This window comes from Pseudomonas sp. (assembly GCF_002796985.1).
In the GTDB taxonomy this organism is placed as follows: domain Bacteria; phylum Pseudomonadota; class Gammaproteobacteria; order Pseudomonadales; family Pseudomonadaceae; genus Pseudomonas.
The window spans coordinates 115,343-171,376 of record NZ_PEKX01000022.1; the positions used below are offsets into that span (position 1 = coordinate 115,343).

Consider the following 56,034-nt stretch of genomic DNA (forward strand, 5'->3'; position numbering starts at 1 on the left):
CCCGCAGGCACTCTGCGCGCACCTGGAAAACCTCGCCCTGTGCATGCTCTACGGTTCGCCGGACTTCATCCAGGACGCCGCCTGCACCGCGCTGGAAGCCAAGCTGCCGGAACTGCAAGCCATGCGCGAGGCCTACCGCCAGCGCCGCGACCTGGTGCTCGACTGCCTCGCCGATTGCGTTGGCGTGCGCGCCCTGCGCCCGGACGGCGGCATGTTCGTGATGGTGGATATCCGCGCCACCGGGCTCTCCGCCCAGGACTTCTCCAACCTGCTGCTGGATCGCCACGGCGTCTCCGTGCTGGCCGGCGAAGCCTTCGGCCCCAGCGCCGCCGGGCACATCCGTCTGGGCCTGGTGCTCGGCGCCGAACCGCTGCGTGAAGCCTGCCGCCGCATCGCCCTGTGCGCCGCCGAACTGCTCAAGGAAAAGCGCTATGCGTGACCGCACCCAGCTCTACATCGACGGCGCCTGGGTGGCGCCGCAGGGGCAGGGCGTGGCCGAGGTGCAGAACCCGGCCACCGAGGAATGCGTCGGTCGTGTGCCGCTGGGCGGTGAAGGCGACGTGAACCGCGCGGTGGACGCCGCGCGCCGCGCCTTCCCGGCGTGGTCGCAGACCCCGTCCCACGTGCGCGCCGGCTACATCCGCGCTCTCGCCGAGCAACTGAAGAACCGCGCCGACGAGATGGCCGCGCTGATCACCGCCGAGCTGGGCATGCCCGTCCAGTGGTGCCGCATGGTGCAGGTCGACGGGCCGATCGAGGGCCTGGAAAGCTACGCCGCGATGGCCGCGCACATGGACGAAGTGCGCGAGGTCGGCAACTCGCTGGTGGTGAAGGAAGCGGTGGGCGTCTGCGCCTTCATCAACCCCTGGAACTACCCGCTGCACCAGCTGATCGGCAAGCTCGCCCCGGCACTCGCCGCCGGCTGCACCGTGGTGGTCAAGCCGAGCCAGGACACTCCGCTGCACGCCTTCCTGCTGGCCGACATGGTCCACGCCATCGGCCTGCCGGCCGGCGTGTTCAACCTGGTCAGCGGCCCCGGCTCCAAGGTCGGTGAGGCCCTGGCGCGGCATCCGGACGTGGACATGGTGTCCTTCACCGGCTCCACCGGTGCGGGTGTGAAGGTTTCCGAGGCGGCGGCGCCGACGGTCAAGCGCGTGTGCCTGGAGCTGGGCGGCAAGTCGCCGTTCCTGATCACCGCCGATGCCGACCTGGCCGCTGCTGTGCGCCACGGCGTGCAGGACGTGATGATCAACTCTGGGCAGACCTGCACCGCGTTGACGCGCATGTTGCTGCCCGCCAACCGTTATGCCGAAGCCGTGGAAATTGCCCGTGCCGAAGCCCTCGCGCTGAAGATGGGCGACCCGCTGGACACCGACAGCTTCCTCGGGCCGATGTGCTCGGGCGGCCAGCGCCGTACCGTGCTCGACTACATCCGCGTCGGCCTGGAAGAGGGCGCGCAACTGGTCTGCGGTGGCGCCGAGCGCCCGGCCCATCTGGAGCGCGGGCATTATGTGCAGCCGACGATCTTCGCCGGGGTGAACAACCAGATGCGCATCGCCCGCGAGGAAATCTTCGGCCCGGTGCTTTGCCTGATTCCCTATGCCGACGAGGCCGAAGCGATCGCCATCGCCAACGACTCGCCGTTCGGCCTGTCCAGCGCCGTGTGGGCGGGCGACCGCGAAGATGGCCTGCGCCTCGCCCGACAGATGCGCGCCGGCCAATGTTTCGTCAACGGCGGTGCCTTCAACTACCGGGCGCCGTTTGGCGGCTACAAGCAATCCGGCAATGGCCGCGAATGGGGCGAGCAGGGCTTGCACGAGTTCGTCGAGCTCAAGGCCATCCAGCTTTAAACAGACCCCTCTCCCTCCGGGAGAGGGCTGGGGTGAGGGCTGTGCCGCTCACCGACTTGTCAGGAATCCACATGAACGTACTGATCGTCCACGCCCACAACGAAGCGCAATCCTTCAGCACCGCGCTGTATCAACTCGCCGAAGAAACCCTGCGCGGCCAGGGCCACGAGGTGCAGGTCTCCGACCTCTACGCGATGAACTGGAACCCGGTGGCCAGCGCCGCCGACTTCGACGCCCGCGCCAACCCCGAGTACCTGGTCTACGCCCTGGAACAGCGCGAAGGCGCCAAGGCCAAGACCCTCGCCGCCGACATCCAGGCCGAACTGGACAAGCTGCTCTGGGCGGACCTGGTGATCTTCAACTTCCCGATCTACTGGTTCTCCGCGCCGGCCATCCTCAAGGGCTGGTTCGACCGCGTGCTGGTTTCGGGCATCTGCTACGGCGGCAAGCGCTTCTACGATCAGGGCGGCCTGGCCGGCAAGAAGGCGCTGGTCAGCGTGACCCTCGGCGGCCGCGACCACATGTTCGGCGACGGCGCCATCCACGGCCCGCTGGAAGACATGCTGCGGCCGATCCTGCGCGGCACCCTGGCCTACACCGGCATGAGCGTTCTGCCGCCCTTCGTGGCCTGGCATGTGCCCTACATCAGCAACGAGGCGCGCCAGGACTTCCTGCGCCAGTACCAGGACCGTCTGCAGAACCTGGAGAGCGACCAGCCGCTGGAGTTCGTGCGCCTGGAGCAGTTCGACGAGCGCCTGTACCCGCTGCCGCGCTGACCGCTTCTGCTTTTCGTAGGACCGAGGGGGACGCCTAGTTCTTGCTCGCGAACAGATTCCCCGGCGATTTCCGAGTGAAGCGGGTTCGCGAGCAAGCTCGCTCCTACATCATCCGGCTCGACTCGGTGCTGCGGCCAAAAATGAAAAAGGGCGGTCATCCGAAGATGACCGCCCCTGGAGAAAGAGTCAGTCGCTGCAGCCAGGTATGCGCGGGGGAGAGGGCCGTCGATTGGTGTATCGGCGGCCGTACGATGAGCCTGGTATGCCCAACGTTGCTGCAGCGACTTGGCCGGCACTATACGTGGTAACAATCAGCAATAAACGACCCTATACTGCGATTCAGTTTTGCGGCGCGGACAACAATGGTTGTCGTCTCCTACAGGCGCCTACGACGAGATCAACAGGCAGGGGGAAGCATGGACGTACTTCACGCGATGCGGGCATTCGTCCGGGTGGTGGATGCCGGCAGTTTCACCGCCGCCGCCAACGCCCTGGGGTTATCCACAGCCCAGGTCTCGCGCGTGGTCTCCGACCTCGAAGCCCAGCTCGAAGCGCGCCTGCTGCACCGGACTACAAGACGCCTGGCGCTGACCGAAACTGGCGAGCGCTACCTGCTGCGCTGCCGGGAAATCCTCGCCGATGTCGATGAAGCCCAGGCCGAAGCCAGTGGCGCGCACCTCAACCCGCGCGGCCGCCTGCGCGTCCACTCGCTCACCGGCCTTGGCCAGCAGCACCTGATCCCGCTGATCTCGCGCTACTGCGAATCCTTCCCCGAGGTCTACATCGAGCTGACCCTGGCCCAGCGCCAGCCGGACATCCTCGAGGAAGGCCAGGACGTGGTGATCACCCGCGACCGCGAACTGCCCGACTCCGAGTTCGTCGCCCAGACCCTGGGCACCATCTACAGCGTGCTCTGCGCCAGCCCCGAGTACCTCAAGCGGCGCGGCACCCCGACCAGCGTCGCCGACCTGCACCAGCACCAGTGCCTGCGCCTGCAGGACCCGACCTTCCCCGAAGGCTGGGCCTTCGAGGAGGGCAACGAGGAAAGCGTGATCCGCCCGCGCGATACCTTCATGGTCAACGTCGCCGAGGCGCTGACCGGCGCCGCGGCCGCCGGCATGGGCATCTGCCTGCTGCCCAGCTACGTCGCCGCGCCCGCGCTGCGCCGCCGTTCGCTGGTGCGCGTGTTGCCCCGGCACAGCCTGCACGTGCGGCAGATCTATGCGCTGTACCCGTCGCGGCGCTTCCTCGACGCGAAGATCCGTACCTGGGTCGAGTTCCTCAAGGCGGAGCTGCCCCGAGTCTTCGAGGACGACGAAGCAGCGCTCAATGATCCCGTCAACTGGGCATAAGGCCATCTCGGGCTTTGGGCGCTAGCGTGACGGATCGTCGCAGTCGCTCTATATCGGCGCTCTCGGACGATCGCCGCGGATTGTTGCTTTTTAGGCAATGCTTTGTTGGTTAGCTAGCTATTTTTCGATTCACTGTTGCGCCGTAACCTTTCTCCAACCCCGACCAATCGGGTGTTCAGAAAGGATCACCGTCATGTCCCGTTCGCTTTATGTTGCTGCCCTGCTGTCCGTCTGCTCGCTGTCCTTCACTCAGCTGAGCTTCGCCGAAGAATCGCGCCTGATGACCGACAAGATGGTCAAGGCCAACGAAGCAGTGATTGCCCAGCAGCAGGCCCAGTCCGCCGAGCAGACCGCCAAGGCCGCCGCTGGCAGCAACGCCGATTCCTGATCGGCCGCTTCCCCCGGGAGGTCCGGAGCGTGAGCCGGACTTCTCAACACCTTGCGCCGCATAAGACATGCGGCGTTTTTTTTGCCTGCGATTCCAGCGAAGGAAGGAGACTGTTACAGATTCTGTAACAGTCTTTCGCTGCCGGCGCTCTGTATTCCTGTCCAGTCGGTCAATATACTTGACCCAACAGCGCGGCTTTCCAGCCTCGCCGTTACCGGCCTCACCGCCGGCAAGCTTCCCGACGTCGATTCTTGATTGCTCCAGATCGATGTCCGTCTCAAGGCCGCTGCTTTCAGCGGCCTTTTTTTATGCCTGTGGAAAAGCGGTGGTAGGCTGGACGCGCTCCGCGCCGCAGGCCGGATTCGACAAGGATGCCGAGATGACCACCGATAATCCCTTCACCACACCCCACGCCGAACTGATCGAGGCCGCGTCGCGGACGCCACCCTCCTTTGGCCAGCCTTATTACTTCATGGCGGCCATGCTGTTTTCCGGAATTGCCACGCTGAGCATCAGCTTTCTGCTGAACCTGTCGGCCGGCACCATTCGCCGGGGGTTCCTGTCAAGCATGCCTGCAACGCTCGGTTACTGGTTAAGTTCGGTGCTCATCGCATGCGCGGTGGTCATGCTGTTCATGAATATCCAGCGCGAGCGGCACGCCATAGTCAGGTTCAGGCCCATCGTGGCGTTGGTGGTGGCGTTCATGGTGCTGCGGATACTGAGTGTCAGACTTCTGTCGGGATTGGGCGAGGCGGGCATCGCCAACTTCAACGCGTGGATGTACAAGATGGGCAATCCGATGGGCGTGATCATCAGTGTCTTATTCCTCGGAGCGCTGCTGCACATCCTGCTGAGCCTGCCAGCCATCTGGCTGACATTACGTGTGGCCCGAGGGCGGTTCGAAAGGTCAACTTCGGCCGGCACTGCCGCGGTGCCGAGGTTCCACGTCGCAATGGCAGTGGCCCTGTGCTTCGCCGGAACCTGCAGCCTGTTGGCCGCTCCCCTCGCGCCCGGCCTCATGCCCGGCGAATCTGCTCGCTGGGCCCCCAGTGTGACGGTGCTGGTTTGCCTTCTGCTGATGTCTACCGTGTTGCAGCGGACCTGGCAGGTCCTGCCGCCGACACTGCCTCACTTCCCTGCCGGGCGCATCATCTGGGCTGCTCTGGGAATCTTTCTGCTGTCAGTACCGGCTGCTTTCCTGAGCGGTTATGTCGGCTATCTCGCGTTGAGCGACTCGCTGGTACAGCTACGGGCGAGTACGGGTAATGCGCTGACCTACCTGCTGCCGACGCTGTGGTCCCTTCTTGTCGTGTGGTCCGTCACGGGGCTGGTGTGCAGGCGTTTGCTCAATCAGCCGCTGGCTCAATCCTCGCCCAGGTAATCCCCGCGGCTCAGCCCGTGGCGCTGCATCTTCTCGTTGAGGGTGCGGCGCGGCAGGCCGAGCAGTTCCATCACCGCCTTGATGTCGCCCTTGCACTGCGCCAGCGCCTGGCGGATGCACTGCGCCTCGTAGGCTTCCATGCGTTCGAACAGGCCGTTGCCGGCGGGCTCGATCGGCAGCTCGGCGCGGTCCAGGCCGAGCACATGGCGCTCGGCGGCGTTGGCCAGTTCGCGCACGTTGCCCGGCCAGTCGTGGGCGAGCAGGCGCGCCAGTTCGCTGGCGGAGAGCGGCGCGGCTTCGCGGCCGAATTTCTCGCTGGCCAGCAGCGCGTAGTGCTCGAACAGCAGCGGGATGTCCTCGCGGCGTTCGCGCAGCGGCGGCAGGCGCAGCTCGGCGACGTTCAGGCGGTACACGAGGTCCTCGCGGAAACGCCCGGCGCGGGCTTCCTCGAGCAGGTCAGGCTTGGTCGCGGCGATCACCCGCAGGTCCACCTTGATGCTCTGGTTCGAGCCCAGGCGCTCCAGTTGCTGTTCCTGCAGCACGCGCAGCAGCTTCACCTGCTGGGCCAGCGGCATGCTCTCGATCTCGTCGAGGAACAGGCTGCCGCCGTTGGAGTGCTCCAGCTTGCCGATGCGTTTTCCCTGGGCGCCAGTGAAGGCGCCGCTTTCGTGGCCGAACAGTTCGGTCTCGAACAACTGCTCGGGAATCGCCGCGCAGTTCAGCGCGACGAAGGGCTTGCCGGCGCGCGGACCGAAGTCGTGCAGGCAACGCGCGACCAGTTCCTTGCCGCTGCCGGTGTCGCCACGGATCAGCACGTTCACCGGCGTGCCGGCCAAGGCCATGATCTGCCGACGCAGGGTTTCCATCGGCCGCGAGACGCCGAGCAGGCGTGATTCGATCTGGTCCTTGAGCGCCGCCTGTTCGCGCAGCTGGCGGTTCTCCTGCACCAGCCGGCGTTTCTCCAGGGCGCGGCGCAGGCTGTCGAGCAGGCGCTCGGGGGTGAAGGGTTTCTCGATGAAGTCGTAGGCGCCCTGGCGCATCGCCTGTACCGCCATGGGCACGTCGCCATGGCCGGTGACCATGATCACCGGCAGGTCGCGGTCGATCTGCTGCAGGCGTTCGAGCAGGGCCAGGCCGTCGGTGCCGGGCATGCGCACATCGCTGATGACCACGCCGGGCAGCTCGCGGGAGACGCTTTTCAGGCACTCGTCGGCGCTGCTGCACAGGCGCACTTCGAAGCCGGAGAGTTGCAGCCACTGCTGCACGGCGTCACGGATGGCGGCTTCGTCGTCGACGAAGAGGATGGTCTCGCTCATGGTCTTCTTTCTTCGCTGGCAGCCGGCAGGCTCAGGTGGAACAGCGCGCCGCCGGAGGGCTGGTTGGCGGCGCCGAGGCGCCCGCCGAGTTCGTGGACGATGCCATAGGATACCGCCAGCCCCAGGCCCAGTCCTTCGCCCACCGGCTTGGTGGTGAAGAAGGGGTCGAAGACGCTGGCCAGGTGCTCCTCATCGATGCCGGGGCCGTTGTCGGCGACGTCCAGGCACCAGAGCTCGCCGTCGCGGCGCAGGGTCAGGCGGATCTGCGGTTGGTCGGTATTGGCCACTGCATCGAGGGCGTTGCGGATCAGGTTGACCAGCACCTGCTCCAGGCGGATCGCGTCGCCCAGCACCCAGGCCGGCAGGTGGAGGTCCTGGCTGATTTCCACGCCTTCGGTGCGAATGCGCACGGTGAGCAGTTGCAGCGCCTGCTCGATCACGTGGCCCAGTTCGATGCGCTCGCGCAGGCCACCGGGAGTCTTGCGGGCGAAGGTCTTCAGGTGGCCGGTGAGCGCGGCCATGCGTTCGAGCAGCTCATCGACCCGCACCAGTGCGGCGCGGGCGTCGTCCTGCCGGCCGGCATCCAGCAGCAGGCGCACGCTGGCCAGTTGCATGCGCTGGGCGGTGAGCGGCTGGTTGATCTCGTGGGCCAGCGCGGCGGACATCTGCCCCAGCGCGGCCAGCTTGGCGGCCTGCACCAGGCCGTCCTGGGCGGTGCGCAGGGCGGCGGTGCGCTGTTCCACTAAACGCTCCAGCTCTTCCTGGTTGCGCTGGCGCAGGCGCGCCAGGCGGCGGCGCTGTTGCAGCCAGAGCACGAGGAACACCAGCGCCAGCCAGACGCCAGCGGCGGCCAGCCGCGCGCTGGTGACATCGGACTGCACGCTGTGGGGATTGCGCAGCAGGTGCAGGGTCCACTCGTCTTCCGGCAGGCCGACCGATTGCCAGAGATAGTCGCCGCTGATGTCCTGGCCGTCGACGCGGACCATGCGCGCATGCTCGCCGAGGGTTTCCAGCGTCCGGTGCGGCAGTGCGCTGAGCGGCTGCTTGTGGTACTGGCGGGTGTCGGCCAGTTCGGCACGGGCCACGGCGTCCAGCGGTTGCAGTTCGCGGTAGCGCCAGCGCGGGTGGTTGGCGAGAAACACCACGCCTTTGCTGTCGCTGACCAGCACCACGTCCGGGGTCTGGCCCCACTGGCGCTCCAGGTCGGGGAATTCCAGCTTGACCACGATGGCGCCGAGGAAGGTGCCGTCGTCATCGCGCAGGGCGTTGGACAGGAAGTAGCCGGGAATCCCGCTGGTCACGCCGACCGCATAGAAGCGCCCGGCGCCCTGGGCGATGGTCTGGCGGAAGTAGGGGCGGAAGCCGTAGTTGTGGCCGACGTAGCTGACCGGCAGGTTCCAGTTGCTGGCGGCCACGGCGAGGCCGCTGTGGTCCAGCAGTTCCAGGGTCGAAGAGCGCGCCGCGCCGTTGATTTCCTGCAGCTTGAGGTTGAGCCGGTGCTGCAGCTCGCCGGTCACCGGGCCGCGCATCGCCGCGCGCAGTTCCGGGTCCAGCGCGAGCACGGCGGGGAGGCTGCGGAAGCGCTCGATCAGGGTGTGCAGGGAGTTGGCATAAAGGCCGAGCTGTTCATGGGCGGCCTCCGCTTCGGCGAGCAGCGCGCGGTGCCGCGCCTTCTCGCCCGCCCAGAACACCGACAGCACCAGGCCGGCCAGCAGGAGCAGGCAGATCAGCAGCAGGCGAAGGGGGCGGGTAGGCGACATGTTCGACGGGGTTCGACCAACGGTTGGCGACAATAGCACGGCCACCGACTGGTCCGGCGCCCCGCCGCCTCGCTACACTGCCGGCATCTCGATGGACTCATCCCTACGGAGATGTTCGATGCAGTTGTTGTCCTGGACCCACGAAGGGTCCGCCGGTTTCACCCTGCGCGGCTGGCGCAGCGAGCCCAGTGGCAAGCCGCTGCTGCACTTCCTGCATGGCAACGGCTTCTGCGGCCGCGCCTACGAGCCGATGTTGAACGTCCTGGCGAAGGATTTCGACCTCTGGCTGTGCGACGCCCAGGGCCATGGCGACAGCGACCACGGCGGGCGCTTCCATGGCTGGAACCGCAACGCCGAGATGGCAGTGGAAGCCTTCCAGGCCGGCAACAAAGTGTTCGGTGACGTGCCGCATTACGCCGCCGGGCACAGCTTTGGCGGCGTGCTCACCAGCCTGATCCTCGGTCGCCATCCGGAGCTGTTCCGCCGCGCCGTGCTGCTCGACCCGGTGCTGTTCACCCCGGCGATGATCGGCGTGATGGCGCTCTCCGAAGTGCTCGGCCTGCACAAGCGCCGCACCATGGTGCAGAAGGCGCGTGGGCGGCGCAGCCAGTGGGCGGACCGCGAGGCGGCCTATGCTGGCCTGCACGGCCGCGGCATCTTCAAGGGCTGGACCGACGCTGCGCTCTGGGCCTACGTGGAGCACGCGATGAAGCAAACCCAGGCGGGCGTCGAGCTGAAATGCCGGCCCAGCCGCGAGGCGGAAATCTTCAGCTCCTTCCCCAAGCGCCTGTGGCCGTCGCTGAACAAGGTGGTGACGCCGACCCAGGTGCTGTTCGGTGAACGCACCTACCCCTTCGTGCCCAAGTCCGTGGCGCGCTGGTGTGCTTCGAATACGCAGGTGAGTGGCCAGTGCGTCGACGGCGGGCACTGCTTCATGCAGGAATACCCCGACGACAGCGCCGAGCGCGTGTCGCGCTTCCTGCTGGGCCACGAATGAGCGACCCGGCCCGCGAGTCCGTCTGGCTGGCGCTGTCCGAGCTGTGGCTGGACACCGAGCTTGACGACAGCGGCCGCGCGGCCATCGCCGGCACCCTGTCGATCAGCGGATTCAGCGTGGACGAGCTGGACGCCATCTACCGCCTGGAAGTGGCGCCGGCAGTGTGGGCCAACACCTGGGTGACGGCGGGCGTCTGGGATGGTTTCGATCCGGACTGGCTGTTCGAGGCCTGCCGGCGCAACCAGCGACGGCGAAACTCGCTCTGGCATCGCGGGCGTTGCCGGGTACTGCGCAAGGCGATGACGGCGGCGGTGGAAGAAGACTGGCGCAGGATCCGCGCGCAGCTCTAGTCGCCGACCTTCTTGCCCTGGTGCGCGCGGCGCCATTCGTCGAGGCGCACCACTTCAGCCTTGGGGCGTGGAAGTGTCGGGGTGTCGTCGAACACGGCGTCGACGATTTCCTCATCGACTGGCGCAGCGGCGGGATGGAAGGTGGCGACCGGCGATTCCGGCATGCGCGGTTCGGGCTCCATGCGGAACGGCGCCAGTTCGATACGGCCCAGGTGCTGGCCGAACATGGCGATGCTGCCGGCGTAACGTTCCTGCCCGGTGGCGGTGAACTCGAAGGCGTATTCACGGGCCAGGCGCAGGTTGCCCCGGCCGTCGCGCTGGAAGCGGAAACGCTGCAGGGCCATGGCTTCATCGAGCAGCTCCACGCCCTCTCGCGCGCAGTGCTGCTTGGCCAGGACCAGCGCACGCTCACGGATGCCATGGGCGCGCCACCACCAGGCGGCGCCCGCGACAACCAGCATGAAGATGAAAAGATTGCCCAGGTCCACTTCAGCTTCCTCGGAATCGGCGCACAAGCTTACTCACTCCGCCGTCAGGCGGCGAGGGGGGGATGTTCACAGCGTGTGAATTGCGCCCCATACTGCCCCATTCTGTAGCAGGACACCGTTATGCCGCGCACTCCCCACGTTCTCGCCATCCAGTCCCACGTCGTCTTCGGCCACGCCGGCAACAGCGCTGCCGAGTTCCCCATGCGACGCGTCGGGGTGAACGTCTGGCCGCTGAACACCGTGCAGTTCTCCAACCATACCCAGTATGGCCACTGGACGGGCCAGGTGCTGCCGCCGGAGCAAATTCCCGCACTGGTGGATGGCATCGCCGCAATCGGCGAGCTGGGCAACTGCGACGCCGTGCTCTCGGGTTACCTGGGCAGCGCGGCGCAGGGCCGCTCGATCCTTGAAGTGGTGCGCCGGATCCGCGAGGTGAACCCGCGCGCCGTCTATCTGTGCGACCCGGTGATGGGGCACCCGGAGAAGGGTTGCATCGTCGCCCCGGAAGTCAGCGATTTCCTGCTCCACGAGGCCGCCGCCGTGGCCGACTACCTGTGCCCGAACCAGCTGGAGCTGGACAGTTTCTGCGACCGCCAGCCGACCTCCCTGGAAGACTGCGCGGCGATGGCCCGTGGCCTGCTGGTGCGCGGCCCGAAGGCGATCCTGGTGAAGCACCTGAACTACCCCGGCAAGCCGGCCGACGCTTTCGAGATGTTGCTGGTGACCCTGGACGAAACCTGGCACCTGCGCCGCCCGCTGCTGGCCTTCCCGCGCCAGCCGGTGGGCGTGGGCGACCTGACTTCCGGGCTGTTCCTCGCCCGCCTGCTGCTGGGTGACGACCTGCGCAGCGCCTTCGAATTCTGCGCCGCCGCCGTACACGAAGTGTTGCTGGAAACCCAGGCCTGCGGCAGCTACGAGCTGGAACTGGTGCGCGCCCAGGACCGTATCGCCCATCCGCGGGTGAAGTTCGAGGCGGTGAAGCTGGGGTGATCTGAGCGGCGTTCTTTGGCGGAGTCCTGCGCTGGGCGTGCCCCTCACCCTAGCCCTCTCCCAGGGGAGAGGGGACCGTCCTGAGTGGGTGGGTACATCGAAGCTCGCCGGCTGACTCCGATATTTCCACAGAATGCCGATTGGCACCCTCTCCCTTTGGGAGAGGGCTGGGGTGAGGGCAAGCCCTTGCGCCGAAGCTGTTCGCGAGCAAGCTCGCTCCTACAAGGTCAAAGGCCTGGCCCAGGCGATTCTCGATCGCTTCGTCCCGCAGCCTGGTATCAGGCTGACTGCGGCAGGTGGTCGTCGCTAGCCCTCGGGGTGGCGCCCTCGCGCTCGACTCGTTCGACCATGCCGCGGGCGATCTCGCGCTCACCCATGATCACCAGGTTGGCGCCGTTCTGCCCCAGGTAATCCACCTCGGCGTCGAAGTGGGCACGGGCGATGATGTCCAGGTGCGGGTTGATCGCCCGCGCGTGGCTGGAAATCGTCCCAGCCTCGAAACCGTTGGGGATGGCGATCAGCAGCCAGCGCGCCGAGGTGATGTTGGCCTGGTTCAGCACATCGGGATTGGCGGCGTTGCCGACCACCACGCAGAGGCCGTGCTCGCGCAGTTCGGCGGCCTTCTCGCGCTTGTCCTCGATCACTACCACCGGGATCTTGTCCTTGCGCAGGCGCTCGCTGACCAGCGCGCCGACGCGGCCGTGGCCGATGAGGATCGCGTGGTTCTGTTCCAGCACCGGCGGCGGCAGGTCCGGGGCTTCGACCTGGACCACGCCGGGGTCGGTCTCGGCTTTCTGCTCCTGGCGTGCCTGCAGGCGGTCGATGGCGATGAACAGCAGCGGGTTGACCAGGATCGACAGGATCGCACCGGCGAGCACCAGGTCGCGGCCAGCCTCGGGCAGCAGGTTGAGGGTGACGCCCAGGCCGACCAGGATGAAGGAGAACTCGCCGATCTGCGCCAGGCTCGCGGCGATGGTCAGCGCGGTGCTGTTGGGGTGGCCGAACAGGCGCACGATGACGTAGGCCGCCACCGACTTGCCGAAGACGATCACCAGGAAGGTCGCCAGCACCGGCAGCGGCTCGTGGATCAGGATCGCCGGGTTGAACAGCATGCCGACCGAGACGAAGAACAGTACGGCGAAGGCGTCGCGCAGCGGCAGCGAGTTCTCGGCAGCCTCGTGGCTGAGCTCGGACTCGTTGAGGATCATCCCGGCGAAGAAGGCGCCAAGGGCGAAGGACACGCCGAAGATCACCGCCGAGCCGTAGGCGATGCCCAGTGCGATGGCCAGCACGGCGAGGGTGAACAGCTCGCGCGAGCCGGTCTTGGCCACGCGCTCCAGTACCCAGGGCACGAAGCGACGGCCGCCGAAGATCATCACCGCAACGAAGGCGGCGACCTTGCCCAGGGTCAGCAGGATCGGCATCAGCAGGCCGCCGTCGCTGCCGTCGGAGGTGCCGCCCAGCGAGCCGGCCAGCGCCGGCAGCAGGACCAGGGTGAGGACCATCGCCAGGTCTTCGACGATCAGCCAGCCGATGGCGATGCGCCCGCGCTTGGTGTCGATCAGCTGGCGCTGTTCCAGCGCGCGCAACAGCACCACGGTACTGGCCACCGACAGCGCGAGGCCGAACACCAGGCCGCCACCGAAGTTCCAGCCCATCATCCAGGCCAGACCCAGGCCGAGCAGGGTGGCGACGCCGATCTGCACCACCGCGCCGGGGATGGCGATGGCTTTCACCGACAGCAGGTCTTTCAGCGAGAAGTGCAGGCCGACGCCGAACATCAGCAGGATCACCCCCAGTTCGGCGATCTCCGTGGACAGCGCCTGGTCGGCGACATAGCCGGGGGTGAAGGGGCCGGCCAGCACGCCAGCGAGCAGGTAGCCCACCAGCGGCGAGATGCGCAGGCGGTTGGCCAGGGCGCCAAGCACGAAGGCCAGCACGAAGCCGACGGCAAGGGTGGTCAGTAGCGGGGTGTGATGCATGGTCTGGGCTCCGGGCACTCAGGGAGCGGCCGGACTGCGTATCAGCACCGGGTCGCTCGACGGTGGGTCACGGGGGCAAACCCGCGTATGAAAAGTTTAGGCGTAGTAATCAATTCCTACCTTGCTTTCACGCAAGGGTAACCCGTTGACGCATTGGGAAATTTCCACGGCACGCGACATTTCTTTTCAGGAAATGTCGCGAACGTCCGTCATTCGTGGCGAAGCTCGGCGTAGCGCTGTTCCAGCTCCTGGCGAATCTGCCGACGCTGTTGCGCCTGGGCGAAGCGACGTTTCTCGTCCTTGGTCTGCGGGTCTAACTGCGGCACCACGATCGGATTGCGCTCGTCATCCAGCGCCACCATGGTGAAGAAGCAGCTGTTGGTGTGGCGCACGGATTTCTCGCGGATGTTCTCGGTGACCACTTTCACGCCGATCTCCATGGAGGTGCGGCCGGTGTAGTTCACCGAAGCGAGGAAGGTGACCAGTTCGCCGACGTGGATCGGCTGGCGGAAGATCACCTGGTCCACCGACAGGGTGACCACGTAGTAGCCGGCGTAGCGGCTGGCGCAGGCGTAGGCGACTTCGTCGAGGTACTTGAGCAGGGTGCCCCCGTGGACATTGCCGGAGAAGTTGGCCATGTCGGGGGTCATCAGGACGGTCATGCTGAGCTGGTGGTTGCCAGGTTCCATGGAATTCTCTTCGGAATTGTCTTGGGAAAAGGAAAGGGCCTAACTCTGGACAACCAAAGCGCGGCAGGCGACACAGTTTTTTCTATACCGCCGATTGGCGCCCGGCACCAGTGGGCCATTTACCAATGGCATTTCCGTCGTTCGATCAACGCCCGAAACGAAAACGGGCGACCCCTGGCCGCCCGTTGGTTTACCTGCCGGCTCAGCGCCCGGCGGAGAGGCCGAAGTCGATGGCCAGGTCCGCGCCGGTGATGGCTTCGGATTCCGGCTTGCACAGGTACCAGACCAGCTCGGCGACTTCCTCCGGGCGGATGAAGCGCGCCAACTTGCCCTGTGGGTAATCTTTCAGCAACCCGAGTTTGTAGGCTGCCGGATTGCCCTGGCCGTAGCGCTCGGCCTGGTAGTCGAGCATCGGCGTGGCGATGTCCGCCGGGGAGATGGCGTTGACCCGCACGTTTGACTCGGCCAGTTCCAGCGCGAGGGTGCGGGTGAGCATGGTCAGCGCCGCCTTGCTCGCGCAGTAGGCCGCCGAGCCGCGATAGGCCTGACGGCCGGAGTCGCTGGAGATGTTGACGATGCTGCCCCGGTTCTCCTTGAGATACGGTGTCGCCGCCTGGCACATGTAGAACGCGGCCTTGAGGTTCACGCCCATGACCAGGTCGAAGTCATCCTCGTTGAAGTCTTCCACCGGGCCTTCGCGCCAGACGCCGGCGGCGTTCACCAGGGCGTCGAGGCGGCCGGTGCGGGCGAGGATGTCGGAGACCAGGCTGTGGCAGTTGTCGGCCCGTCGCAGGTCACCGACGGCGGTGGCGTCCAGCGGTACTTGCGCGTTGAGCGCATGCAGGCCGGCCTTGTCCACGTCGGTGGCGGCGATGCGCCAGTGGCTTTGGGCGAAACGTTTGGCGATGGCTTTTCCGAGGCCACCGGCAGCGCCGGTGATCAGTACGACAGGAGTGCTCATTGTCTACGGGTTCTCCCTGCCTGAGAGAGGACGGCGACCGGCAGGCAGTACCGGTGGCGCCGAGGTGACCACGAGGCGCGTATGCGCCCCGTGCAATTACAGACCAAGAAAAGACCAGATTCTTCAGTCTGCCAGGGTAAATTTTTCGTAAGGCTGTCGTGTGTCAGCGGGTGCGCCGGTATCTGGGGCGAGACGGTTGCTGTCCCCGTAGAAGCGAGCTTGCTCGCGAACAAGTTCCGGCGCGGAGGCGTTCTCGAGCAAGCTCGCTCCTACAAAAGCCGTTTTCCGGGGGCTGACGGTTTTTGCCTATGCGGCCAGCGATCAAGCGTGATGCAGATACCAGCGCCAATCCTGCTCGCCGACCTCGCCCATGAACTGGCGGAACTCCTCCCACTTGATCGCCAGGAACACCTTGAGGAATTCCTCGCCCAGCGCCTCGCGGGCCCAGGTGGAGGCTTCCAGGGCGCGCAGCGCGGTGAGCCAGTCGGTGGGGAGGAACTCGGTGGCCTGCTCGTAGCCGTTGCCGACGATGGGCGCACCGGGGTCGATCTGCTCGCGGATACCTTCGTGGATGGCCGCGAGTATCGCCGCCGCTGCGAGATAGGGGTTGGCATCGGCGCCACAGATGCGGTGCTCGATGTGCCGGCTCTTGGCCGGGCCGCCGGGCACGCGGAACGACACGGTACGGTTGTTCACCCCCCAGCTCTTGGCCAGTGGCGCGTAGCTGTTGGCCTGGAAGCGGCGGAAGGAGTTGGCGTTGGGGCAGAAGATCGCCAGCGAATCCAGCAGGCGCGCCATCATGCCGCCGATGGAGTGGCGCAGCAGCGGGGTGCCATGAATGTCTTCACTGGCGTAGAGGTTGTTGCCCTGCTCATCGGCCAGGCTGACGTGCAGGTGCATGCCGGAGCCGGCGCGGTCGCCGAATGGCTTGGCCATGAAGCAGGCCTGCAGCCCGTGCTTGTTCGCCACGCCCTTCACCAGGCGCTTGTAGCGCACGCCTTCATCGATGGCCTGCATGACGTCGAAGCGGTGCTCCAGGGTCAGCTCGACCTGGCCCGGCGCGTACTCGGAGATTGCCGTGCGCACCGGCAGGCCCTGGACTTCGCAGGCGGCGTAGAGGTCGTCGAGGAACGGCTGCAGCTGCTCCAGCTCATACACGCCATAGACCTGCGGCGCTTCCGGGCGGATGCCGTTCATCTGCAGTGCCGGCTGCGGGCGGCCATTGGCGTCGCGCTGCTTGTCCAGCAGGTAGAACTCCAGCTCCACCGCCATCACCGGGTGGAAGCCGTCGGCCTTCAGCCGGTCGACCACGCGGGACAGCGCCTGGCGCGGGTCGGCCGGGGTGGCGGGCAGGCCCTGGGTCGGGTGCATGCTCACCTGCAGCTGGCCGGTGGGGCTGGCGCGCCAGGGTTGCAGGGTCAGGCTGCCGGGCAGCGGATAGGTCCAGCAGTCGGCGTCAGCGACTTCCCAGACCAGCCCGGTGCCCTCGACGTCTTCACCCTGCACGGTCAGCGCGAGGATCGAGCTGGGCAGCGGGCGGCCGTTGTCGTAGATCGCCAGCAGCTCGTCGCGGTGCAGCAGCTTGCCGCGCGGGATGCCGTTGGAGTCGATGATGAACAGTTCGATGCTGCGCACGTCCGGATGGGCGGCGAGGAAGGCTTCGGCTTCCTGGCGATCGGCGAATTGCATGGTGGTCCTCGGTGGCGCGGTGCGCCGGGGGTGTTTGCTCTTCGTAGGAACGAGGGGGACGCCCAGTTCTTGCTCGCGAACCCGCCCCCCGCTGCAGACCTGCAGGAGAGCGTTCGCGAGCAAGCTCGCTCCTACAGGGTCAGGCCTCGCGCGCGCCGGGGATCGCCAGCAGTTCGGTGATGCCGGCATCGAGTGTCTCGATCAGGCGATCCACGTCGGCGGCGGTGGTGTCCGGGCAGCACAGGGTCATGTTGTGGAACGGCGTGATCAGGATGCCGCGGTTGATCAGATACAGGTGCAGGGCCATCTGCAGCTCGTCGTGGAAGGCCGCTTCGGCCTCGGCGCCGGTGCGCGGGGAGACGGGGCAGAATTGGAACTCGCTGCGCGCGCCCAGTTCGGTCACCGACCACTTCAGGTCGTGCTTGGCGATCAGGCGGCGGAAGCCGTCGGCCAGGCGTTTGGCCAGCGGCAGCATGTGCTCGTAAGCCGCCTGGGTCATCACCTGTTCCAGGTTAGCGCGCATGCAGTGCATGGCCAGGGCGTTGGCCGAGAGCGTGGTGCCCATGCCGCTGTGGCCGTGGCCATGGCTGTCTTCCTGGGCGCTCTGGCGCGAGGCGGCCATGCGTTCGGCCATCTCCGCGCTGCAGCCAAAGATGCCGCAGGGCACGCCGCCGGCGATCGGCTTGCCGACCACGAAGAAGTCCGGGTCGAGGTTCCACAGCTTCGTGCAGCCACCGATGTTGGTGGAGATGGTGTGGGTTTCGTCGATGATCAGCAGCGCACCGTACTGGCGGGTCAGCTCGCGGCACTTCTGCATGAAGCCCGGATCGGGCAGGACCATGCCGATGTTGGTCATCGCCGGCTCGCACAGCAGGGCGCAGACGTCGCCCTGGGCCAGCGCGGCTTCCAGCGCCGCCACGTCGTTGAAGGGGATCGAGCGGCTGTGCTGGGTCAGGTCGTAGGCCTGGCCGACCAGGCCGGAGCGGTGCACGGTTTCGCCGTCGCGGTAGCGCACCATCACGTCGTCGACGGTGCCGTGGTAGCAGCCGTCGAACACCAGCAGGGTCTTGCGCTTGGTCACCGCGCGGGCCCAGCGCAGTACGTAGCGGTTGGAGTCGGTGGCGGTGGCGGTCACCTGCCAGTAGGGCAGGCCGAAACGTGCGGCGAGCAGTTCGCCGCAGACTACCGCGTCTTCACCGGGGAGCATGGTGGTCAGGCCGCGCGCACCTTGTTCGGCGAGAGCGCGGGCAATCGGCGCCGGGGAGTGGCCGAACATGCTGCCGGTGTCGCCCAGGCAGAAGTCCACGTAGTCATGGCCGTCCACGTCGTAGAAGCGGGCGCCCTGGGCGCGTTCGACGAACAGCGGGCAGGGCGTGGACCAGTCGGCCATCCAGTGCATCGGCACGCCGGCGTACAGCGACTGGTGCGCGCGCTCGGCAAGGGCGACGGACTTGGGATTCTGTTCCAGGAAGCGCTGGCGCTCGCGGGCGGTGAAAAGATCCACGGCCGGTTGGGCGATTCCGCTGGCGGTCATGTTGCACACCTCGTTTGTTATTTCGCACATCTTCCATTTGTGATCACAAAAATGTCAATACAGCAGATCGACTGCCTGATAATCTGCCCTGCAACGAATTCTGTGATCACAAAATGGGAGCCCATCCATGAATGACGTCACGAATGCATCGGCCTGGGCCGGTCAGGTCGCCCTGGTCAGCGGCGCCGGCAGCGAGTCTGGCATCGGTTTCGCCAGTGCCTGCCGGCTGGCGCGCAACGGTGCGAAGCTGCTGCTCACGGCCAGTAGTGAGCGCGTTCTGCGGCGGGCGGAGGAGTTGCGCGCCGAAGGCTTCGAGGCCCGCGCGCTGCCGGCCGACCTGACCCGTGAGGCCGACGTTCGCGCCCTGGCCGAATGGGCGCAGGCGCAATGGGGAAGCGTAGACGTGCTGGTGAACAACGCCGGCATGGCCATGCAGGGCAGCCCGGAACCCTTCGCCGAACTGGCGGCGATGGACCTGGCGACCTGGAACCTGTCGCTGTCGCGCAACCTGACCAGCGCCTTCCTGCTCACCCGCGCGCTGTTGCCGGGGATGCTGGAGCGCGGCTACGGGCGCATCGTCAATGTCAGCTCGACCACCGGCGTGCGTGGGAGCAATCCGGGCGAGTCCGCCTACAGCGCGGCCAAGGCCGGGATGCTTGGCATGAGCATGGGCCTGGCTCTGGAAGTGGCGCGCCGCGGGGTGACGGTCAACAGCGTGGCGCCGGGCTGGATCGCTACCGGTTCCAGCACTGACGAAGAAATCCAGGCCGGACGGCGCACGCCGCTCGGCCGTTCCGGGCGTCCGGAGGAGGTGGCAGCCGCCATTGCCTTCCTGGCGTCGCCCGAAGCCAGCTACATCACCGGCGAAGTGCTGGTGGTGGATGGCGGCAACTGCCTGATCGAGAACAAGGGATAAGCACGATGAAGCACGACTGCAGCCTGACCTTCGCCCAACTGCCGGCGCCGCCGGCTGGCCGGGGGTGAATCGCAATGGCCGACAACCTTCAGGAACAGCTCTACCAGAACCTTCGGCAGGCCCTGCTGAGCGGGCGCTTCCAGCCCGGCGAGCGGCTCAAGATCCGCGACCTCGCCGATGAATGGGGCACCAGCCCCATGCCGGTTCGCGCGGCCCTGCAGCGACTGGTCGCCGAGGGCGCGCTGGAAGGCGAGCCGCAGCGCTCGCTACGGGTGCCGGTAATGACCCGCGAGCGCTACCTGCAGATTCTTCAGGTGCGGCAATCGCTGGAAGGACTGGCGGTGGAAGATGCGGCCAGACACCTGAAGCCCGCTGACCTGGCGCTGCTGCACGATTGCACCGCGCGCATGGAAAACGCGCTGAACGCCCGTGACGTGCAGGGCTACCTGGCGGCCAACAGCGAATTCCACCTGACGCTCTACCGCGCGTGCGGCAACCCCACGCTGCTGCGCATGATCGAGGCGCTGTGGCTGCAGGTCGGGCCCTTCTTCAACCGGCTGTTCACCGAGGCCGACCTGTCGCTGCGCCTGAACGACTTCCACGAAGACACCCTGCAGGCGCTGGAGCGCGGCGATGGCGCAGGCGCGCGCAAAGCCATCGAACAGGACCTGGGCTACTGCGGCCAGTACCTGCTCAACCTGCTGGAGCTGGAAAGCGGGGGAAGGCTGGGGGCGCGCTAGGGCGCCCTTCAGGGGGTCTTGATGAAGCGGACGTTGTCCTTCTTGATCAGGATCGTCTCGCCGTTGAGCTGTTCGAACTCGTAGTAGTCATTGTATTTGTCGTAGTCGGAGTGATCCTTCACCAGAATTTCGCTGCCATCCTGCAGCGTCACCACGGCCTTGTCGGCGCATCCGGCGAGGCCGAGCAGCAACAGGCAGGTGAACAAGGCTTTCAACTTCATAGTTTCTCCACGGGGCATCGTACCCGCCCGGACAGCAAGGGCTGGACGTACGCTGGGTTGCCTGTGTGACCATGGAAGTTTCAGGAAATTCCGATACCTGCCTTCAAGTATCCAGCCATACGTCGCGTGCCCAGGTCCAGACGGAGTCCCAGGTCTCCTCGGTGAGCTCGCCGTCGGCCCAGAGAATCACCTCACCGTCCTCGGCGACCGCGTAGTAGTCGTCACCATCGGCGCAGAGCGGAATCAGCTCGCGCGGCAGGCCGCTGGCCCAGGCTACGGCAGCCACTTCCGGCAGGTAGGTATGCGACTGCGGGTCGGTGGCCGTGACCGGTTCCAGGCGGCCGTAGACGACGTCGCTGACCAGCAGGAGGAACTCGCGGAATTCCGACGGAATGCCGATCAGCAGGGCTTCCTCGATTTCCACCAGCAGCTCTTCGTCCGGCAGTTCCAGCGGTACCGGAACCGGCTCGTTCGCTTCACGCAGTTTCTCGATCACATCTTCCACAGACGGGGTCTCTCTCTATTCGACGAATGGCGCGCTTTATACAGTAGTAGCCGGCCCTCCGCGCAAGGCCACTGCACGGGCGTTGTCCGGACGAGCGGCGGGCCAGCGGGAGCTGCCGTGCGTCTTGGCGAGGCGGGCGGCAGAAACGAAAAAGCCCGGCATTCGCCGGGCTTTTTCAGTGTCGCGCGCAGGATCAGTTCTGACGGATGCCCGCCACCAGCCAGGGCTGGTTCTCGCCCTGCGGGCGTTCCATGCGCCAGCTTTCGCTGAAGGGTTCGCCCTGGTCGAAGCGCGAGGACTTCGAGACACCGCTGAAGGTCAGGGTGGCGATGGTCTTCTCGGCCTGGTCGTCCACGCCTTCAAGCTGCACGTCGAGGTTGTCGATGTAGGTGGACTGGTAGCCCTCGCCCAGGTCAGCGCGCTCCTGCTTGAGGAACTGCAGCATCTGCGGGGTGACGAACTCGGCGATCTTGTCCATCTCGTTGGCGTCCCAGTGCTGCTGCAGGGACATGAAGTGCTCGCGGGCGGCGCCGATGAAACGGGTCTCGTCGAACCAGCTCGGCGCGTTGATCACCGGGCGGTTGTCCATCGCCGGACGGGACGCACCACCGAAGATCGACGGCGGAGCGGCCGGCATTTCACGCTGCATCGGCGCATGTCCACCGGCCATGGCGGGCTGGTTGCCCTGCTGCTGGCGGCGACGGGAGGCGATGAAGCGGAAGGCGATGAACGCGATCAGCGCCATGATCAGGATGTCGAGGAACTGCATGCCCTGGAAGCCGTCGCCCATGAACATGGAGGCGAGCAGGCCACCGGCGGCGAGGCCGGCCAGCGGGCCGAGCCAGCGCGACGCACCGCTTTTGGCAGCAGCACCGGCAGCGCCTGCGGCAGCACCGGTTGCGGCCGGGCCAGCGGCAGTGGGGGAATTCGGTGCGGCGTTGGGTTGCGCCTGACGGGTCTGGTGGCTCGGCGCCGAGCCCATGCTCTTGCCGCCACCGAAACGTTTGGCGGCGTTGACGTCGAGGCTGAGCGTCACGGCGACACAGAAGGCCATGGCAAGGCTGAGAAAGCGCTTCATGGTGGTCATTCTCTTGGTTGGTATTCGACGCGCGTCATGTTGCCGCCCTCGATGGAGGAGGGCCAGCCGGATTTTGTTTCGCGCTGTTGCCCTGTCTGGGGCCCAGGCATTAGATGGGGGCGGATGATTCCCTTTCCAAATCAGTCTGTTACTGATTCTTTCAGAACCGCCTGTCGGAGGAGTCGAATGATAGGCTTCGCTGAGCGAGGCCGTCAGCCGCGCGTTCCCCTGACCAGCCCGCCGCGAGGACCGCCGACCATGCATGCCATCGACTTCATCCAGGACCTCGCGGTGATCATGCTGATTGCCGGATTCGTCACCATCCTCTGCCACCGCTTCAAGCAGCCGGTGGTACTGGGCTACATCATCGCCGGGGTGATCATCGGCCCGCACACGCCACCGTTCGCCCTGGTGCACGACGAAGAAACGATCAAGACCCTCGCCGAGCTGGGGGTGATCTTCCTGATGTTCTGCCTGGGCCTGGAGTTCAGCCTGCGCAAGCTGTTCCAGGTCGGCGCCACGGCGTTCATCGCCGCGTTCCTGGAAATCACCCTGATGATCTGGGCCGGCTTCGAGATCGGCCGCCTGTTCGACTGGAGCACCATGGATTCGCTGTTCCTCGGCGCGATCCTGGCGATGTCCTCCACCACCATCATCATCAAGGTGCTGGGCGACCTGAAGATGAAGAACGAGCGCTTCGCCCAGCTGATCTTTGGCGTGCTGATCATCGAGGACATCCTCGGCATCGGCATCATCGCGCTGTTCTCCGGCATCGCCGTGAGCGGCACGGTGGAGGCCGACCAGGTGTTCTCCACGGTCGGCAAGCTCAGCCTGTTCATGGTCGTCGCGCTGGTCGTCGGCATCCTGCTGGTGCCGCGCCTGCTGGCCTACGTGGCGAAATTCGAAAGCAACGAGATGCTGCTGGTGACGGTACTCGGCCTGTGCTTCGGCTTCTGCCTGCTGGTGGTGAAGCTGGAGTACAGCATGATCCTCGGCGCCTTCCTGATCGGCGCGATCATGGCCGAGTCGCGCCAACTGATCCAGATCGAACGCCTGATGGAGCCGGTGCGCGACATGTTCAGCGCGATCTTCTTCGTCGCCATCGGCCTGACCATCGACCCCAAGGTGCTGGTGGACTACGCCGCGCCGATCCTGGTGATCACCCTGGTGGTGGTGGCGGGCAAGCTGGTCTCGTGCGGCGCTGGCGCCTTTATTGCCGGCAACGACGGGCGTACCTCGATGCGCGTGGGCATGGGCCTTTCGCAGATCGGCGAGTTCTCCTTCATCATCGCCGCGCTGGGCATGAGCCTGGGCGTGACCAGCGACTTCCTCTATCCAGTGGTGGTCGGCGTGTCGGCCATTACCACGCTGCTGACGCCCTACCTGATCCGCTCCGCCGACCCGCTGGCGTTGTACCTGGGGCGCAGCCTGCCGTCGCCCATGGTGCGGGTGTTCAGCCTGTATGGCGAATGGCTGCGCAGCATCAAGCCGCGCGGCGACAAGGCGATCCTCGCCGGGATGATCCGCCGCATCCTGCTGCAGGTCGGGGTCAACCTGACCCTGGTGATCGGCATCTTCTTCGCCCTGGCGTTCTTCGCCGGGCAGATTGGCCAGTGGCTGGCGCAGTTCGTCGAGCCCGAAGCGCTGCACAAGGCGCTGATCTGGGGCGCCGCGCTGCTGCTGTCGCTGCCATTCCTGATCGCCGCCTACCGCAAGCTCAAGGCCCTGGCGATGCTGCTGGCGGAGATGGGCGTGAAGGCGGAGAGCGCCGGGCGTCATACGGCCCGCGTGCGCCGGGTGATTGCCGAGCTGATCCCGCTGCTGTCGCTGGGCGGCATGATGCTGCTGCTGGCGGCGCTCAGTTCGAGCATCCTGCCGCCGGGCGAGCTGCTGGTGGTGGTGGCGTTGATCGCCGCACTGGTGATCGCGGTGTTCTGGCGCTGGTTCATCCGCGTGCATTCGCGGATGCAGGTGGCGCTGATCGAGACCTTCGAGCAGAACGGCGGGCATCACTGAGGATTGACTGTAGGAGCGAGCTTGCTCGCGAACCAGCCCCGTTGTGGAGTCGGTTCGCGAGCAAGCTCGCTCCTACGAAGGGCAAAAACCCGCGTCAGCGCGTCAGATCGCTTCCAGCTTCGCGTACCCCATCATCAGCCACTTGCTGCCCTCGCTGTCGAAGTTCACCTGCACCCGAGCCTGGGCGCCGGAGCCTTCGAAGTTGAGGATCACGCCGTCGCCGAACAGCGGGTGGCGGACGGATTGGCCGAGGCTGAACGGGGTGTCCGGCACGCTGGCGCCGCTGAACAGATTGCCGCTGCGCTGGTTGCCGGACAGCGGGCGGCTCACCGAGTTGGACAGGCGCACTTCCTGGATCAGGCTTGGCGGGATTTCGCGGACGAAGCGCGAGACCTTGTTGTAGGTCTCGCTGCCGTACAGGCGGCGGGTTTCCGCGTAGGTCATGACCAGGCGGTGCATGGCGCGGGTGATGCCCACGTAGGCCAGGCGGCGTTCCTCTTCCAGACGGCCGGGTTCTTCCAGGCTCATCTTGTGCGGGAACAGGCCTTCTTCCACGCCGGCGAGGAACACCAGCGGGAATTCCAGGCCCTTGGCGCTGTGCAGCGTCATCAGCTGCACGCTGTCCTCGAAGGCGTCGGCCTGGGTATCGCCGGACTCCAGCGCGGTGTGGTCGAGGAAGGCCACCAGCGGCGGGGTGTCCTCTTCGTCCGGGGTCTCGAAGGCGCGGGCGGCACTGACCAGTTCTTCCAGGTTTTCCACCCGTGCCTGGCCTTTCTCGCCCTTTTCTTCCTTGTGGTAGGTGATCAGGCCGGACTGCTCGATGACGATCTGGGTCATCTGGTGCAGCGGCAGGCCTTCTACCTTCACCGCCAGCAGGTCGACGGTTTCCAGGAACACATTGAGCGCGCTGGCGGCGCGGCCGGCCACGGCCTTGGCGGCGATCACGTCGTTGATCGCGCGCCACATGGAGGTGCCGTTGTGGCGCGCGGCGTTGCGGATCGCCTCGACGGTCTTCTCGCCGATGCCGCGCGGCGGCACGTTGATCACCCGCTCCAGCGCGGCGTCGTCGTCGCGCAGGCGGATCAGGCGCAGGTAGGCCAGGGCGTTCTTGATCTCGGCGCGCTCGAAGAAGCGCTGGCCGCCGTAGATGCGGTAGGGAATCTTCTCGCGCAGCAACGCCTCTTCCAGCACGCGGGACTGGGCGTTGGAGCGGTAGAGGATGGCGATTTCGCTGCGCTTCAAGCCGTCCTTGCGCAGGGCGTCCTCAATGGTCTCGACGATGTAGCGCGCTTCGTCGTGCTCGTTGAAGCCGGCGTACAGGGTGATCGGGTCGCCGTCGACGCCGTCGGTCCACAGCTCCTTGCCCAGGCGCCCACTGTTATTGGCGATCAGCGCATTGGCGGCCTTGAGGATGGTCGCGGTGGAGCGGTAGTTCTGCTCCAGGCGGATGTCCTCGGTGCCGGCGAAGTCATCGCCGAACTGCTGGATGTTCTCGATCTTCGCCCCGCGCCAGCCGTAGATCGACTGGTCGTCGTCGCCCACCACCATCAGGCTCTCGCCGCCCTTGCCGAGGAAACGCAGCCAGGCGTACTGCACGGCGTTGGTGTCCTGGAACTCGTCCACCAGGATGTGCCGGAAGCGCCGCTGGTAGTGCTCCAGCAGGCCCGGGCGGTTGCGCCAGAGGTCCAGCGAGCGCAGCAGCAGCTCGGCGAAATCGACGACGCCGGCGCGGGCGCAGGCTTCTTCGTAGGCCTGGTAGACGCTGACCATGGTCGCCAGGTACAGGTCGCCGCCGGCCTGGATGTTCTGCGGGCGGTTGCCCTCGTCCTTCTGGCCGTTGATGAACCACTGCGCCTGGCGCGGTGGCCAGCGTTGCTCATCGAGGCCCAGCTCGCGCACCACGCGTTTGACCAGGCGCAGCTGGTCGTCGCTGTCGAGGATCTGGAAGTTCTCCGGCAGCCCGGCCTCCTGCCAGTGCGCCCGCAGCAGGCGGTGCGCCAGGCCGTGGAAGGTGCCAACCCACATGCCGGCCGGGTTGATGCCCAGCAGCTGCTCGATGCGCGCGCGCATCTCGGCAGCGGCCTTGTTGGTGAAGGTCACGGCCAGGATGCTGTGCGGCGAGGCGTTCTCGACCTGGATCAGCCAGGCGATACGGTGCACCAGCACGCGGGTCTTGCCGGACCCGGCGCCGGCGAGCACGCGCTGGCGCCCCAGCGGCGCGGCCACGGCCTGGCGCTGCGGGTCATTGAGGGAGTTGAGCAGGTAGGAGATGTCATCGTTCATGGGGCGGCATTCTACCGACGGGCGGTTTTCCCCGGCAAACCGGGCCGCCGTTCGGCGTCTTCCCGACGAAAGTTGGGAGGGCTTGCAGCCAATTGCCATCATCCTGCTTGGGTGGGGCTATCTCCTCGGGTATGCTCCGCCGACGCCTAGGCCAGAACCTACAAGAAAAACGCCTATGACTGCTTATGTAGAGCCTTCGGCGATCCCGGTGAGCCATGCCGAGATCCGCCAGCAGTACGCTCACGAAATTGCCGTCGAACGCACGCGCCTGCTCTATCAGGGCTCGCGGGTGCCGACCCTGCTCATGCTGCTCAACGGCCTGGCTTGTGCCGGTTTGCTGTGGGACTACGTGCGCCAGGGGCTGCTCGCCGGCTGGCTGATCTCGCTGGTGCTGCTGGCCGTCCTGCGGCTGATCCAGGTGTCCGCCTTCAACGCTGCCAGCGCCGAGCGCCAGGCCAGCCCGCACTGGCAGCGCACCTTCCTGTTCGGCGCCGGGGCCTCCGGCCTGACCCTGGCGTTTGCCGCTATCGCCCTGGTGCCGCCGAACGCTTTCCTCCAGCAATCCCTGGTGTTCGGCCTGATCGCCGCGGCGATCCTGTCCGCCAGCGTTGCCTATGCGGTCAGCCTGCCGGCCTTCCTGACCTTCGCCTTGCCCTGCCTGTTCCCGTCCATTGCCTATTTATTGATCAGCGATAACCCGCTGCAGCAAGGCTGGGGTGTGCTTGGGGTAATCCTGCTGGCCGCGCTGCTGGTGGTCGCCTGGCAGATTCACCGGGTGGTCCATGTCGGCCTGCTGCGGCGCTTCCAGGCCCAGGCGCTGGTGGCGCACCTGGAGCGCGCCAAGGCGCAGGCCGAGGCGCTGAACCAGGACCTGGAGCGCGAAGTCGAGCAGCGCCGCCGCGCCGAACGCGAACTCTGCCGCGCCCGCGACGCCCTGCAAGAGCGGGTGGAGGCGGGCAGCGTGCAGCTGACGCACACTGAGGCGCGCCTGGCCCTGGCGCTGGAAGCCAGCGAGCTGGGCCTGTGGGACTGGAACCTGCTGACCGATGAAGTGCACCACTCGCACCTGGAGGAGATCTTCGGGATCACCCAGGACGTGGTGAAGAGCGTGCGCAACGACCTGCGCCCGCGCCTGCATCCCGATGACCTGCCGCTGCTGCGCCGCGCACTGGTCGAACACCTGAAGGGCCGCACTGACGGCTACCGCATCGAGTACCGCGTGCGCCATGCCGCCGGCCACTGGGTCTGGGTGGAGGACCGCGGCCGGGTGATGGAGCGCGACGGCAGCGGACAGGTCACGCGGATGGTCGGCACCCGCGCCGATATCTCCACGCGCAAGCTGCGCGAGGAAGAACAGCGCCTGGCCGCCACCGTGTTCGAGGCCGCCAGCGAAGGCATCATCATCCTCGACCCGGACTATCGGCTGATCGCCCTCAACGAGGCCTTCACCCGCCTGACCGGCTACCGCCGCGAGGAAGTGCTGGGGCACAACGTCGCGCGCCTGATGGGCTCGGCGGAAGCCTTGCGCCGTTACCAGTCGATCCGCGCCGAGCTGGAGCGCCTGGGCACCTGGCAGGGCGAGCTGATCGAGACACGCAAGAACGGCGAGCTGTACCCGCAGTGGCTGCAACTGAACGTGGTGCGCGACAGTCGCGGGCAGGTCGCCCAGGTGGTTGGCTTCTTCGCCGACCTCACCGCCCGCCGCGATGCCGAGGAGCGCCTGCGCTACCTGTCGCATTACGACGAGCTCACCGGGCTGGCCAACCGCACGCTGTTCAAGGAGCGCCTGCACGAGGCCAGCCAGCGCGCCCGCCAGGAAGGCCGCACGGCGGCGCTGCTGCTGATCGACCTGGACCGCTTCAAGCTGCTCAACGACAGCCTCGGCCATGAAGTCGCCGACCAGCTGTTGCGACAGATGTCGCGGCGCATGACCCAGACGGTGCCGGAAGCCGACACCATCGCGCGGCTGTCCGGCGACGAGTTCGCCGTGCTGATCGACTCCTATGCCAGCCTCGCCGCGCTGGCGCGGCTGTCCAGCCGTCTGCTGGCCAAGCTGCGCACGCCGATGACCGTGGGCGGCCACGAGCTGGTGGTCAGCGCTTCGGTGGGGATCAGCCTGTTGCCGGAAAACGCCTGGGAAATCTCCGCGCTGCTGAGCCAGGCGAACATGGCCATGCAGCATGCCAAGCACCTGGGCGGCAACACCTTCCAGTTCTTCACCGACAATCTGCAGGCCTGCACCCTGGAGCGCCTGCAACTGGAAACCCGCCTGCGCAAGGCCATCGACGAAGGCCAGCTGGACGTGCACTACCAGCCCAAGCTGAACCTGGCCAACGAACGCCTGGACAGCGCCGAGGCACTGGTGCGCTGGCGCCACCCGGAGATGGGCATGGTGCCGCCCGGCGACTTCATCGGCCTGGCCGAGGAGACCGGGCTGATCGGCGCCATCGGCGAATTCGTCCTGCGTCGTGCCTGTCAGCAGGCCCGCGCGTGGCAGCGCGGGGGCCGCGAGCTGCGGGTATCGGTGAACCTCTCGGTGCACCAGTTGCGCACTGGCAACCTGGTCGACCAGGTCCGCGCCGTGCTGGAGGAAACCGGCCTGCCCTCGCACCTGCTGGAGCTGGAACTGACCGAAAGCCAGCTGCTGGACAACGTCGAGAGCGTCACCACGACCTTCCGCCAGCTACGCGAAATGGGCGTGAAACTGGCCATCGACGACTTCGGCACCGGTTATTCCTCGCTCAGCTACCTCAAGCGCTTCCCGGTGGACTACGTGAAGATCGACCAGACCTTCATCCGCGACCTCTCCGAGCGTGGCGAGGACGCGGCCATCACCCGCGCGATCATCGCCATGGCGCACAGCCTGGAATTGAAAGTGGTGGCGGAGGGCGTCGAGCACGCCGAGCAACTGCGCTTCCTGCGTGCCAACGATTGCGACGAGATCCAGGGCTACCTGATCAGCCAGCCGCTGCCGGCCGAGCAATGTCTCGCCCTGCTGGAGCGCAGCGACCGGCTCTGAGGCCAGAGCCGGCCTGCCGGCTCAATGGTGCTGGTGGTCGCTGGAGACGCCCTGCAGCACGCTCTGGTCGATCTCGCTGAAACGCAGCACTCGTCCACCTTCGTTAGCGACCATGCGATCGGCATCGGCGCGCTCGGCGAACGAGGCGAGGGTCGCACCCATGGCGCCGGGCTTCTTCACGCCGACCACGTAGAAGGCGCTCGTGGCGTCGATCAGGTGGCGGTCATCGGGGTGGTTCCAGTCGCTGCGCGCCATGTCATGTACATACAGACGTGCGCCGCTGTGCTGGTTTTCCGGCTGCAGCCACCAGCCCAGCAGCTCGGCCGTTGAACAGAACTTGTGCACCGCGCCGGGGGCGACGGCTTCGCCTTTGGGCCCGGCGAAGTCGCTGATGATCATGCCGCAGACGTGGCATTCCTCACCGTTCTGGAAGGGCACCGGGCCCAGGTTGGCGGCTTCTTTGGCGGCATCGTCGCAGCCACCGAGCAGCAGGGAGAAAAGCCCGGCGGCGAGGCCGAGGCGAAGGGGGCGGGACAGCAGCATGGGGGCTCCTTGGGTTAAATCGGGCTCAAGTCAGATCGGGCGCCGGCGGAACAGCGCATAGGCCAGCGCCAGCGCGGCCAGGGTCCAGGCGCACAGCGCCAGCCACAGGGCGGCAACGGGAACGGCGAGGTCGCGGCCGAGGGTCAGCACGCCGCCCAGTTCGGAGCCGAAATCGGGCAGGTTGATCAGCCGGTACAGGTCGGTGGGGTTGAGCAACAGCAGCCAGGGCAGCAGGTTGGCGCTGAGCTGCCCCTTGCCGATCACCAGCAGGGCGAGCAGGGCGAGGTCGAACAGCAGCACGAAGAAGAACCACACCCCCAGCGCCAGGCCGGCGGCGGTGGATTTCTCGCTGACCCGGCTGCTCAGCGCATAGGCCATGGCCAGGAAGGTCCAGCCCAGCAGGCAGGACGACAGGATGAAGCGGGCGAAGGAACCCAGCAGTTGCCCCAGCGGGATACCCGGCACCAGCACGGCGATGGCCAGCGCGGCGGCGGAGAAGCCCAGCAGCGTCGCCAGGCCGAGGATCAGGCCGTGGCCGAGGAACTTGCCGATCAGCAGCTGCCCGCGCCCCAGCGGGTAGGTCAGCAGGAGCAGCAGGGTGCCGCCTTCCTCCTCGCCGACAATGGCGTCATAGGCCAGCAGCAGGGCGATCAGCGGCATCAGGAAGGTGGCCAGGCTGGTCAGGCTGGCCAGCGTCGCCGGCAGCGAGGTGAAGCCCACCTGGCCGCTGGCGGCGGCGCCGAGCCAGGCGATGCCGACCGCGAGCAGGGCGAACAGCAGGCTGATGGCGAGCAGCCAGCGGTTGCGCAGGCCGTCGGCCAGTTCCTTGCGGGCGATGTTCCAGATCATGTTCATGCCGGAACTCCCGCTTGTGAACTTTGCATGTGGTGGCGATAGAGGTCTTCCAGCGACGGCGGCAGCACCTCGAGTTCCTGCGCGTGCTCGGCGAGCAGCACACTGAGCACTTCGTGCTGGCGCTCTTCGCCGACACGCAATTCCAGGCGCCGGGCATCCAGTGCGGCGACGCCATGGCCGGCGGCGCGCCAGTGCCGAGGCCAATCGCTGTCGGGGCTGCCGGCGTAGCGGATACGCACGGGCAGGCCGGCATCGCGGCGCAGGTCGGCGAGGCTGCCGGCGGTGAGCAGCCGGCCCTTGGCGAGGATCGCGGCGCGGTCGATGTGCGACTCCACGCCGGGCAGCACGTGGGAGCAGAGGATGATCCCGGTGCCCTGCGCGCGCAGCCGGTCCAGCCACTGGTAGAGCTCGATGGTGGCCAGCGGGTCGAGGCCGACGGTGGGCTCGTCGAGCAGCAGCAGTTGCGGCTGGCCGAGCAGTGCCTGGGCCAGGCCGAGGCGCTGGCGCATGCCCTTGGAGTAAGTCTTCACCCGGCGCTGCGCGGCGTGGCTGAGGCCGACCTGTTCGAGCAGCTCGCCCACCTCGGCGGGCCGTGCGCCCTTGAGCCGGGCGAAGTGCTGCAGGGTTTCGCGGCCGGTCAGCTGCGGGTAGAAGGTCACGTTCTCCGGCAGGAAGCCGATGCGCCGGCGTACCGCCGGGTCGCCTGGTGATTGGCCGAAGACGCGCACCGAGCCTTGTGTCGGGCGCAGCAGACCGAGGATGAGTTTGATCGTGGTGGTCTTGCCGGCGCCGTTGTGCCCGAGCAGGCCGAGGACTTCGCCGGCGCCCAGTTGCAGGTCGAGGCCATGCAGGGCGGTGAAGCCGCCGTAGTCCAGGGTTGCAGCTTGGATATCCACGGGGTTCATGGTTGCGCCTCCAGGTCGGGCGCGCGCATCAGCGGGAAGCTGTCGCGCACGCCGGGCGGACGGGTAACGGGAAACGCGCGCTGGACCCAGCGCAGCAGTTCGATGGCGGGGCTGGTCATCAGCAGTTGCACCTGCGGGTAGAGCCACAGCAGCTGGTCGACCTTGTCGTTGGGTTCGTAGGCGACGTCGCCCACGCCGTCGGCATTGCGGTCCCAGCCCAGGTAGTCGCTCCAGTAGTTGCCGTGGCCGTCGGCCGACCATTCCTGGGTGCGGCTGGCGACGTACTTGACCTGCTGGCGGTTGCCGATGAAGGCGTTGCCGCTGAGGCGGTTGTCCTCGGAGCCGGCGGTCAGGTGGATGCCCAGGGCGCTGCTCTCGAAGCGGTTGTCCTCGATGCGGTTGAACAGCGAGTTGTAGATGAACAGGGCCTTGCCCTCGGCGCCGGCGATCATCGCGTCGCCGCCGCCATCGCCGCTGCGCACGGCTTCGACACGGTTGCCGGTGAGGGTGGAGTAGGTGATGTAGTTCATCAGGATGCCGTAGTTCTGGTCGTCCACCGAGCGGTTGCCGATCACGGTGAGCTTGCGGCTCTGCATCAGTGCATAGCCGGTGCGGGTGTGCCGGGTGGTGTTGCCGATCACCCGGCTGTTGTTGGTGAACATGTAGTGCACGCCGTAGCGCAGGTCCTCGAAGAGGTTGTCTTCGATGGCGCTGTCGTTGGAGGTGTCGATGTACACGCCGTCGCGGGTCTGGTGGACCTGGTTGCCGCGCACCAGGGCATTCTTCACCGCATAGAGGTGGATGCCGTTGCCGCGGTCCTGGGAGCGCACGCTGGGGTCGCCCTGGATGCGGTTGTCGAGCACCTGGACGTCAGGCGTTGCGTCGAGCCAGATGCCGAAGCCGGCGCCTTGCAGGTCGTTGCCGCGCACCACCGTGCCGCGTGCGGCCTTGTCGATGAAGATCGCCGCGTCCATGGCGGTCAGGTCACGTCCCCAGTTGCGCAGGCTGCAGCCCTCGATGGTGACGCCGGGCACGCGCACATGCAGCGTGCTGCCGGCACCCTGGCCGTCGATCAGCGCGCCGGGCGCGCAGCGCAGGTGCAGCGGATGGTCGATGGTGAAGTTGCCGGTGTAGGTACCCGCCGGCAGTGTGCGGATGTCGCCTTCGCCCTGCAGTGGCAGTTGGTCGATGGCTTGTGATTGCGCCTGGGCGCTTGCCGCGAGCAACAGCGACAGGGCAAGGCCAGGCCTGGTGAGTCCCATGCAACACCTTTTCGTCGATACCCCGCCGACGGTTGCCGGCGGGGCCAGGGGCCCGGATGTCAGGCCTTTTCCACCATCATGCGGCCGACCATTTCCATGTGCAGCGCATGGCAGAACCAGCTGCAGTAGTACCAGTACAGGCCGGGCTTGTCGGCGGTGAAGGTGATGGAGGAAGTCTGCTGCGGGCTGATCTCCATGCTCACGCCGTGGTTGACCATGACGAAGCCATGGCTGACGTCTTCGATCTCGTCGAGGTTGGTGATGGTGACGGTGACTTCGTCACCCTGCTTCACGGTGAACTCGGTGAGGCCGTAAGCGGGGGCAGAGGAAGTCATGTAGACGCGGACCTTCTTGCCGTCGCGGATGACCTTGTTGTCCTGCATCAGGTCGATGCCGTCGCGCTTGGCGATGGCCACGGTTTCGGCGAAGAAGGGGTCGTCGCGTGTCCAGATCTTGCGGGTCTTGATCTGGTCGCGGCGGGCCAGGATGCAGTCATGCGGCTCGGCGAAGGTGGGGCCGTCGTGCACCAGCTTCATTTCGTCGCCGGAGATGTCGATCAACTGGTCGTTCTCCGGGTGCAGCGGGCCGGTGGGCAGGAAGCGGTCCTTGGAGAACTTGCTGAGCACGACGATCCACTGGCCGTCGGCTTCCTTGGTCTCGGTCAGCGAGGCGTGGTTGTGGCCCGGCTGGTAGTGCACGTCGAGCTTCTGGCGGATGTAGTCGACCTTCTCGCCCTTGTAGGCGCGAATGGCGTCGGCGATGTTCCATTTCACCAGCTGGCTGTCGATGAACAGCGTGGTGTAGGCGTTGCCGCGACCGTCGAAGGTGGTGTGCAGCGGGCCCAGGCCCAGTTCCGGTTCGCCGACGATGACGTCGCGCGGGTCCTTGAGCTTGCCGGCGAACAGGTCGGGCAGCTTGTCGATGGCGATGATGCTGCAGGTGGGCGACAGCTTGCCGTTGGCGATGAAGTATTTGCCGTCCGGCGAGGTGTTGAGGCCGTGGGGGTTCTTCGGCACCGGGATGTAGCGGGTGACGACGCTGTCCTTGCCGTCCTTCTTGCGCCCGTCGACCACCGGCACCTTGCTGTCGCCCAGGGTGATGAAGCGCTTGGCCTTGATCTCTTTCTCGATCGCCGGAACGTCGAACACCACGACCCAGTCGCGCTCGTTGCGCATCATGCCGGCCAGGTCGGTGGCCTTCTCCGAGTTGTAGCAGGTGGAAGCGGCGAAGCGACCGGTGTAGTCCATGTCGCTGTTGTCGAGGTTGCCGTCGACGATGACCTGCCAGGCCACTTCCATGGTCTCGGCGTCGACCGCGTTGTACATGGTGAAGGCGTTGTCGGCGGTGATGTCGAAGCTCGTCCCGTCATTGGGGTGCGGGATGATGAACTCGGCGTTGCAGAACACGTACTTGGTGTGCGGCACCTTCTGCAGGCGCAGGCCGTGGATGGCCTGGACGTTGGGGATGGTGGTGATCTTGTCGCACTTCATGATGTCCAGACGGATACGCGCGACACGGCTGTTGGCCTTGTCGTTGATGAACAGGTACTTGCCGTCGTACTTGCCGTCGGTCATCGAGATGTGCGGGTGGTGGCAGTCGCCGTTCAGGAAATGCGCGCTGTCACCGAGGACGCGCTTGCTCTCGTTGGTCAGCCCCCAGCCGGTGGCCGAGTCGACGTTGAACACCGGGATACGCATCAGTTCGCGCATGGACGGAACGCCCAGTACGCGCACTTCACCCTGGTGGCCGCCGCTCCAGAAGCCGTAGTACTCATCCAGCTCGCCGGGGGCGATGTGGATCTTGTCCTGCGCCGACTTCACCGCCTCCGCCCAGGCTTCACGCGAGGTGAATGCGCCCATCGAGCCCGCCGTTACCAGCGCCGCAGCGCCGGTGACCGCGGATGCGCCGAGGAACCCCCGCCGGCTGAGCCCGGCGATCTCGTCCTGTTGCTGCTTCTTCTTGGTCATGTCCTGCTCCTTCCTTAAGGCAAATGGTCAGATCTGTTGCACCGCAATCAGCTGGTCGTCGTCGCTGCCAGCCGCGCGCTTGCCGCGCTTCTTGCGCTTGTTCACCAGCGGCGGGCACTTGTTCTCGTTGTGGTAGGTCATCTGGCAGTCGAGGCAGTAGTGGCACTCGTTGGCGTTGATCCTGCCGTCGGGGTGGATGGCCTGGATCTCGCATTCCTTGGCGCACAGCTGGCACGGCTGGCCACATTCCTTGCGGCGCTTGAGCCAGTCGAACAGGCGCGCCTTGCCGGGGATCGCCAGCGCCGCACCGAGCGGGCAGACGTAGCGGCAATAGACCTTGCGGGTGAACAGGTTGATGACCAGCAGCACCACCACGTAGGCGACGAACCACCACTGGCGGTCGAAGTGCAGGGTGATGGCGGTCTTGAACGGCTCGACCTCGGCGAAACGCTCGGCGGTGGAGAGTGACTCCAGGGAGAGGCCGAACAGCACCAGCAGGACGATGTACTTGATTGCCCAGAGCCGCTCGTGGACGGCGAAGGGCAGCTCGTACTGCGGCACCTTGAGCTTGCGCGCGGCTTCGTTGAGCAGCTCCTGCAACGCACCGAACGGGCACAGCCAGCCGCAGAACACGCCACGACCCCAGAGCAGGATGCTGGCGGCGGTGAAGGTCCAGAGGATGAACAGCACCGGGTCGATGAGGAACAGTTCCCAGCGGAAGCCCTCGAACAGCGAATGGACGAAGGTCAGCACGTTGACCACCGAGAGCTGGCCCAGGCAGTACCAGCCGATGTAGGTCAGGGTGAACAGCAGGTAGCCACGGCGCAGCCAGTGCAGCAGCTGTGGGCGGCGGGTCAGGTTGTCCTGCAGGAACAGGATCACCGCCAGCAGCCCGAGGGCGGACAGCAGCACGCCGATCTGGAAGCTCTTCTGGTACCACACGCGCAGCCACATCGGCCGCTTGGCATCAGCCAGCGCCTCCAGTTCGGCGGCGCTGGGCTGCGGCCGGTCGAGGTAGGCCTCGGGTGTCTGGTAGCCCAGGTCGAAGGTGGTGAACAGGCTGTCCACCGGGCCGGTCTGGCGCCGCACCAGCAGCTCCAGGTCCCACGGGGTGCCGGGGTCGAAGCGCTGCGCGGGGCGGACGATGAAGATCGCCATCTCGGCGAAGTGCGGCATGCCTTCGGCGTAGGTGTCCGACAGGCGCTGGTAGTCGAGGTCACGGAAGCTGAGGATGTCGCCGAACTGGCGGATCTGTACCCGGTCGAAGATGCCGCCGCGCACATAGCCCGAGCCCTTGAACGAATACTCGCCGCTGCCCAGCACCACCACGGCATATTCGCCGGGCTTCAGGGCGTCCATCAGCTCGCGGTATTGCTTGTCGCCAAGCAAATTGCGGCCGACGTTGGGCGGGTTGAGCAGGGCGGTGTAGAGGTCGATGAAGGTGTCTTCGCGCTGCTGCGCATCGCGGGCCTGGTTGACCTTCTCGGCGGCGGTGCCCTTGAAGGCATCGTCGATCTGCCCGCGGGTCAGTTTCAGCTGACGGATCGCGCCGTTGCCCAGCAGTTCACTCCAGCTGGCCGGTTGATAGAGGTCGGCGCGGACGATGGCGGGCTTGGGTCGTACCTGGCCGTCGTCCTTGATCAGCTTGAGCGACACCGCCACGGTGCGGGCGGCGCGCATGATGATCTCGTTGACCACCATGACCGTCACGGTGGCGCCGGCGACGGCGTCCACGGTGACCGTCTGCGGGTCGCCGGAACGCCCCACGGCAACGCGCTGGTCCGCGCGCAGGCCGGAATATCCGGCCGTGAAGGCGTGCAGTTTCTCTTCGGGGATGCCGATCAGCAGGATCGGCTCGTGGTGTTCGAGGACGTAGCTGCCGCGGATCACTGCCTGAGGATCGAGGATGATCTGGACATTGATCGGCTTGCCCGAATACGCGGGCATGCGGGTGACGCGGATACTCTGGAAGGCATAGCCCAGCAGCTTGTCGCCGTGGGACAGACGCCGCACACCGTACTCGCCCTCGGGCTCGCCGATGTGGTCGGCCTGGGGAAATACCTGCTGGATGCGCGTTCGCTCCAGGTCACTCAAATCGGCACCCTGGGCTGCCAGGCTGAGCATCAGCAACAGGCAGCCGAACAAGGTTCTGAACAGATCGCGAACGCCCAACATGAGGCCTCCTTCCTCCATCGCCCCAATGGGCAGAACTGCGTCAGAAGGCGGTGGGCGCCGATCTCACGCGGTGGGTCACTTGAGGGTGACGATCCACTCGGCCAGGGTCTTGGCTTCTTCCGGGCTCACGGCGTTGGCCGGCATCGGGATCGGCCCCCAGTTGCCCTTGCTGCCGGTCTTGATGCTGTTGGTGATGTGGGTAACGCCATCCGCCTGCGGGCCGTACTTGGCGGCAACGTCATGGAACGCCGGGCCGACGAGCTTCTTGTCGACCGAGTGGCAAGCCACACAGGACTTAGCCTTGAACAGCTCCTCGCCGGTGCTGGCCATCGCGGTTGTCTGGACCAGCAGGCCGCCGAACAGCAGGGCTACCAGGGCTTTATTCATGAACGTTTCTCCTCACAGGCGTGGCGCTTCGAGGCGCCGATCGTTTTCGCCGGCGTCCCGCCCGGCGGCTGTGGCGAATTCTAGGAGCGCTCCATGCAGCTTCCGCTTGATGCGAATCAAGAACTGATGGCGATGTGCTTGAGGCATTCCGTCGCGCTGGATAGTTTGCTAACCGAAACTTCCTACCGAGATTCGTCCGCCATGAACGCCCCTGAGCAGAACAGTCCGCCGCTCTTCTACCAGCCATCCGGCAACGAGGTGGCCCTGTTCACCCATGCCTCTGCGCAGGGCATGCCGGTGCTGATCAAGGGGCCGACCGGCTGCGGCAAGACTCGCTTCGTCCAGCACATGGCCCAGCGCCTGAACCTGCCGCTGTACACCGTGGCCTGCCATGACGATCTATCGGCGGCGGACCTGGTTGGCCGCCACCTGATCGGCAGTGACGGCACCTGGTGGCAGGACGGCCCGCTGACCCGCGCGGTACGCGAAGGCGGCATCTGCTACCTGGACGAAGTGGTCGAGGCGCGCCAGGACACTGTCGTTGTGCTGCACCCGCTGGCGGACGACCGCCGCGAACTGTTCATCGAGCGCACCGGTGAGTCGCTGGTGGCGCCGCCCGGCTTCATGCTGGTGGTGTCCTACAACCCCGGCTACCAGAACCTGCTCAAGGGCATGAAGCCCAGTACCCGGCAGCGCTTCGTCGCCCTGCGCTTCGACTACCCGACGCCCGAGGCCGAAGCCGCGATCATCGTTCGCGAGGCCGGTGTCGCGCCGGAACTGGCGCAGCGCCTGACGCAACTGGGCGTGGCCCTGCGCCGGCTGGGTCGACAGGAGCTGGAGGAAGTCTGCTCGACACGCCTGCTGGTGCTCACCGCGCGCCTGCTCAACGCCGGCGTGGCGCCGCGCGATGCCTGTCGCGCCGGGCTCGCCGAGCCGCTGTCGGACGACGAGGCCACGGTCGCCGCGCTGATGGACCTGGTCGATGTCCACTTCGCTTGAGGTGCCTGTCAGCGTCCGGCGTCTGCCGGGCGATTTGGCGATGTGGTTCTTCATCCTCGCCGAGCTGACGGTCTTCGCCATCCTCATCATCGTCTTCGCCGTGACCCAGTACCTGGACGTCGAAGGCTTCCGCGCTGGTCGTGCGCAGCTGGACCTGTCCACCGCCCTGGCGCTGACCCTGACCCTGCTCACCGCCGGCTTCTGCGCGGCGCTGGCGGTGGAACAGGTGCGCCATGGCCACCAGCGGCGCGCGGCTGTGCTGCTGGCCGCTTCCATATTGCTGGGCCTGGCCCACGTGGTGCTGAAGTCTGCCGAATACCATCACCTCGCCACGCGCGGGCTGGACCTGGAATACAGCACCTTCTTCACGTTGTTCTGGCTGATCACCGGCTTTCATTTCCTGCATGTGCTGCTGGGGCTGGTGATTCTTGGCTGGATGACGCTGCGCTGCCTGCGCGGCGACTACCGCAGCGACACCCTGGGCGGGCTGGAATCCGGTGCGCTGTACTGGCACATGGTCGACCTGGTCTGGGTGGTGCTGTTCCCGCTGGTCTACGTGCTGGCGCCCGGCTCATGAAGACCTTGCTGCTCGCCTGGCTGATGATGCTGCCCATGTCCATCGGCGCCGTCTGGCTAGGCCACCACGAGCCCGATGCGCTACTGCCCGTGGTGGCGATCCTGCTACTCGGCCTGGGCAAGGCCTGGCTCATCGTCGGGCGCTTCATGGAGCTGGGCTTCGTCGGCTTCGGCCAGGCTCCCCTGTTGTGGCGTTCGCTGCTGCTGGGCTGGCCGCTGGTAGTCACCGGCGTGATCCTGGCCCTGCACGCAACTCCTTGATATTCCTTCGAAAAAATACCTGACTGGAAGCATTGGTCTTTCTTGATTGCCATCAAGCGAGACACCTGGGGACGGTTTCTACAATGGCACCGACCGTGACCTAGGAGGGCCCCATGTCAGAGACATTCACAAAAGGTATGGCGAGGAACATCTACCTGGGAGGAGGCGTTTTCTTCTTCCTGGTGTTCCTCGCCTTGACCTATCACACCGAAACCACCTTCCCCAAGCGCACCAACCAGAGTGAGCTCACCGAGTCGGTGGTGCGCGGCAAGCTGGTATGGGAGCAGAACAACTGCGTGGGTTGCCACTCGATCCTCGGTGAAGGCGCCTACTTCGCGCCGGAGCTGGGCAACGTCGCGGTCCGCCGTGGGGGCGATGCCGCCTTCGGTTCCTTCCTCGCTGCCTGGATGAAGATGCAGCCACTGGGCGTGCCCGGTCGCCGGCAGATGCCGCAGTTCCACCTCAGCGACCAGGAGGTCACCGACCTCGCCGCGTTCCTGCTGTGGACCTCGAAGATCGATACCAACAAATGGCCGCCGAACAAGGAGGGTTGATCATGAACCCGGGCAATCCGTACCTGAAATTCGCTTCGCAGTCGGTGGCCAAGCCGTACTTCGTGTTCGCCCTGATGCTCTTCGTCGGGCAGATCGTCTTCGGCCTGATCATGGGCATGCAGTACGTCGTCGGTGACTTCCTGTTCCCGGCGATCCCCTTCAACGTCGCACGGATGGTGCATACCAACCTGCTGATCGTCTGGCTGCTGTTCGCCTTCATGGGCGCGGCCTACTACCTGATCCCCGAAGAGGCCGACCGCGAGCTGTACAGCCCGAAACTGGCCATCGTGCTGTTCTGGGTGTTCGCCATCGCCGGCGTGCTGACCATCCTGGGCTACCTGCTGGTGCCCTATGCCGGCCTGGCGAAGATGACCCACAACGAGCTGCTGCCGACCATGGGCCGGGAGTTCCTCGAACAGCCGACGATCACCAAGATGGGCATCGTGGTGGTGGCGCTGGGCTTCCTCTTCAACATCGGCATGACCATGCTCAAGGGCCGCAAGACCGCTGTCAGCGTGGTGATGATGACCGGCCTGGTCGGCCTGGCGGTGTTCTTCCTGTTCTCCTTCTACAACCCCGAGAACCTGTCGCGCGACAAGTACTACTGGTGGTGGGTCGTGCACCTGTGGGTGGAAGGCGTGTGGGAACTGATCATGGGCGCGATGCTGGCCTTCGTGCTGATCAAGATCACCGGCGTCGACCGCGAAGTCGTCGAGAAGTGGCTCTACGTGATCATCGCCATGGCCCTGATCACCGGCATCATCGGTACCGGCCACCACTTCTTCTGGATCGGCGCGCCGCAGGTCTGGTTGTGGCTGGGCTCGATCTTCTCCGCACTGGAACCGCTGCCGTTCTTCGCCATGGTGCTGTTCGCCTTCAACATGGTGAACCGTCGTCGCCGCGAGCACCCGAACAAGGCCGCCGCACTGTGGGCCCTGGGCACTACCGTGACCGCGTTCCTCGGCGCTGGTGTGTGGGGCTTCCTGCACACCCTGGCTCCGGTGAACTACTACACCCACGGCTCGCAACTCACCGCAGCCCACGGTCACCTGGCGTTCTACGGCGCCTACGCGATGATCGTCATGACCATGATCAGCTACGCCATGCCGCGCCTGCGGGGCATTGGCGAGGCGCCTGACGCCCGTGCCCAGCGCATGGAGATCTGGGGTTTCTGGCTGATGACCATCTCCATGCTGATGATCACCCTGATGCTGACCGCCGCCGGTATCGTCCAGGTCTGGCTGCAGCGCATGCCCGCTGATGGTGCAGCCTTGCCGTTCATGGCCACCGTTGACCAACTGCAGATCTTCTTCTGGCTGCGTCTGTACTCCGGTGTCGGCTTCTTCATCGGGCTGATCTGCTACCTGCTGAGCTTCCGCCAGCGCGGCCGCGTGGCCGTTGCCTCCGGCGCGGCTCAGGTGAGCTGATCGATACCGTCCACCCGGGCCCGTCCGCTTTGCGGCGGGCCCTTTTGACGTTTACGGAGCCTGCCGGACTGCGATCTGGCCGGTAGCGCTTTTAGCCCTCTCTCCCTTCAGGAAGAGGGGGCTGGTTCGGTGTTCTGTTGGGACACCGTGCCCTGTACTTGCTCTCTGCCTTCCGGAGGCGCCATGACCATCCACCTCGAAATCGAAGAAAGCTTCGGCCGCGTCTGGCACCGCTTCATCACCCGCCGTGCCAGCCCGGAGTTCGAAGAGGCGGCGGTGACCCTGGATGAGGTGCGGCGCAGCCTGTTGCTGCTGTTCCGCGGCACCGGGGGTGAAGCCGGGGTTGGCGTGGAAGCGGCCAGTGCCCGCGAACTGCTGGTGCGTCGCAGCCTGCTGCAACAAGTGGCCGGCACCTGCCAGCAACTGCCTGTGGCCTGGTTCGACGCCGATTCCCTGCGCCTGCCCGCACAACTGGCGGTATTTCCCGAGCCGGAACTGAACCGCGAACTCTATCGCTGGCTGGCGCTGCTTGCCGCGCACAGTCAGCCAATGCAGCACTGGGCGCGGGACAACCAGGCCTGGACGCTCGCCGTGCTCGAACGCTATCCGCTACTGCGCCCACGCTACCGGCGGCTGGTGGATGCGTTGTTGAGCTTGCGGCCCGATCCCGGCGCTTTGCCACCGGCCGAAGCGAAGCTGGAACTGGCACTGCAACAGGCGTTGCGCGACCCGGGCAGCGTCGAACGCCTGCCGCGTAGCGAGAAGGCGCCCTGGCCGCTGCCGCTTTGGCTGTATCCGCCGCAACGGCTGGCTGCGCCACAACACACCGACCTGATCGACGGCGACGAGCACGGCCGTTCCGCGCACAGCGAAGCGAAAGGCCTGGCGCGCAAGCGTGCCGAACGTGTGGAGCAGGATCCTGGCCGCGGTGGCCTGTTGCTGTTCCGCCTGGAGAACCTGTTCAGCTGGTCCGAGCACATCGAGCTGGACCGCGCCGGCGACGACAGCGAAGACCTGGACGCGGCGAAGGTCGCCGACGACCTCGATCACCTGAGCATGTCCCGGCAACGGCAGAAAAAGGGCGGCGGACTGAAGCTCGACCTCGACCTGCCGGCCGCCGACTTCGACGACGTACCGCTGGGCGAGGGCATCCGCCTGCCGGAATGGGATTACCGTCGCCAGCAACTGATTGACGACCACGTCTGCCTGCAGCCGATGCTGCCGCGCGACGCAGTGCCGGCGCCGCTGCCGGATGCCCTGGCACCCATCGCGCGGCGCCTGCGCCGGCAATTCGAGAGCCTGCGCCAGCAGCCGCAGTGGCTGCGCCGGCAACCCCAGGGCGCGGAACTGGACCTGGAAGCCTGGCTGGACTTCAGCGTCGAGCGGCGCCTGGGCGCGTGCAGTGAGCCGGGGCTGTTCCTCGAACGCCGGCAGACCCGCCGCGACCTCGCTTGCCTGCTGCTGGCGGACCTGTCGATGTCCACCGACGCGCACATCGACAACGACCACCGGGTGATCGACCTGATCAGCGACAGCCTGTTGCTGTTCGGCGAGGCGCTGCAGGCGGTGGGCGATCGTTTCGCGCTGTACGGGTTCTCCTCGCTGCGTCGCCAGCAGGTGCGCCTGACGCAGCTGAAGACCTTCGATGAGCGCCATAACGATGTGGTGCGCGGGCGCATCCGTGCGTTGCGTCCCGGCTACTACACGCGCATGGGGGCGGCGATTCGCCGGGCCACGCAGCTCTTGCTGGAGCGCAAGGAGCGCCAGCGCGTGCTGCTGATCCTCACCGACGGCAAGCCCAATGACCTGGACTTGTACGAGGGCCGCTACGGTGTCGAGGACACCCGTCAGGCCGTGCTGGAGGCCCGTCGTGCCGGGCTGGTGCCGTTCTGCATCACCATTGACCGCGAGGCAGCGGACTACCTGCCGCATCTCTTTGGCAGCCAGGGCTACCTGCTGATCAACGACCCGGCACAGTTGCCGGTGCAGTTGCCGCAGCTCTACCGGCAGCTCACCCGCCGGCAGGGATAGCAGCTCTTTATGTAGGAGCGAGCTTGCTCGCGAACCAGCTCCGCAGCGGGGTTCGGTTCGTGAGCAGTAACGATGGCGTCCCCTCGCTCCTACAGGCCTTCAGCCGGAACCGGTGGTGGAGGGGGGCAAGTCGTAGGATGGGTGGAGCTTGCGATACCCATCAATGCAGGCCGGCGAATTTGGCGATGGGTATCGCTCCGCTCCACCCATCCTACGAGGGGAGAATGGTGGCAGCGATCAGCGCGGCAACCAGACCATCATCACCCCGCAGAACACCGCGAGGAGGGCGCAATACCAGGCGAAGCGCCGCAGCCGGCGCTGCTTCGCCAGTTCCTGGTGTACCGGCAGGGGCATCCCGCACTGCGGGCAGTCCGCGTGCTCCTCGGGACTCTCGTGCTGGCAGTACAGGCACTGGCGCATGGCTTACTCGAACTGTTCCAGGCGTGCGGTATCGAGCACCTGCACGGTGCGCCCGCTCAGGTCGATGATGTTCTCGTCGATCAGACGCCGCAGCACGCGGGAGAAGGTCTCCGGCTGGATCGACAAGTGCCCGGCGACCAACTGTTTGGCCATCGGCAATTCAAAGCGGCCGTCCTCGCTGCCCTGGCGGTTCAGCTGGGTGATCAGGTAGCGCACCACGCGGTGGGTGGAGTTCTTCAGCGACAGCGTCTCGATCTCGTTGATCCGCCGGTGCAGGCGCACGCAGAGGGTGGCGAGCAGCGAGAAGGGCAACTGCGGGTTGCTGTGCAGCAGCTCCATGTAGGTGCGGTTGGAGAAACGGTAGACCTGCGTGGGCTCCAGCGCCTGGGCCGAGGCCACATAGTCGGGGGTGTCCATCAGCATCATGGCTTCGGCGAAGGTCTGGCGGCTGCCGACGACCTCCAGCACCTTCTCCTGGCCGTCCGGGGTCAGGCGATAGATCTTCACTGCGCCGGAAATCACGAAATAAAAGGCGTGGGCCGGCTCACCCTGGAGAAACAGCTTGTCGCCTTTCTCCAGGTTGAGCAGCGCGCTGGTGGCGAGCAGCTGCTCCAGCTGTTCTTCGTTGAGCACGTTGAACAGATGGTGGCCGCACAGAATCTGGTGGTGGACGCGATGCGCGAGCATGGCGGAGCGCTCCTGGGCGGGGACAATCCCGCCAGTATGCGCGATGCCGCCCGGGAGCGTGGTGAGACAAGCTGTCACTGGTCGCCCTCCTGGCTCCAGCGCTGAGGCTCAGGCCGGGTGATTGGCGCCGAGGAACAGCAGGTTGTTCTCCAGGTGGATGTGCTGCATCAGGTCGCGGCGCAGTTCTTCCAGGCCGCTGTAGAGCCGGCGCCAGCTGTTGCAGCCATTCGGAGGCACGGTGAGGTCATCGGTCAGGTCGGCCAGCACGGCCAGCGATTGCGAGTGTTCGTCATGCTCGTGGCGCATCACGCCGATCGGGCCCTGCACATGGGTCAGGGGAATGCCCTGGCGCAGCCAGGGGAACAGCACGCTCTCCTCCTTGCACATGTGCCATTCCAGCTCCTCCTGCATGGTCTTCAGGTGCGCGGTGAGCCCGGCCGGGCACTGCGGGTGCGAGGCATGGGTCTTCTCCACGCGCTCGGCCAGCGGAATCAGGGCGGGCAGCTGCTCGCGATGGACCTTGTGGTAGCGCTCGAGGATGTGGTCGATCAGTTGGTCGTTGCTGGTCAGGCGCCAGTCGGTCTGGTCATTCGCCGGCGGCAGGGCCTGCAGTTCGTCGGCGATACGCTGGGCGTCGAGGCCCTGTTCGCTGGCCGCTTCGCCCAGGCTGCGCTGGCCGGCGCAGGAGAAGTCGAGCTTGTAGTCATGGAACAGCGCCGAGCTGCCCGGCAGGCTGAAGGCCAGGTCACTCAGGGTGCGTTCGGTGAGGTTGTCGGTCATGGTGGGCCTCGGGTGGAGTGGGGCACGGCGGCCGCAGTCGTCGTGGCCGTCAGTCTTGGCAAGGATGCGGTCAGTCTAGGGAAGGTCGCGCGCCCGGCTCCTTGATTGCAGTCAAGCACCCTCGACCAGCGCTTCCCGCTCGTCGCCGCCCGCCACTCGCATCAGTTGCTGCGGGTTGCACACCAGCAGCTTCTGCCGGCCGCCGATGACCAGGCCACGGTCCTCCCACGCGCTGAGAATGCGCGAGACGGTGTGCAGGGTGGTGCCGGTCATCTCGGCGATATCCTGGCGGGTGACCGGGAAATCGATGCGGATGCCGTCGGCCTCCGGTCGGCCGGACTGTTGCACGAGGCGCAGTACGGTGTGAGCGACACGTCGCTCGACTTCCTCGGTGGCCAGCTCGCAGAAGCGCACGTGGGCTTCCTGCAGGCGTTCGCCGATGGCCTGTACGGTATTCAGGGCGAAGCCGGGGTGACGGGCCAGCAGTGGTTCCCACTGGGTGGTGGGCCAGGCCAGCACCAGGCTGTCCTGGCTGGCGGTGGCGGTGGCAGGGTAGTCGCGCCGGCCCAGGGCGCGGACAAACCCGAACAGGTCGCCCGGGTTGACCACCCGCACCAGCACGCGTTGGCCATCACCGGTGAGCTGGGTTGCCTTCAGGCGGCCATGCACCAGCAGGTAGAAACAGGTCGCTGGCGAGCCCTGCTCGAACACGGCGACGCCGCCGGTCAGGCGCAGGATGCTGGCCTGGCGGAGGATATCGTCCTGCTCCTCGCGGCTGCTGTTGGCAAAGGGCGGCAAGCTGCCCAGCCAGGCGCGATTCAGGGAGAGATTGGCGGTCACGGCAATGATTCCCCTCGGTTCCGCCGCAGCATACCCAGTTAAGGGCGCGGCGGAACTTGAGGGGAATCAAGGGATATCTCTGACCAGGCGGAAACCGAGGTTATCCGGTGGTTGCCCGGCACTGCAGCCGCCGCCGCGGGCATCGCGGACGAAGTCGTTGATCGCCGCCCGGTGCCGCCCTTCGGCAATGCGGATCGAGCAGTACTCGGCGTGGTGGACCTGTACGCCCTGGGCGTCGAGGTTGACCCGCTGGTGGCAGCTCTGCGTCCACTCCCAGACATTGCCGCCCAGGTCGGCCACGCCGTATTCGTTCAGCCCGTGATTGCCGCGTGCCTGGGGCAACGCCGAAGCGCTGGTGCGGGTCTCCGCTTCCAGGCGGTAGCGTGCCAGCCAGCGCAGGGCGGGGTTGCTGCCGTCGTCGTCCTCGATACGCAGGGCATCGTCGGCCCAGCGTGAACCGGCGAAGAAAGCCCATTCGCGATTGGTCGGCAACCGCCAGCTCTGGCCGGTGCGCCGGGACAGCCAGTCGGCATAGAGCTGGGCATCCAACAGGCTGGCGCCGGTGAGCGGCATGTCATCGCTGGGTGCGCTGTTGTCCAGCGCGAGGCAATCGCCTTCGGCGACGCAGCGGGCGTACTCGCCCTGGCTGACCTGGAATTTCATGACCTCGAAGCGCGGGACGAAGTGTTCACGCTGCGAGGGCGCGTCCACTGCCTGTTTCCCCAGCCAGTAGTCTCCGGCCGGGCGGAAGTTGAAGTCGCGTGGTTGTAGCTTCACGGTTTGCGGCGCGAGTTGCGGTTCGTGCTGTGGCTGCGACAGGAAGAATCCCCCGCCCAGCAGCAGCGCGACGGGTACGCCGATCAGGATGGTCTTGCGCATGGTTTGCCCGGTCGCCGGTATCAATTACTGGGAAAGGGCCGGCCCGGAGGGGCCGGCCGTGGGCCTTACTTGATCGGTGTTGGCGGCAGGGTCTGGCTCATCAGGTCGGCGTTCCACTTGCCTTCGACCTGGATGTGCGCCGCGGCGCCCAGCAGCACAGCCTCGATGAGGTTGTGGTTGAGGTAGGTGTACAGGCCCGGCTGCAGGAAGGTGTACAGCGCAGCGCCGGCCGCGCCGCCCGGGATGAACCAGGTTTCCAGGTCTTCCTCCGGCGGGTTCTTGAACTTGCCGGTGGCCCAGACGTGGTCACCGTGGCCGCCAATCAGGTGCGGACGGGTGTCGCGGTTGGCCTGGGCGTGGATCAGCAGCATGGTCTCGCCGACATTGGCGGTGAGGGCGCCCTTGCCGGTCAGCGCGCCGACCTTGCCGTTGAACACGACGTGGCTGGGGATCAGCCCCTTCATGACTTCCTGCATGTCGTTGAAGCTTTCCATCGGCGTGCCGTAGCGCTTGAACTTGCCGTCCTTGTCGCGCGGGACGTAATAGTCCTGCTCACCGATGTAATAGACCTTGTCGTACTTCAGCGACTTGCCGTTGCGGTCCTTCAGGCCGTCGCGCGGCAGCACCATGATCGCGCCGTTCATGCCCGAGACTACGTGCCACGGGATCATCGCGCCGCCCGGAGCGCAGTGGTAGATGAACACGCCGGGGCGGGTGGCGCGGAAACGCAGCTGCACTTCCTCGCCGGGCTGGATGATGGTCAGCGCGCCGCCGCCCAGGGCGCCGGTGGAGGCGTGGAAGTCGATGTTGTGGGTCAGGGTGTTGCTCGCCGGGTTGACCAGGGTGAGCTCCAGGTAGTCGTCCTGGTGCACCACCATCATCGGGCCGGGTACCGAGCCGTTGAAGGTCATGGCGTGGATTTCGGTGCCGTCGTCGTCGATGACCAGCTTCTTCTCTTCGATCACCATGCGGAACTGCACGACCTTGGGCTTGCCGGTGGCGCGCTGCTCATGGGCATGGACGAAGGGCGGAGCGACCAGCTCTACCTGGACGTGCTCGAGCTTGGAGAGGTCCGCGGCCGGGCCCATGTTCTTTGGCGCTGCCTCCGCGTCGGCCATCGCCTTGCCGCTGCCGAGCATGGTGCCGGTGACGCCAAGGACCACGGCGCCGGCTAGCAAGGTGCGGCGGGAAAGCGAAATCTCTTCCTGATCAAACATGGGTAACTCTCCGTAATCGACGAACTGTCGTTAGGTAAAGAAATACCCGTTCGGAGGAATCCTTCTTTGAGCGGGAACAAAGAAGATTTCAGCTGGACAACGTGTCGCAGGCCATGTTGTGCGGTAGCTCGCGTTTACAGTCTCGTTCCCATGCGAGCGGGCAAGAGTCAGCGCGGCGAGGTAAGATTCGTCCTGCTCTGATTCCCGGCCCGGCGTGCGGGCTCCAACGGACAAGGATCTTTCATGCGTCTGTACGGACTGACCCTGCTGGCCCTGATCACCGGTTGCCTCGGCGTGCAGGAAGCGCGCGCGAGCAGCGACGATTCCTGCTACCCGAGCTGGAACCTCAAGCGCGACACGCTGGACGTGTGCAACAGCCTGCCGTTCCTCAGCCCCGGCAACGACAGTCGGGTCAACCTGCAGCTGCTGCTGGCCGACGCCGGCCAGGCCAGCATCCCCAGTCACGCGCTGACCGACGACGAACAACAACTGGGCTATGGCCAGGTGCCGTTCCCGCTGGCGCGCTGGCTCGACGGCGCCGCGCCGGGCGACGCGACTGACAGCCCCAGCACCGCGCCGCTGGCCGATCTTGCCGCGCGCATCGGACTGCCGGCGGATGCCGTGCAGTCCTCCGCCGATAGCTTCGCCAGTGGCGAAGGCAGCCGTTGCCGCAGCAACAACGCGGCTACCGCCCAGGGTTTCCTCAGCCAGTTGCTGCTGGTCGACAGCCTTTCCGCCGGAGAACGCCAGGGCCTGGCCCGCGCGCGGCTGACCCTGCTGGGCGCCTGCCAGTGGGACGAAACCCAGCTCAGCGTGCTGCTGCCGGGAGACCTGCAGAGCGCCCCGGCCAAGGCCTACCGCACCTATCTCAAGGGCGCGGCGGACTTCTACAGTGGTCGCTTCGGCGAGGCGCTGAAGTCCTTCCGCGCGCTGCAGGACAGCGACCAGCCCTGGCTGAAGGAGACCGCGCGCTACATGGTCGCCCGCGCACTGCTCAACCAGGCGCAGCAAAATGCCTTCGATGAGATGGGCTACCCGGACCTGCGCAAGGTCGACAAGAAAATCCTCGCCCAGGCCGAAGCCGCGCTGGGCGACTACCTCAAGGCTTATCCACAGGGCCAGTACAGTGCCTCGGCCAAGGGCCTGACGCGCCGTGTCTACTGGTTGATGAGCGACGAAGGCCGGCTGGCCGGCGAGTACGCCAAGCTGTTCGCCCGCGAAGAGGCCGACGATCTTGCGCAGCTGGTGCAGGAAGTCGACAACAAGCTGCTGGTCACCGCCCACCCGGCCGACGTGCGCGACGCGCGCCTGCTGGCGGTGCTCGACCTGATGCAGATGCGCCATCACGAAGCCAACGAGCCCCGCGCCCTGGACGCCGCCGGCCTGGCTGCGCAGAAGGACCTCTTCGCGAAGCACCCCGGCCTGCACGACTACCTGACAGCGGCCTACCAGCTGTACGTCGAGGAAAAGCCCGCCGAGGCGCTGAAGTCCCTGCCCGAGGAGCTGCCGGCCAAGCTCGACTACCTTGCCTTCAGCCAGCAGACCCTGCGCGGCTTCGCCCTGGAAGCGGGCAACGACTGGATCGCCGCCGAGAAGCTCTGGCTGCGCCTGCTGCCGCTGGCGGTGCAGCCGCTGCAACGTGAGCAGCTGGAGCTGGCGCTGGCTTTCAACTACGAGCGCAGTGATCGCCTGGTGAAGGTCTTCGCCGAAGGCTCGCCGGTGCATACGCCGATCATCCGCGAGATTCTCCTGCGCCACGTCGCCGGTCCCGACCTGCTGCGCCAGCAGGCGAAATCCACCAGCGTCTCGGTGGAAGAGCGGGATACTGCGCTGTTCGCACTGCTCTACAAGGACCTGCTGCACGGCCAGTACCAGGCCTATATCGACGACCTCGCGCTGCTACCCACCGACGGTAGCGGCAAGCCGCTGGGCGCCAGCATCGGTTATCTCTACGGCAGCATGCCGCTGTCGCTGTTCCAGTGGCCGGGCGGCAAGAACGACAGCGGCTACGAATGCCCGGCCATTGTCGACGTCGCCCACGACCTGCTGCAGGACCCGCAGCCGCCCAAGGCGCTGAACTGCCTGGGCGAGTTCATCCTGCGCAACGGCCTGGACGGCTTCCCGCTGGATACCCAGCCCAGCGAACGCGAGCTGGGCGGCGGCGAGTCGCTGTTCCCCGGCACGCCCTACTCGCGCATGGACGGTTACCTCAAGGTCATCGCCGACAAGCAAGCCGTGGAGGAGGACAGTGCGTACGCGCTGTTCCGCGCCATCAACTGCTTCGCCCCCAGCGGCTTCAATGGCTGCGGCAGCCAGGACATCGCCCCGGCACAGCGCAAGCAGTGGTTCCGCACCCTCAAGGGCCAGTACTCCGCGACGCCCTGGGCGAAGTCCCTGAAGTACTACTGGTAAGCCCTGTGCGGCGCGTCGTGCTCCTGGCGTTGGCGTTGCTTGCTGGCAACGCCTCGGCGGCCGGCGTGGACGCCGCCGAGCACGACGCCTTCTGGCTGTGGAGCGGGGTCGCCGCGCAACCGGTACTGGCCCAGGCCCGCACCCTCTACGTCCTGCAGGGGCAGGTCAGCGCGCCGCGCTACAGCGATGGCCGCGCCCGGTTGATTGCCCAGGGTATCGCCATCCCGCGGCTGAAGCAGGGCGAGGTCTGGGTGGTCTACCGCGCCCACACCCTGCACTGGAACGAGGATATCTACCGCACCCTGCTGTCCCAGCTGCGCCGCTGGCGCGCCGCCGGCAACCCGGTGGTGGGCGTGCAGATCGACTTCGACGCGCGCACGCGCTACCTGCACGAGTACGTCGACTTCCTCCAGGACCTGCGCACGCGCCTGCCCAAGGACTGCAAGCTGAGCATCACCGGGCTGATGGACTGGGGCAGCAATGCCGCGCCGGAGACCATCAATCGCCTGGCCGGCGTGGTGGACGAAGTGGTGGTGCAGACCTACCAGGGGCGCCAGACCATTCCCAACTACCAGGCTTACCTGCCGCGAGTGGCGCGGTTGCAGCTGCCGTTCCGTATCGGGCTGGCGCAGTACGGGCAGTGGCGGGCGCCCGATTACCTGGCGAAGAGCCGGTGGTTCAGGGGGTATGTGGTGTTTTTGCAGAACCCGTGAGATGGGTGCGGGCGGCAAGTCAATCGCGGACGGAGTCCGCTCCTACACGCGCCGACGGTTTGCGTTTAGTTGAGTAGGGCGCATAACGCCTCGGGCGTTATCCGCCATCGCGGCGGATAACCCGTTCCGGGTTATGCGCCCTACGGTCGGCAGAGTCGGTGATATGGATGCGGGCGGCGGGCCAATCGCGGACGGAGTCCGCTCCTACGCGGGGTTGGGCTTTGGGTAGGAGCAACTGTCTTTCCCTGGTAGTTCCGTGTTTGTGCTTTCCCCCTCACCCCAGCCCTCTCCCTCAGGGAGAGGGAGCAAATCGTGCCGGCTGACGCTGTGGTTTCATCCGACACCGAACGGTCCCCTCTCCCCCTGGGAGAGGGTTAGGGTGAGGGCCGATCCGAGCACAGATCTATCCGGTAGGAGCGGACTCCGTCCGCGATCGCTTTCCGCCGACAGAGGACTCAGCTGCCACACCCGCACTTGCCGCAATCGCTTCCGCAACCCCCGGCCGCCGCCGGCTCCCGCGCATCGCGGGTGCTGCCGCCATTGAGGTTGCGCATCAGCAGCGCGTATTGCAGGTCCAGCTCCTCGGGCACCGGGATGTAGACGATATGGCCATCACCGGGCGCAACGCCGATGGACTCGCCACGGCTGTTCTCCAGCGCATGCAGGCGGAAGGTGCGGTTGCCGGCCGGGGTCATCAGCTCGACGCTGTCGCCGACCTCGAAGCGGTTCTTCACCCGCACTTCGGCAAGGCCCTGGCGGCGCTCGCCAGTGAACTCACCGACGAACTGCTGGCGCTCGGAAAGCGAGTGGCCGTACTGGTAGTTCTGGTACTCGTCGTGCACATGGCGACGCAGGAAGCCCTCGGTATAGCCGCGGTGCGCAAGCGACTCCAGGGTATCCATCAGGCCGAGGTCGAAGGGTCGCCCGGCGACGGCATCGTCAATGGCCTTGCGGTACGTCTGCGCGGTGCGCGAGACGTAGTAGTGCGACTTGGTCCGCCCCTCGATCTTCAGCGAATGCACACCCATCTGCGCCAGACGCTGCACGTGCTGGATGGCGCGCAGGTCCTTGGAATTCATGATGTAGGTGCCGTGCTCGTCCTCGAACGCCTCCATCAACTCGCCGGGGCGGTTGCCTTCTTCGAGCAGGATGATCTCCTTGCTCGGTGCGCCGATGCCCAGGGTCGGCTCGACATTGCGCACCGCGTGGCCCAGTTCGTCCTCATGGGCCGCATGGGTCTGGTATTCCCAGCGGCAGGCGTTGGTGCAGGTGCCCTGGTTGGGGTCGCGGCGGTTGATGTAGCCCGACAGCAGGCAGCGCCCGGAGTAGGCCATGCACAGCGCACCATGGACGAAGACTTCCAGCTCCATGCCCGGCACGCGCTCACGAATCTCGCCGATTTCCTCCAGCGACAGCTCGCGGGACAGGATCACCCGCTTGAGCCCCTGCTGCCGCCAGAACTCCACGCTGGCCCAGTTCACCGCGTTGGCCTGCACCGACAGGTGGATATCAACCTCGGGGAAATGCTGGCGAACCAGCATGATCAGGCCAGGATCGGACATGATCAGCGCATCCGGGCCGAGGGCGATCACCGATTCCACGTCCTGCAGGAAGGTCTTCAACTTGGCGTTGTGCGGGGCGATGTTCACCACCACGTACAGGTGCTTGCCCTGGGCGTGAGCCTCATTGATGCCGATGGCGAGGTTGGCGTGGTCGAATTCGTTGTTGCGCACCCGCAGGCTGTAGCGCGGCTGGCCGGCGTAGACGGCATCGGCGCCGTAGGCGAAGGCGTGGCGCAGGCTCTTCAGCGAGCCGGCGGGGCAGAGCAGTTCGGGGGAAAACGGCGTGGGAGACATGACGGCGCAGCGGGTAGTGGGAAAAGGGCCGCCACTCTAGGAAATCCGGGGCTTGCGCGTGCTGAGCGAAGTCAACGCCAGAGCGCTTTTCGTAGGAGCGAGCTTGCTCGCGAACCGGGCTGGCACGGTGTTATGCGGTTCGCGAGCAAGCTCGCTCCTACAGGTAGGGCAGCGCCGAGTCTGGCATCATTCCAGCCAGCGCCGCCCCTGCAGCTCCAGCAGCGTCTGCGCCTGCTCCGGCCCGTTGCTGCCGGCGGGGTAGGGGCGTGGGCTCTGGTAGTGCTCGTGCCAACCCTTGATGATCGGGTCGACCCAGCTCCAGGCCGCTTCCACCTCGTCGCGGCGCATGAACAGCGTCGAGTCGCCCTCGATCACGTCCAGTAGCAGGCGCTCGTAGGCGTCCCAGCGGCGCTTGTTGGTGCTGAACGCCTGGGCGAGGTTGAGGTCCAGTTCCACCGGCTCCAGCTGCATGCCCTTGCCGGGCGCCTTGGCCATCAGCTGCACGCTGATGCGCTCCTCGGGCTGCAACCTTATCCACAGGCGATTGGCTGCGCCGACGCTGCTGCCGATCAGGCTGTTGGGCACCGGTTTGAACTGGATGGCGATCTCCGAGCACTTCTTCGCCATGCGCTTGCCGGTGCGCAGGTAGAACGGCACGCCGGCCCAGCGCCAGTTGTCGATCTCTGCCTGAACGGCGACGAAGGTCTCGGTATCGCTGTCGTTGTCGACATTTTTCTCGAACCAGTAGGCCGGCACCTCCTGCCCGCCAATGTGCCCGGCGGTGTACTGGCCGCGCACGGTCTTGTCCTGCACGTCCTGCCCGGAGATCGGCTTGAGCGCCTGGAGGATCTTCACCTTCTCGTTGCGCACCGCCTCGGCGTCAAAGTGCACCGGCGCCTCCATGGTCACCAGGCAAAGGAGCTGCAGCAGGTGGTTCTGCACCATGTCGCGCATGGCGCCGGCCTGGTCGTAGTAGCCGCCACGGTTCTCCACGCCGAGGGTCTCGCTGACGGTGATCTGCACATGGTCGATGTGCCCGTTGCGCCACACCGGCTCGAACAGCGTGTTGGCGAAGCGCAGGGCCATCAGGTTCTGCACGGTTTCCTTGCCCAGGTAGTGATCGATGCGGAACACCCGCGACTCGTCGAATACCTCGCCGATGGCCTGGTTGATCGCCACCGCCGACTCCAGCGAATGCCCCAGCGGCTTCTCCAGCACGATGCGCGCCAGCGGCCCGGCGAGGCCGGCGATCTTCAGGTTCTGCGCGATCGGCGCGAACAGGCTCGGCGCGGTGGCCAGGTAGTGCACCAGCACGCGGCCCTCGGTGCGCTTGAGGGCCTTGGCGACACGGCCGAAATCGGCGCTCTGCGAGGCGTCCATCGCCACGTACTCCAGGCGCTGGGCGAAACCGCGCCAAGCCTCGGCGGAGAAGTCGCTGCGCGCCACCTGGGCGCGGCAGTTGCGCTCGGCGAGGGCGAGGTAGGACGGGTTGTCCCGCTGGCTGCGGGCGAGGGCGAAGATCCGCGTATCGGCCGGCAGGCGGTTCTCCCGGTGCAGGTGGTAGAGCGCCGGCAGCAGTTTATGTAGCGCCAGATCGCCGCTGCCGCCGAATACCAGGATGTCGCAAGAGCTTGGCAGGCCGAGGCTCGCAGGCGTGTTCACAGACTTATTCCCTGGGCGTGAAGGAAGTTTTTGTAGTATAACTACAACAAGACTACATAAATTTCAGACAACTATCACCGAGCCTATCCCTGTGAACCTTTTGCAGCACATTGCCCAGTCGCGTCATCTGCTCCGCAAGTCGGAGCTCAAGGTTGCCGATCACGTGATGCAGGATCCTGCATCGGTCATGCACAGCTCCATGGCCGACCTCGCCCATAACGTGGGCGTCAGCGAGCCGACCATCGTGCGTTTCTGCCGCGCCATCGGCTGCAGTGGCTTCCAGGATCTCAAGCTCAAGCTGGCGCAAAGCCTCGCGGCAGGTGCCAGTTTCGGCCAGTTCTCGATCAACGAGAGCGACTCGGTGGCGGACTTCAGCCTGAAGATCTTCGACACCACCCTGCACTCGCTGATGGAAGTGCGCGAGCGCCTCGACACCCACGCCCTGGAGCGCGCCATCGCGGCCATCGCCCATGCCCAGCGCGTCGAGTTCTACGGCTTCGGCGCTTCCGGCGCGGTGGCGGCGGATGCCCAGCACAAGTTCTTCCGCCTGCTGCTCTCGGCGGCGGCCTACTCCGACCCGCACATGCAGGCCATGTCGGCGGTGACCCTGAAGCCCTCGGACGTGGCGATCTGCATCTCCCAGTCCGGCCGCTCCAAGGACCTGCTGGTGACCGCCAACCTGGTGCGCGAAGCCGGCGCCACGCTGATCACCCTGTGCCCCAGCCAGACTCCGCTGGCGGACCTGGCCACGGTGAACCTGGCGGTGGATGTGCACGAAGACACCGATATCTACACCCCGCTGACCTCGCGTATCGCCCACCTGGTGGTGATCGACGTGCTGGCGATGGGCGTGGCCATGGCCCGTGGCCCGGACCTGGTGAATCACCTCAAGAGCGTGAAGCGCAGCCTGCGTAGCCTGCGCCTGTCGCCGAAGGTGGTGAAGAATCACGAGGAGCGCCCGGAAGAGGCGTCCTAAGCGCTTTTCTGTAGGAGCGAGGGGGACGCCTAGTTCTTGCTCGCGAACGGATTCAACCGACGACTCGGTGGCTGGGCGGTTCGCGAGCAAGCTCGCTCCTACGAAGATCCAAAGCTCCTCGGATTGTCCGAAAATAGCCACAATTCCAACCGCTCGTCGGCGTCACCGGCGCTTCACCGCCACGTCGTCAAACGGTCATCGCTCGTCAGCATGCTGGCGTCTCCAGCCCTTCGGCCTTGGGAGATGCGAGATGCCCCGCCATATCGACGACACCCAGCTCCAAGTGGACAGCAAGACCCGCCGCAAGCTCGAAGACCAGCGGCGCATGCAGTTCCGTCGCGCCATCGAGGACCGCGTGGAGGCCCAGCG

Annotated in this window: 50 protein-coding genes (2 of these 50 only partly in view); 23 read left to right on the forward strand and 27 right to left on the reverse strand. The window is 66.2% G+C overall.

The window, feature by feature from the left end; all coding sequences use genetic code 11:
- The 6 genes from CTR55_RS25645 to CTR55_RS25670 all read left to right on the forward strand — a co-directional run.
- On the forward strand, positions 1-439 hold the 3' portion of the coding sequence (locus CTR55_RS25645) for a pyridoxal phosphate-dependent aminotransferase (protein ID WP_296290500.1). Its footprint begins 752 nt before the window's first position; 439 of the gene's 1,191 nt are visible here — the last part of the coding sequence; the start codon falls outside the window, past its left edge; the stop codon is at positions 437-439.
- Complete coding sequence (locus tag CTR55_RS25650; protein WP_296290501.1) at positions 432-1,850, forward strand: aldehyde dehydrogenase family protein; 1,419 nt, start codon at positions 432-434, stop codon at positions 1,848-1,850. Before CTR55_RS25645 ends, CTR55_RS25650 begins: the two co-directional genes overlap by 8 nt.
- A 71-nt stretch (positions 1,851-1,921) precedes the next feature.
- Positions 1,922-2,626: an NAD(P)H-dependent oxidoreductase gene (locus tag CTR55_RS25655; RefSeq protein ID WP_296290502.1), complete on the forward strand. Its 705-nt coding sequence runs from the start codon at positions 1,922-1,924 to the stop codon at positions 2,624-2,626.
- Positions 2,627-3,042: 416 nt separating this feature from the next.
- A complete protein-coding gene (locus CTR55_RS25660; RefSeq protein ID WP_296290503.1) occupies positions 3,043-3,978 on the forward strand; it encodes a LysR family transcriptional regulator in 936 nt (311 codons plus the stop codon).
- Between the two features lie 193 nt (positions 3,979-4,171).
- Positions 4,172-4,366 (forward strand): hypothetical protein, encoded by a 195-nt coding sequence (locus CTR55_RS25665; protein WP_045213909.1) that lies wholly within the window; start codon positions 4,172-4,174, stop codon positions 4,364-4,366.
- 178 nt (positions 4,367-4,544) lie between these two features.
- Complete coding sequence (locus CTR55_RS25670) at positions 4,545-5,747, forward strand: hypothetical protein (RefSeq protein WP_296290504.1); 1,203 nt, start codon at positions 4,545-4,547, stop codon at positions 5,745-5,747.
- Here the strand turns inward: CTR55_RS25670 and CTR55_RS25675 are convergent.
- Together CTR55_RS25675 and CTR55_RS25680 are read right to left on the reverse strand one after the other, a co-directional pair.
- The gene (locus CTR55_RS25675; RefSeq protein WP_296290505.1) at positions 5,729-7,063 is read right to left on the reverse strand and encodes a sigma-54 dependent transcriptional regulator; all 1,335 of its coding nucleotides are present in this window, start codon (positions 7,061-7,063) and stop codon (positions 5,729-5,731) included. The genes CTR55_RS25670 and CTR55_RS25675 overlap by 19 nt on opposite strands.
- Positions 7,060-8,823, reverse strand: a complete 1,764-nt coding sequence (locus CTR55_RS25680) for an ATP-binding protein (protein WP_296290506.1) — start codon at positions 8,821-8,823, stop codon at positions 7,060-7,062. The genes CTR55_RS25675 and CTR55_RS25680 overlap by 4 nt, the downstream gene beginning before the upstream one ends.
- A gap of 118 nt (positions 8,824-8,941) precedes the next feature.
- Here CTR55_RS25680 and CTR55_RS25685 point away from each other — a divergent pair, with 118 nt between their 5' ends.
- Complete coding sequence (locus tag CTR55_RS25685) at positions 8,942-9,820, forward strand: alpha/beta hydrolase (protein ID WP_296290507.1); 879 nt, start codon at positions 8,942-8,944, stop codon at positions 9,818-9,820.
- Positions 9,817-10,170: a hypothetical protein gene (locus CTR55_RS25690; protein WP_296290508.1), complete on the forward strand. Its 354-nt coding sequence runs from the start codon at positions 9,817-9,819 to the stop codon at positions 10,168-10,170. Before CTR55_RS25685 ends, CTR55_RS25690 begins: the two co-directional genes overlap by 4 nt.
- On the opposite strand, the gene CTR55_RS25695 is transcribed toward CTR55_RS25690, so the two are convergent.
- On the reverse strand, positions 10,167-10,658 hold the full coding sequence (locus CTR55_RS25695) for a DUF3301 domain-containing protein (RefSeq protein ID WP_296290550.1): 492 nt from the start codon (positions 10,656-10,658) through the stop codon (positions 10,167-10,169). The genes CTR55_RS25690 and CTR55_RS25695 overlap by 4 nt on opposite strands.
- 120 nt (positions 10,659-10,778) lie before the next feature.
- Here CTR55_RS25695 and pdxY point away from each other — a divergent pair, with 120 nt between their 5' ends.
- A complete protein-coding gene (gene pdxY, locus CTR55_RS25700) occupies positions 10,779-11,648 on the forward strand; it encodes a pyridoxal kinase PdxY (protein ID WP_296290509.1) in 870 nt (289 codons plus the stop codon).
- Positions 11,649-11,926: 278 nt separating this feature from the next.
- Here pdxY and ybaL read toward each other — a convergent pair whose 3' ends face one another.
- The 5 genes from ybaL to CTR55_RS25725 all read right to left on the reverse strand — a co-directional run bounded on the left by ybaL (position 11,927) and on the right by CTR55_RS25725 (position 18,503).
- Entirely contained in the window at positions 11,927-13,630 is a 1,704-nt protein-coding gene (gene ybaL / locus CTR55_RS25705; RefSeq protein ID WP_296290510.1) for a YbaL family putative K(+) efflux transporter, read from the reverse strand.
- A gap of 209 nt (positions 13,631-13,839) precedes the next feature.
- Complete coding sequence (locus tag CTR55_RS25710) at positions 13,840-14,319, reverse strand: acyl-CoA thioesterase (protein WP_296290511.1); 480 nt, start codon at positions 14,317-14,319, stop codon at positions 13,840-13,842.
- Positions 14,320-14,521: 202 nt separating this feature from the next.
- Positions 14,522-15,280 carry an SDR family oxidoreductase gene (locus tag CTR55_RS25715; protein ID WP_296290512.1) on the reverse strand — a complete coding sequence of 253 codons (759 nt, stop codon included), beginning with the start codon at positions 15,278-15,280 and terminating at the stop codon, positions 14,522-14,524.
- Positions 15,281-15,601: 321 nt separating this feature from the next.
- Positions 15,602-16,969: a glutamine synthetase family protein gene (locus tag CTR55_RS25720; RefSeq protein WP_184594999.1), complete on the reverse strand. Its 1,368-nt coding sequence runs from the start codon at positions 16,967-16,969 to the stop codon at positions 15,602-15,604.
- Positions 16,970-17,108: 139 nt separating this feature from the next.
- On the reverse strand, positions 17,109-18,503 hold the full coding sequence (locus CTR55_RS25725; RefSeq protein WP_296290513.1) for an aspartate aminotransferase family protein: 1,395 nt from the start codon (positions 18,501-18,503) through the stop codon (positions 17,109-17,111).
- 127 nt (positions 18,504-18,630) lie between these two features.
- On the opposite strand from CTR55_RS25725, the gene CTR55_RS25730 reads away from it, so the two are divergent.
- Together CTR55_RS25730 and CTR55_RS25735 are read left to right on the forward strand one after the other, a co-directional pair.
- A complete protein-coding gene (locus tag CTR55_RS25730; RefSeq protein WP_296290514.1) occupies positions 18,631-19,419 on the forward strand; it encodes an SDR family NAD(P)-dependent oxidoreductase in 789 nt (262 codons plus the stop codon).
- A 74-nt stretch (positions 19,420-19,493) separates the two neighbouring features.
- The gene (locus CTR55_RS25735) at positions 19,494-20,159 is read left to right on the forward strand and encodes a GntR family transcriptional regulator (protein ID WP_296290515.1); all 666 of its coding nucleotides are present in this window, start codon (positions 19,494-19,496) and stop codon (positions 20,157-20,159) included.
- An 8-nt stretch (positions 20,160-20,167) separates the two neighbouring features.
- Here the strand turns inward: CTR55_RS25735 and CTR55_RS25740 are convergent, their stop codons facing one another.
- From CTR55_RS25740 to CTR55_RS25750, 3 genes are all read right to left on the reverse strand, one after another.
- Positions 20,168-20,380 (reverse strand): YgdI/YgdR family lipoprotein, encoded by a 213-nt coding sequence (locus CTR55_RS25740; protein WP_017521498.1) that lies wholly within the window; start codon positions 20,378-20,380, stop codon positions 20,168-20,170.
- Between the two features lie 103 nt (positions 20,381-20,483).
- On the reverse strand, positions 20,484-20,885 hold the full coding sequence (locus tag CTR55_RS25745) for an SMI1/KNR4 family protein (protein WP_205338258.1): 402 nt from the start codon (positions 20,883-20,885) through the stop codon (positions 20,484-20,486).
- Between the two features lie 193 nt (positions 20,886-21,078).
- Entirely contained in the window at positions 21,079-21,963 is an 885-nt protein-coding gene (locus CTR55_RS25750) for a Tim44 domain-containing protein (protein ID WP_296290516.1), read from the reverse strand.
- A 258-nt stretch (positions 21,964-22,221) separates the two neighbouring features.
- Between CTR55_RS25750 and CTR55_RS25755 the strand changes: the two genes are divergently transcribed.
- Positions 22,222-23,979 (forward strand): cation:proton antiporter, encoded by a 1,758-nt coding sequence (locus tag CTR55_RS25755; RefSeq protein WP_296290517.1) that lies wholly within the window; start codon positions 22,222-22,224, stop codon positions 23,977-23,979.
- A 102-nt stretch (positions 23,980-24,081) separates the two neighbouring features.
- Here CTR55_RS25755 and uvrD read toward each other — a convergent pair whose 3' ends face one another.
- Positions 24,082-26,262 carry a DNA helicase II gene (uvrD, locus tag CTR55_RS25760; RefSeq protein WP_296290518.1) on the reverse strand — a complete coding sequence of 727 codons (2,181 nt, stop codon included), beginning with the start codon at positions 26,260-26,262 and terminating at the stop codon, positions 24,082-24,084.
- A 175-nt stretch (positions 26,263-26,437) separates the two neighbouring features.
- Between uvrD and CTR55_RS25765 the strand changes: the two genes are divergently transcribed.
- The gene (locus CTR55_RS25765) at positions 26,438-29,281 is read left to right on the forward strand and encodes an EAL domain-containing protein (RefSeq protein WP_296290519.1); all 2,844 of its coding nucleotides are present in this window, start codon (positions 26,438-26,440) and stop codon (positions 29,279-29,281) included.
- A gap of 21 nt (positions 29,282-29,302) precedes the next feature.
- Here CTR55_RS25765 and CTR55_RS25770 read toward each other — a convergent pair whose 3' ends face one another.
- The 7 genes from CTR55_RS25770 to CTR55_RS25800 all read right to left on the reverse strand — a co-directional run bounded on the left by CTR55_RS25770 (position 29,303) and on the right by CTR55_RS25800 (position 37,375).
- On the reverse strand, positions 29,303-29,824 hold the full coding sequence (locus CTR55_RS25770; RefSeq protein ID WP_296290520.1) for a nitrous oxide reductase accessory protein NosL: 522 nt from the start codon (positions 29,822-29,824) through the stop codon (positions 29,303-29,305).
- A 30-nt stretch (positions 29,825-29,854) separates the two neighbouring features.
- On the reverse strand, positions 29,855-30,679 hold the full coding sequence (locus CTR55_RS25775) for an ABC transporter permease subunit (RefSeq protein ID WP_296290521.1): 825 nt from the start codon (positions 30,677-30,679) through the stop codon (positions 29,855-29,857).
- Entirely contained in the window at positions 30,676-31,584 is a 909-nt protein-coding gene (locus CTR55_RS25780) for an ABC transporter ATP-binding protein (RefSeq protein ID WP_296290522.1), read from the reverse strand. The genes CTR55_RS25775 and CTR55_RS25780 overlap by 4 nt, the downstream gene beginning before the upstream one ends.
- On the reverse strand, positions 31,581-32,846 hold the full coding sequence (locus CTR55_RS25785) for a nitrous oxide reductase family maturation protein NosD (protein WP_296290523.1): 1,266 nt from the start codon (positions 32,844-32,846) through the stop codon (positions 31,581-31,583). The genes CTR55_RS25780 and CTR55_RS25785 overlap by 4 nt, the downstream gene beginning before the upstream one ends.
- Before the next feature lie 59 nt (positions 32,847-32,905).
- Complete coding sequence (gene nosZ / locus CTR55_RS25790; RefSeq protein WP_296290524.1) at positions 32,906-34,813, reverse strand: TAT-dependent nitrous-oxide reductase; 1,908 nt, start codon at positions 34,811-34,813, stop codon at positions 32,906-32,908.
- Between the two features lie 27 nt (positions 34,814-34,840).
- Positions 34,841-36,988, reverse strand: coding sequence for a transcriptional regulator NosR (nosR, locus tag CTR55_RS25795; RefSeq protein WP_296290525.1), 2,148 nt, complete (start codon positions 36,986-36,988; stop codon positions 34,841-34,843).
- Between the two features lie 75 nt (positions 36,989-37,063).
- Positions 37,064-37,375 (reverse strand): c-type cytochrome, encoded by a 312-nt coding sequence (locus CTR55_RS25800; protein ID WP_296290526.1) that lies wholly within the window; start codon positions 37,373-37,375, stop codon positions 37,064-37,066.
- 201 nt (positions 37,376-37,576) lie between these two features.
- On the opposite strand from CTR55_RS25800, the gene CTR55_RS25805 reads away from it, so the two are divergent.
- The 6 genes from CTR55_RS25805 (at position 37,577) to CTR55_RS25830 (ending at position 43,223) form a co-directional block, all read left to right on the forward strand.
- The gene (locus CTR55_RS25805) at positions 37,577-38,374 is read left to right on the forward strand and encodes a CbbQ/NirQ/NorQ/GpvN family protein (RefSeq protein WP_296290527.1); all 798 of its coding nucleotides are present in this window, start codon (positions 37,577-37,579) and stop codon (positions 38,372-38,374) included.
- Complete coding sequence (locus tag CTR55_RS25810) at positions 38,358-38,951, forward strand: cytochrome c oxidase subunit 3 (protein ID WP_296290528.1); 594 nt, start codon at positions 38,358-38,360, stop codon at positions 38,949-38,951. The genes CTR55_RS25805 and CTR55_RS25810 overlap by 17 nt, the downstream gene beginning before the upstream one ends.
- Positions 38,948-39,211, forward strand: a complete 264-nt coding sequence (locus CTR55_RS25815; RefSeq protein WP_296290529.1) for a cytochrome C oxidase subunit IV family protein — start codon at positions 38,948-38,950, stop codon at positions 39,209-39,211. Before CTR55_RS25810 ends, CTR55_RS25815 begins: the two co-directional genes overlap by 4 nt.
- A gap of 113 nt (positions 39,212-39,324) precedes the next feature.
- Positions 39,325-39,765: a cytochrome c gene (locus CTR55_RS25820; RefSeq protein WP_045213987.1), complete on the forward strand. Its 441-nt coding sequence runs from the start codon at positions 39,325-39,327 to the stop codon at positions 39,763-39,765.
- Positions 39,765-41,192 (forward strand): cbb3-type cytochrome c oxidase subunit I, encoded by a 1,428-nt coding sequence (locus tag CTR55_RS25825; RefSeq protein ID WP_296290551.1) that lies wholly within the window; start codon positions 39,765-39,767, stop codon positions 41,190-41,192. The genes CTR55_RS25820 and CTR55_RS25825 overlap by 1 nt, the downstream gene beginning before the upstream one ends.
- Positions 41,193-41,375: 183 nt before the next feature.
- Entirely contained in the window at positions 41,376-43,223 is a 1,848-nt protein-coding gene (locus CTR55_RS25830) for a VWA domain-containing protein (protein WP_296290530.1), read from the forward strand.
- Positions 43,224-43,460: 237 nt separating this feature from the next.
- Here the strand turns inward: CTR55_RS25830 and CTR55_RS25835 are convergent, their stop codons facing one another.
- The 6 genes from CTR55_RS25835 to nirK form a co-directional block, all read right to left on the reverse strand.
- Complete coding sequence (locus CTR55_RS25835; protein WP_296290531.1) at positions 43,461-43,643, reverse strand: protein DnrP; 183 nt, start codon at positions 43,641-43,643, stop codon at positions 43,461-43,463.
- A gap of 3 nt (positions 43,644-43,646) precedes the next feature.
- Positions 43,647-44,330 carry a Crp/Fnr family transcriptional regulator gene (locus CTR55_RS25840; RefSeq protein ID WP_296290532.1) on the reverse strand — a complete coding sequence of 228 codons (684 nt, stop codon included), beginning with the start codon at positions 44,328-44,330 and terminating at the stop codon, positions 43,647-43,649.
- A 108-nt stretch (positions 44,331-44,438) separates the two neighbouring features.
- Entirely contained in the window at positions 44,439-45,110 is a 672-nt protein-coding gene (gene ytfE / locus CTR55_RS25845) for an iron-sulfur cluster repair protein YtfE (protein WP_296290533.1), read from the reverse strand.
- Between the two features lie 111 nt (positions 45,111-45,221).
- Positions 45,222-45,950 carry a Crp/Fnr family transcriptional regulator gene (locus CTR55_RS25850; RefSeq protein ID WP_296290534.1) on the reverse strand — a complete coding sequence of 243 codons (729 nt, stop codon included), beginning with the start codon at positions 45,948-45,950 and terminating at the stop codon, positions 45,222-45,224.
- Positions 45,951-46,016: 66 nt separating this feature from the next.
- Positions 46,017-46,829 (reverse strand): SUMF1/EgtB/PvdO family nonheme iron enzyme, encoded by an 813-nt coding sequence (locus tag CTR55_RS25855; RefSeq protein ID WP_296290535.1) that lies wholly within the window; start codon positions 46,827-46,829, stop codon positions 46,017-46,019.
- 65 nt (positions 46,830-46,894) lie between these two features.
- Positions 46,895-47,947 (reverse strand): copper-containing nitrite reductase, encoded by a 1,053-nt coding sequence (nirK, locus tag CTR55_RS25860; RefSeq protein WP_296290552.1) that lies wholly within the window; start codon positions 47,945-47,947, stop codon positions 46,895-46,897.
- A gap of 342 nt (positions 47,948-48,289) precedes the next feature.
- Here nirK and CTR55_RS25865 point away from each other — a divergent pair, with 342 nt between their 5' ends.
- Complete coding sequence (locus CTR55_RS25865) at positions 48,290-50,458, forward strand: outer membrane assembly lipoprotein YfiO (protein ID WP_296290536.1); 2,169 nt, start codon at positions 48,290-48,292, stop codon at positions 50,456-50,458.
- A gap of 5 nt (positions 50,459-50,463) precedes the next feature.
- Entirely contained in the window at positions 50,464-51,171 is a 708-nt protein-coding gene (locus CTR55_RS25870) for a DUF3142 domain-containing protein (RefSeq protein WP_296290537.1), read from the forward strand.
- Positions 51,172-51,626: 455 nt separating this feature from the next.
- On the opposite strand, the gene yegQ is transcribed toward CTR55_RS25870, so the two are convergent.
- Positions 51,627-53,027: a tRNA 5-hydroxyuridine modification protein YegQ gene (yegQ, locus tag CTR55_RS25875; RefSeq protein WP_296290538.1), complete on the reverse strand. Its 1,401-nt coding sequence runs from the start codon at positions 53,025-53,027 to the stop codon at positions 51,627-51,629.
- Positions 53,028-53,213: 186 nt separating this feature from the next.
- Positions 53,214-54,689 (reverse strand): glucose-6-phosphate dehydrogenase, encoded by a 1,476-nt coding sequence (zwf, locus tag CTR55_RS25880; protein ID WP_296290539.1) that lies wholly within the window; start codon positions 54,687-54,689, stop codon positions 53,214-53,216.
- Positions 54,690-54,780: 91 nt separating this feature from the next.
- Between zwf and hexR the strand changes: the two genes are divergently transcribed.
- Complete coding sequence (gene hexR, locus CTR55_RS25885) at positions 54,781-55,665, forward strand: transcriptional regulator HexR (protein WP_296290540.1); 885 nt, start codon at positions 54,781-54,783, stop codon at positions 55,663-55,665.
- Between the two features lie 250 nt (positions 55,666-55,915).
- Positions 55,916-56,034, forward strand: partial view of a PA3496 family putative envelope integrity protein gene (locus CTR55_RS25890; RefSeq protein ID WP_296290541.1) — the 5' portion only. The gene runs 97 nt beyond the window's last position; 119 of the gene's 216 nt are visible here — the first part of the coding sequence; the start codon lies at positions 55,916-55,918; its stop codon lies off the right edge, out of view.

Coding starts and splice junctions, on each gene's coding strand:
- CTR55_RS25650 (WP_296290501.1), top strand. CDS start 432: ATGCGTGACCGCACCCAGCTCTACATCGACGGCGCCTGGGTGGCGCCG.
- CTR55_RS25655 (WP_296290502.1), top strand. CDS start 1,922: ATGAACGTACTGATCGTCCACGCCCACAACGAAGCGCAATCCTTCAGC.
- CTR55_RS25660 (WP_296290503.1), top strand. CDS start 3,043: ATGGACGTACTTCACGCGATGCGGGCATTCGTCCGGGTGGTGGATGCC.
- CTR55_RS25665 (WP_045213909.1), top strand. CDS start 4,172: ATGTCCCGTTCGCTTTATGTTGCTGCCCTGCTGTCCGTCTGCTCGCTG.
- CTR55_RS25675 (WP_296290505.1), bottom strand. CDS start 7,063: ATGAGCGAGACCATCCTCTTCGTCGACGACGAAGCCGCCATCCGTGAC.
- CTR55_RS25680 (WP_296290506.1), bottom strand. CDS start 8,823: ATGTCGCCTACCCGCCCCCTTCGCCTGCTGCTGATCTGCCTGCTCCTG.
- CTR55_RS25685 (WP_296290507.1), top strand. CDS start 8,942: ATGCAGTTGTTGTCCTGGACCCACGAAGGGTCCGCCGGTTTCACCCTG.
- CTR55_RS25690 (WP_296290508.1), top strand. CDS start 9,817: ATGAGCGACCCGGCCCGCGAGTCCGTCTGGCTGGCGCTGTCCGAGCTG.
- pdxY (WP_296290509.1), top strand. CDS start 10,779: ATGCCGCGCACTCCCCACGTTCTCGCCATCCAGTCCCACGTCGTCTTC.
- ybaL (WP_296290510.1), bottom strand. CDS start 13,630: ATGCATCACACCCCGCTACTGACCACCCTTGCCGTCGGCTTCGTGCTG.
- CTR55_RS25710 (WP_296290511.1), bottom strand. CDS start 14,319: ATGGAACCTGGCAACCACCAGCTCAGCATGACCGTCCTGATGACCCCC.
- CTR55_RS25715 (WP_296290512.1), bottom strand. CDS start 15,280: ATGAGCACTCCTGTCGTACTGATCACCGGCGCTGCCGGTGGCCTCGGA.
- CTR55_RS25720 (WP_184594999.1), bottom strand. CDS start 16,969: ATGCAATTCGCCGATCGCCAGGAAGCCGAAGCCTTCCTCGCCGCCCAT.
- CTR55_RS25725 (WP_296290513.1), bottom strand. CDS start 18,503: ATGACCGCCAGCGGAATCGCCCAACCGGCCGTGGATCTTTTCACCGCC.
- CTR55_RS25730 (WP_296290514.1), top strand. CDS start 18,631: ATGAATGACGTCACGAATGCATCGGCCTGGGCCGGTCAGGTCGCCCTG.
- CTR55_RS25735 (WP_296290515.1), top strand. CDS start 19,494: ATGGCCGACAACCTTCAGGAACAGCTCTACCAGAACCTTCGGCAGGCC.
- CTR55_RS25740 (WP_017521498.1), bottom strand. CDS start 20,380: ATGAAGTTGAAAGCCTTGTTCACCTGCCTGTTGCTGCTCGGCCTCGCC.
- CTR55_RS25750 (WP_296290516.1), bottom strand. CDS start 21,963: ATGAAGCGCTTTCTCAGCCTTGCCATGGCCTTCTGTGTCGCCGTGACG.
- CTR55_RS25755 (WP_296290517.1), top strand. CDS start 22,222: ATGCATGCCATCGACTTCATCCAGGACCTCGCGGTGATCATGCTGATT.
- uvrD (WP_296290518.1), bottom strand. CDS start 26,262: ATGAACGATGACATCTCCTACCTGCTCAACTCCCTCAATGACCCGCAG.
- CTR55_RS25765 (WP_296290519.1), top strand. CDS start 26,438: ATGACTGCTTATGTAGAGCCTTCGGCGATCCCGGTGAGCCATGCCGAG.
- CTR55_RS25770 (WP_296290520.1), bottom strand. CDS start 29,824: ATGCTGCTGTCCCGCCCCCTTCGCCTCGGCCTCGCCGCCGGGCTTTTC.
- CTR55_RS25775 (WP_296290521.1), bottom strand. CDS start 30,679: ATGAACATGATCTGGAACATCGCCCGCAAGGAACTGGCCGACGGCCTG.
- CTR55_RS25780 (WP_296290522.1), bottom strand. CDS start 31,584: ATGAACCCCGTGGATATCCAAGCTGCAACCCTGGACTACGGCGGCTTC.
- CTR55_RS25785 (WP_296290523.1), bottom strand. CDS start 32,846: ATGGGACTCACCAGGCCTGGCCTTGCCCTGTCGCTGTTGCTCGCGGCA.
- nosZ (WP_296290524.1), bottom strand. CDS start 34,813: ATGACCAAGAAGAAGCAGCAACAGGACGAGATCGCCGGGCTCAGCCGG.
- nosR (WP_296290525.1), bottom strand. CDS start 36,988: ATGTTGGGCGTTCGCGATCTGTTCAGAACCTTGTTCGGCTGCCTGTTG.
- CTR55_RS25800 (WP_296290526.1), bottom strand. CDS start 37,375: ATGAATAAAGCCCTGGTAGCCCTGCTGTTCGGCGGCCTGCTGGTCCAG.
- CTR55_RS25805 (WP_296290527.1), top strand. CDS start 37,577: ATGAACGCCCCTGAGCAGAACAGTCCGCCGCTCTTCTACCAGCCATCC.
- CTR55_RS25810 (WP_296290528.1), top strand. CDS start 38,358: ATGTCCACTTCGCTTGAGGTGCCTGTCAGCGTCCGGCGTCTGCCGGGC.
- CTR55_RS25815 (WP_296290529.1), top strand. CDS start 38,948: ATGAAGACCTTGCTGCTCGCCTGGCTGATGATGCTGCCCATGTCCATC.
- CTR55_RS25820 (WP_045213987.1), top strand. CDS start 39,325: ATGTCAGAGACATTCACAAAAGGTATGGCGAGGAACATCTACCTGGGA.
- CTR55_RS25830 (WP_296290530.1), top strand. CDS start 41,376: ATGACCATCCACCTCGAAATCGAAGAAAGCTTCGGCCGCGTCTGGCAC.
- CTR55_RS25835 (WP_296290531.1), bottom strand. CDS start 43,643: ATGCGCCAGTGCCTGTACTGCCAGCACGAGAGTCCCGAGGAGCACGCG.
- CTR55_RS25840 (WP_296290532.1), bottom strand. CDS start 44,330: ATGCTCGCGCATCGCGTCCACCACCAGATTCTGTGCGGCCACCATCTG.
- ytfE (WP_296290533.1), bottom strand. CDS start 45,110: ATGACCGACAACCTCACCGAACGCACCCTGAGTGACCTGGCCTTCAGC.
- CTR55_RS25855 (WP_296290535.1), bottom strand. CDS start 46,829: ATGCGCAAGACCATCCTGATCGGCGTACCCGTCGCGCTGCTGCTGGGC.
- nirK (WP_296290552.1), bottom strand. CDS start 47,947: ATGGCCGACGCGGAGGCAGCGCCAAAGAACATGGGCCCGGCCGCGGAC.
- CTR55_RS25865 (WP_296290536.1), top strand. CDS start 48,290: ATGCGTCTGTACGGACTGACCCTGCTGGCCCTGATCACCGGTTGCCTC.
- yegQ (WP_296290538.1), bottom strand. CDS start 53,027: ATGTCTCCCACGCCGTTTTCCCCCGAACTGCTCTGCCCCGCCGGCTCG.